This is a genomic window from Serratia sp. SM04, assembly GCF_040280225.1.
GTDB lineage: Bacteria > Pseudomonadota > Gammaproteobacteria > Enterobacterales > Enterobacteriaceae > Serratia > Serratia sarumanii.
In genome coordinates this window covers 576,717-634,387 of record NZ_JBEOQT010000001.1, presented here as the reverse complement: position 1 = coordinate 634,387, position 57,671 = coordinate 576,717, and the positions used below count along the sequence as shown (strand labels likewise).

The 57,671-nt window shown below is 61.4% G+C and carries 43 protein-coding genes and 3 tRNA genes (2 of these 46 cut by a window edge); 18 read left to right on the top strand and 28 right to left on the bottom strand.

Going from position 1 to position 57,671, the window contains the following annotated elements:
• The 3 genes from pbpC to ABTW55_RS02835 form a co-directional block, all read right to left on the bottom strand.
• A protein-coding gene (pbpC, locus tag ABTW55_RS02845) for a penicillin-binding protein 1C (RefSeq protein WP_047570726.1) crosses the window boundary here: on the bottom strand, nucleotides 1-1,892 show its 5' portion. 457 nt of this gene lie to the left of the window's left edge; 1,892 of the gene's 2,349 nt are visible here — the first part of the coding sequence; its start codon is at nucleotides 1,890-1,892; the stop codon falls past the left edge of the window.
• A gap of 49 nt (nucleotides 1,893-1,941) precedes the next feature.
• Nucleotides 1,942-7,917 carry an alpha-2-macroglobulin gene (locus ABTW55_RS02840; RefSeq protein WP_060422204.1) on the bottom strand — a complete coding sequence of 1,992 codons (5,976 nt, stop codon included), beginning with the start codon at nucleotides 7,915-7,917 and terminating at the stop codon, nucleotides 1,942-1,944.
• A 146-nt stretch (nucleotides 7,918-8,063) separates the two neighbouring features.
• Nucleotides 8,064-8,390: a YqcC family protein gene (locus ABTW55_RS02835; protein ID WP_033638567.1), complete on the bottom strand. Its 327-nt coding sequence runs from the start codon at nucleotides 8,388-8,390 to the stop codon at nucleotides 8,064-8,066.
• 178 nt (nucleotides 8,391-8,568) lie between these two features.
• Here ABTW55_RS02835 and ABTW55_RS02830 point away from each other — a divergent pair, with 178 nt between their 5' ends.
• A complete protein-coding gene (locus ABTW55_RS02830) occupies nucleotides 8,569-9,807 on the top strand; it encodes an MFS transporter (RefSeq protein WP_060422201.1) in 1,239 nt (412 codons plus the stop codon).
• A gap of 610 nt (nucleotides 9,808-10,417) precedes the next feature.
• Here ABTW55_RS02830 and syd read toward each other — a convergent pair.
• Complete coding sequence (gene syd / locus ABTW55_RS02825) at nucleotides 10,418-10,966, bottom strand: SecY-interacting protein (protein WP_033649801.1); 549 nt, start codon at nucleotides 10,964-10,966, stop codon at nucleotides 10,418-10,420.
• 63 nt (nucleotides 10,967-11,029) lie between these two features.
• On the opposite strand from syd, the gene queF reads away from it, so the two are divergent.
• From queF to xni, 3 genes are all read left to right on the top strand, one after another.
• A complete protein-coding gene (gene queF / locus ABTW55_RS02820; protein WP_033649800.1) occupies nucleotides 11,030-11,875 on the top strand; it encodes an NADPH-dependent 7-cyano-7-deazaguanine reductase QueF in 846 nt (281 codons plus the stop codon).
• Between the two features lie 192 nt (nucleotides 11,876-12,067).
• Complete coding sequence (ppnN, locus tag ABTW55_RS02815; RefSeq protein WP_019455737.1) at nucleotides 12,068-13,432, top strand: nucleotide 5'-monophosphate nucleosidase PpnN; 1,365 nt, start codon at nucleotides 12,068-12,070, stop codon at nucleotides 13,430-13,432.
• Nucleotides 13,433-13,484: 52 nt separating this feature from the next.
• Nucleotides 13,485-14,243: a flap endonuclease Xni gene (gene xni / locus ABTW55_RS02810; RefSeq protein ID WP_033635747.1), complete on the top strand. Its 759-nt coding sequence runs from the start codon at nucleotides 13,485-13,487 to the stop codon at nucleotides 14,241-14,243.
• 39 nt (nucleotides 14,244-14,282) lie between these two features.
• On the opposite strand, the gene rlmM is transcribed toward xni, so the two are convergent.
• The 4 genes from rlmM to ABTW55_RS02790 all read right to left on the bottom strand — a co-directional run bounded on the left by rlmM (nucleotide 14,283) and on the right by ABTW55_RS02790 (nucleotide 17,354).
• Nucleotides 14,283-15,386 carry a 23S rRNA (cytidine(2498)-2'-O)-methyltransferase RlmM gene (rlmM, locus tag ABTW55_RS02805; RefSeq protein ID WP_033635748.1) on the bottom strand — a complete coding sequence of 368 codons (1,104 nt, stop codon included), beginning with the start codon at nucleotides 15,384-15,386 and terminating at the stop codon, nucleotides 14,283-14,285.
• Nucleotides 15,379-15,774: a DUF423 domain-containing protein gene (locus ABTW55_RS02800; protein WP_004931896.1), complete on the bottom strand. Its 396-nt coding sequence runs from the start codon at nucleotides 15,772-15,774 to the stop codon at nucleotides 15,379-15,381. The genes rlmM and ABTW55_RS02800 overlap by 8 nt, the downstream gene beginning before the upstream one ends.
• 51 nt (nucleotides 15,775-15,825) lie before the next feature.
• Entirely contained in the window at nucleotides 15,826-16,743 is a 918-nt protein-coding gene (locus ABTW55_RS02795; RefSeq protein WP_025304049.1) for a transcriptional regulator GcvA, read from the bottom strand.
• A 386-nt stretch (nucleotides 16,744-17,129) separates the two neighbouring features.
• On the bottom strand, nucleotides 17,130-17,354 hold the full coding sequence (locus ABTW55_RS02790) for a YgdI/YgdR family lipoprotein (RefSeq protein ID WP_025304050.1): 225 nt from the start codon (nucleotides 17,352-17,354) through the stop codon (nucleotides 17,130-17,132).
• Nucleotides 17,355-17,550: 196 nt separating this feature from the next.
• Between ABTW55_RS02790 and csdA the strand changes: the two genes are divergently transcribed.
• Both csdA and csdE read left to right on the top strand, forming a co-directional pair.
• On the top strand, nucleotides 17,551-18,756 hold the full coding sequence (gene csdA, locus ABTW55_RS02785) for a cysteine desulfurase CsdA (RefSeq protein ID WP_043147957.1): 1,206 nt from the start codon (nucleotides 17,551-17,553) through the stop codon (nucleotides 18,754-18,756).
• A gap of 19 nt (nucleotides 18,757-18,775) precedes the next feature.
• A complete protein-coding gene (gene csdE, locus ABTW55_RS02780; RefSeq protein WP_033649797.1) occupies nucleotides 18,776-19,210 on the top strand; it encodes a cysteine desulfurase sulfur acceptor subunit CsdE in 435 nt (144 codons plus the stop codon).
• Here csdE and tcdA read toward each other — a convergent pair.
• Nucleotides 19,201-20,007 carry a tRNA cyclic N6-threonylcarbamoyladenosine(37) synthase TcdA gene (tcdA, locus tag ABTW55_RS02775; protein WP_004931886.1) on the bottom strand — a complete coding sequence of 269 codons (807 nt, stop codon included), beginning with the start codon at nucleotides 20,005-20,007 and terminating at the stop codon, nucleotides 19,201-19,203. The two genes, csdE and tcdA, sit on opposite strands and share 10 nt — an antisense overlap.
• Before the next feature lie 84 nt (nucleotides 20,008-20,091).
• On the bottom strand, nucleotides 20,092-21,228 hold the full coding sequence (gene mltA, locus ABTW55_RS02770) for a murein transglycosylase A (RefSeq protein ID WP_033635751.1): 1,137 nt from the start codon (nucleotides 21,226-21,228) through the stop codon (nucleotides 20,092-20,094).
• Nucleotides 21,229-21,444: 216 nt separating this feature from the next.
• Between mltA and ABTW55_RS02765 the strand changes: the two genes are divergently transcribed.
• The 3 genes from ABTW55_RS02765 (at nucleotide 21,445) to ABTW55_RS02755 (ending at nucleotide 21,797) form a co-directional block, all read left to right on the top strand.
• A tRNA-Met gene (locus tag ABTW55_RS02765) sits at nucleotides 21,445-21,521 on the top strand.
• Nucleotides 21,522-21,579: 58 nt separating this feature from the next.
• A tRNA-Met gene (locus tag ABTW55_RS02760) sits at nucleotides 21,580-21,656 on the top strand.
• Between the two features lie 64 nt (nucleotides 21,657-21,720).
• Nucleotides 21,721-21,797, top strand: a tRNA-Met gene (locus ABTW55_RS02755).
• A 90-nt stretch (nucleotides 21,798-21,887) separates the two neighbouring features.
• Here ABTW55_RS02755 and amiC read toward each other — a convergent pair.
• On the bottom strand, nucleotides 21,888-23,144 hold the full coding sequence (amiC, locus tag ABTW55_RS02750; RefSeq protein ID WP_033654113.1) for an N-acetylmuramoyl-L-alanine amidase AmiC: 1,257 nt from the start codon (nucleotides 23,142-23,144) through the stop codon (nucleotides 21,888-21,890).
• Between the two features lie 221 nt (nucleotides 23,145-23,365).
• Between amiC and argA the strand changes: the two genes are divergently transcribed.
• Complete coding sequence (argA, locus tag ABTW55_RS02745) at nucleotides 23,366-24,709, top strand: amino-acid N-acetyltransferase (protein WP_049232224.1); 1,344 nt, start codon at nucleotides 23,366-23,368, stop codon at nucleotides 24,707-24,709.
• Nucleotides 24,710-24,746: 37 nt separating this feature from the next.
• On the opposite strand, the gene recD is transcribed toward argA, so the two are convergent.
• The 12 genes from recD to rppH form a co-directional block, all read right to left on the bottom strand.
• Nucleotides 24,747-26,597 carry an exodeoxyribonuclease V subunit alpha gene (gene recD, locus ABTW55_RS02740; RefSeq protein WP_060425388.1) on the bottom strand — a complete coding sequence of 617 codons (1,851 nt, stop codon included), beginning with the start codon at nucleotides 26,595-26,597 and terminating at the stop codon, nucleotides 24,747-24,749.
• Nucleotides 26,594-30,145 (bottom strand): exodeoxyribonuclease V subunit beta, encoded by a 3,552-nt coding sequence (recB, locus tag ABTW55_RS02735; RefSeq protein ID WP_060422195.1) that lies wholly within the window; start codon nucleotides 30,143-30,145, stop codon nucleotides 26,594-26,596. The genes recD and recB overlap by 4 nt, the downstream gene beginning before the upstream one ends.
• The gene (gene ptrA / locus ABTW55_RS02730; RefSeq protein WP_060422368.1) at nucleotides 30,142-33,030 is read right to left on the bottom strand and encodes a pitrilysin; all 2,889 of its coding nucleotides are present in this window, start codon (nucleotides 33,028-33,030) and stop codon (nucleotides 30,142-30,144) included. The genes recB and ptrA overlap by 4 nt, the downstream gene beginning before the upstream one ends.
• A 231-nt stretch (nucleotides 33,031-33,261) precedes the next feature.
• A complete protein-coding gene (recC, locus tag ABTW55_RS02725) occupies nucleotides 33,262-36,633 on the bottom strand; it encodes an exodeoxyribonuclease V subunit gamma (RefSeq protein ID WP_060422192.1) in 3,372 nt (1,123 codons plus the stop codon).
• A gap of 32 nt (nucleotides 36,634-36,665) precedes the next feature.
• Nucleotides 36,666-37,022, bottom strand: coding sequence for a prepilin-type N-terminal cleavage/methylation domain-containing protein (locus tag ABTW55_RS02720; protein ID WP_033649504.1), 357 nt, complete (start codon nucleotides 37,020-37,022; stop codon nucleotides 36,666-36,668).
• The gene (locus ABTW55_RS02715; protein WP_033649503.1) at nucleotides 37,012-37,458 is read right to left on the bottom strand and encodes a YgdB family protein; all 447 of its coding nucleotides are present in this window, start codon (nucleotides 37,456-37,458) and stop codon (nucleotides 37,012-37,014) included. Before ABTW55_RS02715 ends, ABTW55_RS02720 begins: the two co-directional genes overlap by 11 nt.
• A complete protein-coding gene (locus ABTW55_RS02710; protein ID WP_060422189.1) occupies nucleotides 37,455-38,033 on the bottom strand; it encodes a prepilin peptidase-dependent protein in 579 nt (192 codons plus the stop codon). The genes ABTW55_RS02715 and ABTW55_RS02710 overlap by 4 nt, the downstream gene beginning before the upstream one ends.
• Nucleotides 38,027-38,530, bottom strand: a complete 504-nt coding sequence (locus tag ABTW55_RS02705) for a prepilin peptidase-dependent protein (protein WP_039567375.1) — start codon at nucleotides 38,528-38,530, stop codon at nucleotides 38,027-38,029. The genes ABTW55_RS02710 and ABTW55_RS02705 overlap by 7 nt, the downstream gene beginning before the upstream one ends.
• Before the next feature lie 174 nt (nucleotides 38,531-38,704).
• Nucleotides 38,705-39,499, bottom strand: a complete 795-nt coding sequence (gene thyA, locus ABTW55_RS02700; RefSeq protein ID WP_016929918.1) for a thymidylate synthase — start codon at nucleotides 39,497-39,499, stop codon at nucleotides 38,705-38,707.
• A gap of 7 nt (nucleotides 39,500-39,506) precedes the next feature.
• Nucleotides 39,507-40,379, bottom strand: coding sequence for a prolipoprotein diacylglyceryl transferase (gene lgt, locus ABTW55_RS02695; protein ID WP_060422186.1), 873 nt, complete (start codon nucleotides 40,377-40,379; stop codon nucleotides 39,507-39,509).
• Between the two features lie 222 nt (nucleotides 40,380-40,601).
• On the bottom strand, nucleotides 40,602-42,848 hold the full coding sequence (ptsP, locus tag ABTW55_RS02690) for a phosphoenolpyruvate--protein phosphotransferase (RefSeq protein ID WP_041036509.1): 2,247 nt from the start codon (nucleotides 42,846-42,848) through the stop codon (nucleotides 40,602-40,604).
• A 12-nt stretch (nucleotides 42,849-42,860) separates the two neighbouring features.
• Nucleotides 42,861-43,388: an RNA pyrophosphohydrolase gene (gene rppH / locus ABTW55_RS02685; RefSeq protein WP_004931849.1), complete on the bottom strand. Its 528-nt coding sequence runs from the start codon at nucleotides 43,386-43,388 to the stop codon at nucleotides 42,861-42,863.
• 696 nt (nucleotides 43,389-44,084) lie between these two features.
• Here rppH and mutH point away from each other — a divergent pair.
• The 4 genes from mutH (at nucleotide 44,085) to ABTW55_RS02665 (ending at nucleotide 47,216) form a co-directional block, all read left to right on the top strand.
• The gene (gene mutH / locus ABTW55_RS02680) at nucleotides 44,085-44,771 is read left to right on the top strand and encodes a DNA mismatch repair endonuclease MutH (protein ID WP_060422183.1); all 687 of its coding nucleotides are present in this window, start codon (nucleotides 44,085-44,087) and stop codon (nucleotides 44,769-44,771) included.
• A gap of 103 nt (nucleotides 44,772-44,874) precedes the next feature.
• A complete protein-coding gene (locus tag ABTW55_RS02675; protein ID WP_033635765.1) occupies nucleotides 44,875-45,591 on the top strand; it encodes a TerC family protein in 717 nt (238 codons plus the stop codon).
• Nucleotides 45,592-45,750: 159 nt separating this feature from the next.
• The gene (locus tag ABTW55_RS02670) at nucleotides 45,751-45,969 is read left to right on the top strand and encodes a YgdI/YgdR family lipoprotein (protein ID WP_033635766.1); all 219 of its coding nucleotides are present in this window, start codon (nucleotides 45,751-45,753) and stop codon (nucleotides 45,967-45,969) included.
• Between the two features lie 206 nt (nucleotides 45,970-46,175).
• Nucleotides 46,176-47,216 carry an NADP(H)-dependent aldo-keto reductase gene (locus ABTW55_RS02665; protein WP_033635767.1) on the top strand — a complete coding sequence of 347 codons (1,041 nt, stop codon included), beginning with the start codon at nucleotides 46,176-46,178 and terminating at the stop codon, nucleotides 47,214-47,216.
• Nucleotides 47,217-47,249: 33 nt separating this feature from the next.
• Here ABTW55_RS02665 and lplT read toward each other — a convergent pair whose 3' ends face one another.
• The 3 genes from lplT to ABTW55_RS02650 all read right to left on the bottom strand — a co-directional run bounded on the left by lplT (nucleotide 47,250) and on the right by ABTW55_RS02650 (nucleotide 53,194).
• Nucleotides 47,250-48,434, bottom strand: coding sequence for a lysophospholipid transporter LplT (lplT, locus tag ABTW55_RS02660; protein WP_033635770.1), 1,185 nt, complete (start codon nucleotides 48,432-48,434; stop codon nucleotides 47,250-47,252).
• Nucleotides 48,431-50,587 carry a bifunctional acyl-ACP--phospholipid O-acyltransferase/long-chain-fatty-acid--ACP ligase gene (gene aas / locus ABTW55_RS02655; protein ID WP_060422180.1) on the bottom strand — a complete coding sequence of 719 codons (2,157 nt, stop codon included), beginning with the start codon at nucleotides 50,585-50,587 and terminating at the stop codon, nucleotides 48,431-48,433. The genes lplT and aas overlap by 4 nt, the downstream gene beginning before the upstream one ends.
• A gap of 348 nt (nucleotides 50,588-50,935) precedes the next feature.
• Nucleotides 50,936-53,194, bottom strand: coding sequence for a molybdopterin guanine dinucleotide-containing S/N-oxide reductase (locus ABTW55_RS02650; RefSeq protein ID WP_060422177.1), 2,259 nt, complete (start codon nucleotides 53,192-53,194; stop codon nucleotides 50,936-50,938).
• A gap of 220 nt (nucleotides 53,195-53,414) precedes the next feature.
• On the opposite strand from ABTW55_RS02650, the gene galR reads away from it, so the two are divergent.
• The 3 genes from galR to ABTW55_RS02635 all read left to right on the top strand — a co-directional run bounded on the left by galR (nucleotide 53,415) and on the right by ABTW55_RS02635 (nucleotide 55,246).
• On the top strand, nucleotides 53,415-54,434 hold the full coding sequence (galR, locus tag ABTW55_RS02645) for an HTH-type transcriptional regulator GalR (RefSeq protein ID WP_033649496.1): 1,020 nt from the start codon (nucleotides 53,415-53,417) through the stop codon (nucleotides 54,432-54,434).
• A 159-nt stretch (nucleotides 54,435-54,593) separates the two neighbouring features.
• Entirely contained in the window at nucleotides 54,594-54,938 is a 345-nt protein-coding gene (locus ABTW55_RS02640; protein ID WP_060422174.1) for a type II toxin-antitoxin system RelE/ParE family toxin, read from the top strand.
• A 5-nt stretch (nucleotides 54,939-54,943) separates the two neighbouring features.
• Nucleotides 54,944-55,246 carry a helix-turn-helix domain-containing protein gene (locus ABTW55_RS02635; protein ID WP_004931828.1) on the top strand — a complete coding sequence of 101 codons (303 nt, stop codon included), beginning with the start codon at nucleotides 54,944-54,946 and terminating at the stop codon, nucleotides 55,244-55,246.
• Nucleotides 55,247-55,273: 27 nt separating this feature from the next.
• Here ABTW55_RS02635 and lysA read toward each other — a convergent pair whose 3' ends face one another.
• On the bottom strand, nucleotides 55,274-56,536 hold the full coding sequence (gene lysA / locus ABTW55_RS02630) for a diaminopimelate decarboxylase (protein WP_049212615.1): 1,263 nt from the start codon (nucleotides 56,534-56,536) through the stop codon (nucleotides 55,274-55,276).
• 133 nt (nucleotides 56,537-56,669) lie between these two features.
• On the opposite strand from lysA, the gene ABTW55_RS02625 reads away from it, so the two are divergent.
• On the top strand, nucleotides 56,670-57,593 hold the full coding sequence (locus tag ABTW55_RS02625) for a LysR family transcriptional regulator (RefSeq protein ID WP_060422171.1): 924 nt from the start codon (nucleotides 56,670-56,672) through the stop codon (nucleotides 57,591-57,593).
• A gap of 27 nt (nucleotides 57,594-57,620) precedes the next feature.
• On the opposite strand, the gene ABTW55_RS02620 is transcribed toward ABTW55_RS02625, so the two are convergent.
• Nucleotides 57,621-57,671, bottom strand: partial view of a LysR family transcriptional regulator gene (locus ABTW55_RS02620; RefSeq protein ID WP_015378928.1) — the final stretch only. It continues 858 nt past the right edge of the window; the window shows 51 of its 909 coding nt (coding positions 859-909); its start codon lies beyond the right edge, outside the window; its stop codon occupies nucleotides 57,621-57,623.

Here is a 57,671-nt window from a genome sequence, read left to right as displayed (position 1 = left end):
TAGACGCTGTCGACCTTGATCGGCGACTTGCCGGGAATGAACCAGGTCTTGCCCTTCTGCTGGCACCACGGCGTCGGCAGATCGCCGCTGGCGAGGCAAATATCCACCCGCCGCAGCCGTTGGGGGAACGGGTGCTTCGGTTCCCGCAGGCCGGGGTAGCTGGCATTGACGCTGTCGATGATGTTGAAGAACAGCGGCGCGGCCGCCTCGGCGCCGACCAACGCATTGTTGCCGCGCCCGTCGAAGTTGCCTTCCCACACCACCAGCACGTAAGGACCGAAAATCCCGACGCTCCAGGCGTCGCGAAAGCCCCAGGAAGTGCCGGTCTTCCAGTACACCGGCAGCGAAGAAGAACGCTGCGCCAGCGTATCACCCGGCCGCCGGTGCTGGCGCAGCATATCCAGCGTGATGAAACTGGCCTCCTCGCTCAGCAGCCGCACCGGCGTCGATTCGGCCTCGTTCAGCTGCATACGAAGCGGCCGCAGCTCGCCGCGGTTCGCCAGCAACGCATACAGCTTCGCCAATTCCTGCGCCGTCACCTCGCCGCCGCCCAGTACCAGCGACAGCCCGTAGTGGCTTTCGTTGGCCATATTGGCGACGCCGGTCAGGCGCAAAAACTGATAAAAGGTCGGCTGGCGCAGCTGCGAGGCAACATACACCGCCGGGATGTTGCGGCTGAAATTCAGCGCGTCGGTGGCGGTCACCGGGCCGAGAAAGCGCCGGTCGAAATTTTCCGGCGCATAGGCGCCGAACGACGAAGGCACGTCCTTCAGGATGGTCATCGGATGCAGCACGCCCTGCTCCATGCCCAGCGCGTAGATGAACGGTTTGAGCGTCGAACCCGGCGAGCGTTTGGCGTTGGTGCCGTTCACCTGCCCCTGGATCGGCCGATTGTAATAATCCGCCGATCCCACCAGCGCGCGCACCCCCATATCGCGGCTGTCCACCAGCAGCACCGCGGCGTTTTGGATGCCGCGGCTGCGGTTGCGGGCAATAAAGGCATTGACCTGCCGCTCAACCAGCCGCTGCAACCCGGCGTCCAGCGTGGTGTCGACGCGGGTATCGCGCTGCACCAGTTGCTGCGTCTGCTGGCGCAGCTGTTCGATAAAGTGCGGCGCGATATAGGGCACTTGTTCGGGCTGGCGCAGCGCCAGCGGCAGGCGGAACAGCGTTTGCTGGCTGGCGTCGGTGGGGTAAACCCGCTGCCAGCGCTGGAACAGACGGTTGCGCGCCTGGGTCAACGCGGCGCCGAGCACGCCGGTTTTCGGCTCCAGACGGTAGCTGGGCGACTGCGGCAGCACCGCCAGCGTCAGCGCCTCCGGCAGGGTCAAATCCTTCGGCGACTTGGCGAAATAGATCAGGCTGGCGGCGCCGATGCTTTCGATGTTGCGGCCGTAAGGGGCGTAATTCAGGTAGGCTTCCAGGATATCGCGCTTGGAGTAGCTCAGTTCCAGCTGCACCGCACGCAGCACCTGCAGCAGCTTGCCGCCCGGCGTGCGGGTGTTGAGATGCCAGCGCATGCGCGCCAGCTGCATGCTGATGGTCGATCCGCCCTGCATTTTGCCGCCGGCGACATAGCTGCGCCAGAAGCCGCGCATCAGGCTGACGGGGTTAAAACCGGGGTTGTAGTAGAACCAGCGGTCTTCGTGCAGCAGCAGCCCGCGCACCGCCAACGGCGACACCTGCTCCAGCGGCGTCCACAGCCGGTAGCGGTCGTCGTTGGCCAGGGTGATGCGCAGCAGCGCGCCGTGCCTGTCGTAATAGACGGAAGACTGCGGCAGCCCCTGCCACAGGGGCGGATGCGGCCACAGCCGAATCGCAGCCAGCAGCAGCGCCAGTAAAAACACCGCCATCAAGCCGTTTTGCAGCACGCGCCCGGTCAGGATCTTCATACGTTCTCACCACCCCGGTGCCAGACGCTGGCCTGGCGCCGGAGCCGGCCTAGTCGTTGCCCGCCGGCACCACCACCAGCTTGCCGCCGCCGGCCGACATCGCCTGTACTTCACGATCGTACATGGCTTCGCCGTAGGCCGGTGGAACAATAAAGCTGCCGGTATTGGTGGCCTTGATCTGATAGACGAACTCCTGCACCTCGGTGCCGGCGCTGCCATAGATAATCACCCGATCTTCACGGATATCGCTGTAATCCGGCGCCCAGGTGGAGCCGGTAGCGGCCAGCGGCGACTGCCAACCGCCGCGGTCTTCGCTCTCCTCGCCGGCATCGGCCGGTTCCGGCGGCGTTTGCTGCACCACTTCGAACCCGCCCGGCAGCAGATCGACGATCGCCAGGTTGCTCTGCCCCTCTTTCGAGTTGGCGCGCACCTTCAGATGGACGTTGATCTTCTGCCCCAGCGTCACCTGCGTCACCGGCTTGCCCTGTTCGTCGGTGTAATCGCGGACGATCTCAATGCCGCGCGACAGCGCTTTTTGCGGCGCATTCAGGTCGTAACCGGCCTGCGTCACCACATACCAGGCCGGCGCGCTGCCGCCGTTGGTGAAGCGCACCGCGGTGGCATCGGCGTTGAACTGCCCCTGAACAAACAACCCCTGCAGCTCACTGATGCGCTGCGGCTCACCGCCGCTTTTGCCTACCTGCACGATGCCCAATGCATCCGCATTGGCGGATTGCGCCGCCACCTGGGCCGAATAGCTTTCCAGCGCCAGAATGCTCATCGCGGAGGAGTAGGTGGTGTAACGCTCTTCTTTCAGCGCCTTGACCATATTCTCCAGCACCTGCGGCGGGATCGACGCCACCTTCTCCGGGAAGTGACGGGTAATCAGATACAGCCGCGTCGCATCCTGCACCAGCGGATCGAAATAATTCTGCGTCCACCAGGCGCTGTCATACGCCTTGCTCAGCTGCTGCCAGCTCGGTTGCAACAGCGCGGCGGCTTCGTCGTCCATCTTCAACAACCGATAAGAAGAAGCCAGATACAGCGCGCTCAGATCGGTTTTCCACCCTTCGCCATAGCGTTTTTGCAGCGTATCCTGCACCGCCGCCAGCGAGTTGGTGGTCACTTCGCCTTGCAGCGTCAGCAGGTAAACCGCCCAGCTGCGCAGGCGCAGCAGATACAAATCGTCGAATCCGCTGGCCGCCAGCTCGCGCAATGCGCCGTTGGCCTCGTCCAGCATGCCTTCCGGCAGGGCGTAGCCCGCCGCTTTGGCTTCGAGCAGATACTGCACCACATAAGGCGTGACGAAAGGATCGGCATCCGGCGACGAACGCCAGGCGCCGATCGCTCCGCTGTCGTTCTGGCGCGCGCGCAGCACGCCAAGCAGGTTGCGCAGCTGCTTGCTGACTTCCGCCTGGCTCAGGCTGCTTTTCATCTCGGGGTGGCGGCTCTGCAGCATCAGCGGAATGGAGCGGCTGACGATCTGCTCGGAACAGTAATACGGGTAATCCGCCAGGTACTGCGCCAGCCCGCTGGTCAGCACCAGCGGCGAATTCGACACCGCCGCCCGGCGCTGCGCAAAAGCGTCGAACATCTGACGCAGGCCATCGACGTTCTGGCTGCCGCCGTTCATGCGTCCCATCACCGACTGGGTACGGTACGGCGCCGCCGGCCGCACCGAGGTGCTGACGGTGCGGCGGCTGGCCTGGTCGCCGTAACGGGCGTCGAACACCAGCGGCGCATCGCCCAGCACGGCTTTGGCACGCAGGCGGAAAGCGATCACGCCTTCGCGTTTTTCCGCCAGCGTCAGGCTTTGCGTCGCGTTGCCCACCACCTCCAACTGCGGCGGCGGCGTCAACAGAACGTTGATGGCCACCGACTGGCCGTTCAGCCCGTCGAGGTTGTTGCTGACGCCCACGCTGACGTCGAACTCGTCACCCGGCGCCACCATCGCCGGCACGTTCGGCGTCATGATGAAATTGTCGCGCACCGTGGCGGCGGTTTGCGCCTTGCCGATTTTCTCCGGGGTCACCGAAATCGCCATCACGCGGATCTTGCCGTTGAAGTAGTCCGGCACCGGGTAGACGAACTGCTTCTCGCCGCTGACCTCGGTAATGCCGGACCAATAGGCCACCGGCTTGTCGCGCTTGCGCTTGAACGGGTTGAGGTTGAGATCCAGCCCCTCGCCCGCATCGCCGCCCGGCGCCGCGGTCAGCGCCATCAGCTTGCTGAACTCCGGCAGGATCAGATCGAGGATCTGCGAGCTGCTCACGTTCAGTTCGCGCTTGCTGAAGAAGAACTCCAGCGGATCCTTCAGGCGGTAGCGCGCCACCTGCAGAATGCCCTCATCGACGGCGAACAGCGCCACCTGCTGCGGCGCGTCGGTCTTGACCGTCATCGTCAGGTTTTCACCCGGCTTGATGACCTCCGGCGCCGTCACCTCGAGGCTGTTTTGCCGCGCCTTAGTGCTGATCTTGAACGGCATCACGCCATAGCTCAGCGGGCTCATGAAGATCTCGCTGGAGTTGATATCGCGCACGAACTGCACGTTGATGTAGCCGTTGCCCTCCATGCCGGCCGGCACGCGGATCTTCTGCACCGAGCTGGTGGTGTCGGTGTGGAACCACTGCCAGGCGTAAACTCTGTCCTTCTCGATGGTGATCAAGCCGCTGCCGGTATAAGGCGCGTTGATCGCCACCTCGATCTCTTCGCCTGGCTGGTATTCCGCCTGGTTCAGTTTCAGCTTCAGTTCGGCGTTGCGATCCAGCGAACGGCTCAGGTTGGCGTTGCCGGCCACGCTGTAGGCGACGCGGTTGAGCGTTTTGCCCTGCGCATCTTCAATCACCAGCACGAAGTCGCCCGGCTTATCGGTCGCCAGCCGCAGATCCGCGCCCTGCGCGCTCAGCGCCAGCGGCTGTTCCGACAGCTGCACTTCCTTCATCTTCGACTGGTATTTGTAAACGCCCGAATCCTGTTTGGTCAGCACCGAAATGTATTTCTGCTCGATCAACACCTGCTTCAGGTTCGGCAGGGCGATCTGTTGCAGATTCGGATCGATGGCGATCACGTTCAGATGCCGCTCCGCGTCGCGGTTGATGTAGCCCAGATCGCCGTCCGCCTTCACCCCGATCAGGTAATCGTAAGGCGAAACCAGCGTGCGGGCGGTCGCCGCCACCGAGCGCCCGCCGCCGGCGACGAACGCCTCCGACAGCAGCTGCAGCTGATAAGTAGCGTCGGCGTAGGATTTCAGATCGAGCGGTATTTCAGCCGCGCCGTGCTCATCGGTGGTGCGATCTTCCAGCTCGGTTTCGAACCCGTCGCTGTTTTGCCGATTTTCATAGAACGCATAATCCGGGAAGCGATCGAAGCTCGGATACATCGGCCGCAGCGTCAGCCTGGTGCTCACGCGGCGATCCTGCGCCGGGGTGCCGAACAGGTTCTGCACATCGATGCTGGCCTTCAGCTCGGACGGTTTGACCCAGCCTTGCTGGCGGTTCGGCGTCAGCGCCAGCTTCACTTTCAGCTGATCCGGTTCGAACTCCTTCACATTGACCGCGGTATGGCCGAGCAGCGTGGAGGTATCGTTGTTTTTGCCGATCAGATACAGATAGACGTTCCACTCGCCGGTAGGCGAGTTTTCATCGGTGGTATAGCTCAGCTCGTTGAAACCGCTGGCGCCCAGCGTCAGCGGCACGGTGGTCATCAGCTTGTCGCGCGGATCGCGGATTTCGGCGCGCACCGGCACGCCGGCCAGGCCAACGCCCCAGTCGGCGGCGCGGGTGATCAGGCCGATGTTAAAGGTATCCCCCGGCCGATAAACGCCGCGATCGGAGAACAGGTAACTGCTGAGCGTGCGCGGATCGGTCGGCGTTTGTTCACCGGCGACGTCGAAGCGCGAGAAGTCCAGCCCGCGATCGTTATAGCTGCCGGTCGGCAGGAAGGAGACATCCCCCTCCTTTTCCACCAGGAACATCACCGGCTGGCGCTCGTTGGTGTACACATCGAGCGCCGGGAAACGCACGTGGCCGTCGGCTCCGGTGATTTGGCTGAGCAGCGTCACGCCATTTTTGGCCACCACCGACACGTTGGCGCCGCTGACCGGCGCGCCGCTTTGAATTGACTGCACAAAGACGTCGCGCGTCTTATCCTGCGAGCTCTTGGCGACGATGCCCAGATCGGTCACCACCACAAAGCGCGAATCGCCGACGTCGGGCTGATCTTCCCCGGTGCTCTCGTCCGGTTCCTGTTCTGGCTCGGCGCCCGCCTCTTCCGTCGCCGGTTTCCGGTTCGGCTGCCATTCGGACAGCGTCAGCAGGAATACTCCGCGATGGGAACTGGCGTTGGTGGAGAGATAACGGGAGAGATCGATGCCCTGATAGTTCACTTCCCCCGGCCGCTCGTTGTTGAGCGCCGTCTGGTATTTGAAATGCTCGGTGAAATATTCGTCGTTGAGCCGGTTGAATTCCGTTGACGAGTATTCCCGGCTTTTGAAGGAGACGATGTGCTGCAGCTGGCTCGGGATCACCCGCTTGATGTCCAGCCGCAGGCCCGCCACGTTGCGCGCCGCCACGCTGATCTGTTTGTCGCCGTTGACCGACAGCAGCGAGCCTGCGGACATGAACTGCAGCGATTTCGGGAACTCCGGCACTTCGACCACCCGGTAAACCTTCTTCGGCATTTTGTAACCGCCGACGGAGACCAGCTGGTTGTCTATCTCGATCAGCACGAAGCGGTGCGCCGGGGCTTCGAAACGGAAGCTGAACTGCGGCTGGTAGGCCTCTTCCGCCTCGTTAAGCGTCAGCGGCAGTGGCGTCGCCTGCGCCAGCACGTTTTTGCCGACGCTGTCGACCGTCCATTGATAGAAATCTTCGGCATCGTTGGCGGTCTCGGCATCGCTCGGATCGTGCTGCGGCAGCAGCCAGGCTTTGGTGGCCCGCGCCAGCTCTTTATCCTTCACCGCATCGCTGAAGCCGACCACCAGCGCACGCTGCCCTTGGCCGCCGTCGGTATCCACCACCTGGGCGCTGGCGTCGCTCAGCGCCAGGCTGTACAGCGTCGGTACTTTGACCCAGTTGCTTTTCGCCTCAGCGACCGCATTGCCGGCCGCCGTCGATTTAACGCCTTTGCCGACGGTCAGATGCACAGCACCGCCCTGATCCAGCGCCTGCAGCGGCTCGGAATGCACCCAGGCGTTCAGTTTTTTCTCGTCATAGACCAGGGAGAAGTTCAGCTTTTTCTCGGAGGAAGCGCTGCCCTCCTTCAATCCCAGCGAAATCTGTTTTTCAAAGCTGGCGACGTCGACCGGCGCATTGAACTGCAAATTGAAAATCGCGCTGCGTTTCTGCGCATCTTGCGGATCGCGGTAATACTCGGCCTGCCCCAGGCGGTAATCGAACGCGGGCACGGTGAAGGCATAGCGGGTTTTGGCGAGCTTGACCTGCGGCGCCAGCAAGGTGGCGGGCTCGAGGGTTACGTCATATTTCGCGCCCATCGGCAGCGGTTTTTTCGGCGTGAACACCAGCGTCGACTCATTGCGCCACGCCCACTGCCCTTCCGCAGCCGGTTTGAGGATGATGCCGGCGCTCACGGTTTTACCCACCGCGCTTATCGCCGCGGCCGAGCCGCTGAAGGTCAGGCTCACCGTTTGCGGCGCCTGCCGGGCGGCGGCGTAGTCTATCGGCTCGGGGTTGGCCAACTCGGCGCTGATCTCCTGAACCGCCATCGGCGCCGGTTCGATGGGCTGGGGCCGGTTTTGCCACCAGTGCCAGCCGTAAAACGCGCCGCCTGCGGCGCCAGCCAACAGCAGCAGGCCTAGACCAATCGCTTTCGGGTGTTTATCCACGCCGCTTTCGAGCCGCAAAAAACCGCGCGGCAGCGCAGCCCACCAGGCCGGCGCACGCCAGCTGAGGTTGCCGACCAGCGGTCTCAGCAACCGCCCCAACAGCGACAACACCCCACCCAGCAGGCGGCAAACGCCCTTAACCAGGGTAAAAGGCAAACGCAGGATAAACCTTAATAAATCCATTATTGCAGCACCTCATCATCCTAATGCAGCCCCCGGTCAACCGCCGCGGTTCAACCGAGCCGAAAGACGCCTTCGGCTCTCCTGCCCGGCATCCGCGCGAGTACTCTACACTGCCGGGCGGCAAAAATCTGCGCGCCGCCGGCGAATTACGGCTCTTTATTCAACATCAAATCCAGCTGTTGCAGCAGCACCAGCAGCGGCAGGCTGCTCGGTTCACGATCTTTCAACGCCTCTTCGAAATAAGGCGTGATGGCGAAGCGCGTCGGCAGCGGCGCTTCGGCGTCCAGCAACGCATACATGCGCGGCAAGAACACCCACTGCAGCCAGGCTTCGGCCGACATGCTGTCGATGCAGAACGGCTCGGTGCTGGAGAAGGCCTCATGATCAGGCGGCGCGGCCTGCCACAGCGCCAGATCGCGCATGGATTGTTCAATCGCCTGCAAACTGCGGCGCACCTGGTTATGTATACTCATCTGCATTCCCGATCTCTTTTCATCATGGTATTCAGCGCGCTGGCTGAAAGGCGGCAAAGCATAGCATTTTTATAGCCCAAATTCGGCGCGTCTGAGACAGCCCGCCGTTTTTATCTGGTGGCGTCCGCCGCCGCGCGGCACAATAGGCCCACCGAGTTCACCACACAGATAAAGATTCATGTCCGTAATAACAGAGAAAAAAAACCACGCGACGCCCGGTAAGGCCATGCTGGCTTCGGTCACCGGTTACGCCATGGACGGGTTTGACCTGCTGATCCTCGGCTTTATGCTGCCGGCCATCAGCAGCGAATTAGGATTAACCTCATCGGCCGCCGGTTCGCTGGTCACCTGGACGCTGATCGGCGCGGTGCTGGGCGGCGTGATCTTCGGCCACCTCAGCGATCGCTTCGGCCGAATCCGGGTGCTCACGATCACCATCCTGATGTTTTCCCTGTTCACCGGCCTGTGCGCCGTGGCGCAAGGATATTGGGATCTGCTGGCCTATCGCACCCTGGCGGGCATCGGGCTGGGCGGCGAGTTCGGCATCGGCATGGCGCTGATCGCCGAAGCCTGGCCGGCGGAGAAGCGCAACCGCGCTTCGGCTTACGTCGGCATGGGCTGGCAACTGGGCGTGCTGGCGGCCGCCTTCCTGACGCCGCTGCTGCTGGAACACATCGGCTGGCGCGGCATGTTTTTGGTCGGCCTGCTGCCGGCGCTGGCGTCATTCCTGATCCGCCGCACTCTGGGTGAACCGGAGGAATTCGTACGGCAGAAAGACGCTGGGCAATCGCTCTCCTTCCTGCAGCGTTTGCGCCTGCTGTTTAAGGATCGCGCCACCAGCAGGGCCAGCATCGGCATCTTCATTCTCTGTTCGGTGCAGAACTTCGGTTACTACGGGCTGATGATCTGGATGCCGACTTACCTGGCGAAAAACTTCGGCTTCTCGCTCACCAAGTCCGGCCTGTGGACGGCGGTGACGGTGGTCGGCATGACGTTCGGCATCTGGCTGTTTGGCGTGCTGGCCGATCGCTTCGCCCGCTGGAAGATCTTCGTGTTTTATCAGATCGGCGCCGTGGTGATGGTGATCGGCTATGCCCAGTTGAGCGACCCGACGCTGATGCTGTTCGCCGGCGCCGTGATGGGCATGTTCGTCAACGGCATGATAGGCGGCTACGGCGCGTTGATTTCCGATACCTATCCGGTGCAGGCGCGCGCCACCGCGCAGAACATCCTGTTCAATCTGGGGCGCGGCGTCGGCGGCCTGGGGCCATTGGTAATCGGTGCGCTGGTGACGCAAGTGTCGTTTACCGCGGCCATCAGCCTGCTGGCGGCGATTTACCTGCTGGATATCTACGCCACGCTGTTCCTGCTGCCGAAAAAACAGGGCGCAGGCGATACGCTGGGCGCGATTGGTTAACGCTGAAGAGGGATTAAGGCAGGGCCGCACGCGCGGCGGAATGGAACAAAAAGTTGGGGGCACTGCGTTAACAGTGCCCCCGGTTCGTTTTATAGCTATCCCGCTACACAGCGTGCTCCCTGCTCAATCCTTGAAAACTTTTCCTGCGGCCATCCTGACCAAGCGATCCTTGCATCATCCTGCAGCATCGTCCTGACGCGGTTCCTCAGCCTTCCTGACCCGCCGACAGTCCTGTGCCGGCTCTCAATCTCCGTCCTGGAGGTGTCCCTGGTTTCTATCCTGAAACATCCTGGGCATCTCCTGACGCCATCCTTCGCTCTTGCCTGAGCGCATCCCTTTCTTCTTCCTGAAGCTGCATCATCCTGATGCTTTCCTGCTCCGCCGGTTCCGTTCCGGTAACGATAAGATCGCTTAAATTCCCCGGAATCACAAGGGTTTGGGAGGTGTCTCACACTAAATTAAGCCTAAGAGTTATCCTAAAGAAATTCTAACCAATTGATCTGGATAACAATAATCTCATCGCCTGGAGAAAGGCGGGAAAAATTAAGAGCGATCTCTCACAGCCCGTGTGAGAGATCTCGCACACGGGCGACGGCGAATCCGTCGCCATTCAGTCCAGCACCGGGCGCAGCGCATCGAGGAAATTCCCCAGCGTCGCCGCCAGCAGGGTACGCTTATCGCTGCCGAACTGTTCCAGCACCACGTTGCCGCTGACGTTGCACAACGACACCATCGTCATCTCGGATTCGGTGGTCGCCAGGAACAGCGTTGGCGGCAGCTTGAGGCGCTTTTGCGTCACCAGATGGCCGATCAGGTTCTCCTGCAGGCGGATAAAATCCTCTTCGCTCCAGACCTGCAGCAGGCTCAGACGATGCTCGCCGAACTGCGCGCTCATGTCGCCGGCGTATTGCTGCGTGTAGAAACGGTGCGCGTCCGGCTGCAAACGCAGCTCCAGCGCGGCTTCTACCTTTTCCAACGTCGCCGCCGGTTCGAAAGGCTGTGGCAACCACAGCACTTCGTCCTCGCGGTTCTCCACGATGCAGGGCGACGGCACGCCGTACAGCGCCTGGCTGGCCGGCGCGTGGCCGCGCTCTTGCTGCCACAACTCGACATAGCGTTGAGTGAATTCACGCAGAGCGTGCGATACATCATGGTCCATATTCTTTCCCGCATACGTTAAACTGACGGCCATTGTACCTATCTCTGACCAAGGTGACAGCAGATGTCCTCATATCAAGACCACCAGGCCCTGTCGGGGCTGACGCTGGGCAAACCCACCGCCTACCGCGATCGCTACGACGCCTCGCTGCTGCAGGCGGTGCCGCGCAGCATGAACCGCGAGCCGCTGGGGCTGTACCCCGATAACCTCCCCTTCCACGGTGCGGACATCTGGACGCTGTACGAGCTCTCCTGGCTGAACGCCAACGGGCTGCCGCAGGTGGCGGTCGGTGAAATCAGCCTCAACGCCGACAGCCTGAACCTGATCGAATCGAAAAGCTTCAAACTGTATCTCAACAGCTTCAACCAAACCCCGTTCGCCGATTGGGAAACGGTGCGCAGCACGCTGCAGCGCGATCTGTCCGCCTGCGCCCAGGGCGAGGTGAGCGTCACCCTGTTCAGCGTCGAGCAGTTGGAAGGCACGCCGATCGCCCGCCTGGCCGGCGACTGCATCGATCAGCAGGATATCCGCATCGACAATTATGAGTTCAACGCCGACTACCTGCTGAACGCCGCCGGTGAAGAGGTGGTGGAAGAGCAATTGGTCAGCCACCTGCTGAAGTCCAACTGCCTGATCACCCATCAACCAGACTGGGGCTCGGTGCAGATAAGCTACCGCGGCGGCAAGATCGATCGCGAAGCGCTACTGCGCTATCTGGTCTCCTTCCGCCACCACAACGAATTCCACGAGCAGTGCGTCGAGCGCATCTTTAACGATTTGATGCGCTACTGCCGGCCGCAAAGCCTGACGGTTTACGCCCGCTACACCCGCCGCGGCGGGCTGGATATCAACCCGTGGCGCAGCAACGTCGAATTCGCTCCCGAACGCGGCCGCCTGGCGCGCCAATAAGTGCGAAACATTGCTCAACAACTGAGCTAACGAGCGGTTTATGTTGGTAAAAGCGCAGGGACGGCGGTAAGGTTAAAACGAGGCTGCGGCCGGGCGGAGCGCCCGCTGCGCCGCAGCACGCCAACCATAACGAGATGCTGTTTTGCTGCGTATGGATTACTACCGCCCCGCACCGGGTGCAAAGGAGTTACCTTGATTACACACATCAGCCCGCTTGGCTCTATGGATTTATTGTCGCAGCTGGAAGTAGACATGCTGAAGCGCACCGCCAGCAGCGACCTGTACCGCCTGTTCCGCAACTGTTCGCTGGCCGTGTTGAACTCCGGCAGCCAAACCGACAACAGCAAGCAGCTGCTGTCACGCTATGAAACCTTCGACATCAACGTGCTGCGCCGCGAACGCGGGGTGAAGCTGGAGCTGGTCAACCCGCCGGAAGAGGCGTTCGTCGACGGCCGCATCATCCGCTCGCTGCAGGCCAACCTGTTCGCCGTACTGCGCGACATCCTGTTCGTGCACGGCCAAATCGCCAGCGCCGGCCGTTTCCAGCACCTGAACCTGGAAAACTCGGCCCACATCACCAACCTGGTATTCTCGATCCTGCGCAATGCACGCACGCTGCATCTGGATGAAGATCCCAATATGGTGGTGTGCTGGGGCGGCCACTCGATCAACGAGAACGAATACCTGTACGCGCGCAAGGTCGGCAGCCAGCTGGGCCTGCGCGAGCTGAACATCTGCACCGGCTGCGGGCCGGGCGCGATGGAAGCGCCGATGAAAGGCGCGGCGGTCGGTCACGCGCAGCAGCGTTACCGCAACAGCCGTTTCATCGGCATGACCGAGCCGTCGATCATCGCCGCCGAGCCGCCAAACCCGCTGGTGAACGAGCTGGTGATCATGCCGGACATCGAAAAGCGCCTGGAAGCCTTCGTGCGCATCGCGCACGGCATCATCATCTTCCCGGGCGGCGTCGGCACCGCCGAAGAGCTGCTGTACCTGCTGGGTATTCTGATGAACCCGGAGAACAGCGAACAGGTGCTGCCGCTGATCCTGACCGGGCCGAAAGAGAGCGCCGATTACTTCCGCGTGCTGGACGAGTTCATCATGAACACGCTGGGCGATGCCGCGCGCCGTCACTACACCATCATCATCGACGATCCGGCGGAAGTGGCGCGGCAGATGAAGAAAGCCATGCCGCTGGTGAAGGAAAACCGCCGCAACACCGGCGACGCCTACAGCTTCAACTGGTCGATCCGCATCGCACCGGATCTGCAGCTGCCGTTCGAGCCGACCCACGAGAACATGGCGAACCTCAACCTGTATCCGAACCAGCCGCCGGAGCAATTGGCCGCCGCGCTACGCCGCGCGTTCTCCGGCATCGTGGCCGGCAACGTGAAGGAAAACGGCATCCACGCCATCGAGCAGTTCGGCCCGTACAAGCTGCACGGCGAGCCGCAGATGATGAAGCAGATGGACAGCCTGCTGCAGGGCTTTGTCGCCCAGCACCGCATGAAGCTGCCGGGCAGCGCCTATGTGCCCTGCTACGAAATCGTCGCCTGACCCTCAATCCCGGGCGGCGTAACGGCCGCCCCGTTTTTTGACCTTGCCGCCCATGATGATACACCTACTGATTGTCGACGCCCTGAACCTCATCCGCCGCATTCACGCCGTGCAGGGTTCCCCTTGCGTCAACGCCTGCCGCCACGCGCTGCAGCAGTTGATCCAGCACAGCCGCCCGACCCACGCGGTGGCGGTCTTCGACGAGGACGATCGCCGCGACAGCTGGCGTCACCAAATTCTGCCGGACTACAAGGCCGGACGTTCGCCGATGCCGGAAAACCTGCAGCAGGAGATGCCGCAGCTGCGCGAGGCCTTCGCCGAACTGGGCGTCGCCAGCTGGCATTCTCCCGGCAACGAGGCGGACGATCTGGCGGCCACGCTGGCGGCGAAGGTCGCCGGCGGCGGCCACCAGGTGACCATCGTCTCCACCGACAAAGGCTACTGCCAGCTTTTGGCGCCGAACGTGCAGATCCGCGATTACTTCCAGAAACGCTGGCTGGATATGCCTTTCGTGCAACAGGAATTCGGCGTGCAGCCGCAGCAGCTGCCGGACTATTGGGGGCTGGCGGGGATCGGCAGCAGCAAGATCCCCGGCGTGGCCGGTATCGGGCCGAAAACCGCCGTGCTGCTGTTGCAGCAGTCGGGCAGCCTGGACGGGCTCTATCAGCAGCTGGAACAGGTGCCGGAGAAATGGCGCGGCAAGCTGGAGCGGCACCGCGAGCTGGCCTACGTCAGCAAACAAGTCGCCACGCTGCGTACCGATCTGTCGCTGGACGGCAACCTGCAGCAGCTGCGCCTGCCGATACCATAAGGGCGCTGCAAGCAGCGCCCTTCATCAGGCTTAACGCGATTAATCGCGCTCGTCGCGCCGGCCCGGCACCGCCGACCACATGCGGCGCACGTGTACGGTGATCTCTTCGCGGTCGTGATACAGCTGCTTGGCATGCACTTCGACGCTGACGCCGGCAGCGCCCAGCGCTTCGCGGATGCTCATCAGGTTCTGCGACACTTCCTCGTAGCGCTTTTTCATCGGCAGCTTGAGGTTAAAAATCGCTTCGCGGCACCAGCCTTTCACCAACCACTGGATCATCAGGCTGGTTACCTTCGCCGGCTTCTCCACCATGTCGCACACCAGCCAGTAGATCTTGCTGCTGTTCGGCTCGAACTTGAAGCCGTCGGCGCGGTGGTGCGTCACCTGGCCGGTTTCCATCAGGCTCGGCGCCATCGGGCCGTTATCCACCGAATGCACCATCATGCTGCGTTTCACCAGCTGATAGGTCCAGCCGCCCGGGCAGGCCCCCAGATCAACCGCGTGCATGCCGCTGGCCAGACGTTCGTCCCACTCGTCGGCGGGGATGAACACGTGGAACGCTTCTTCCAGCTTCAGCGTCGAACGGCTCGGCGCATCGGCCGGGAAGCGCAGACGCGGAATGCCCATGTAGAACGGCGAGTTGTTGTTGCTGTAGGAGTAACCGACATAGCAGCAGCCCGGCGCGATGAAGAACACGTGCACCACCGGGCGAGTGGGGTTCTCACGCGCCATCAGCACCTTCTGCTCGCGCATCGCGGCGCGCAGCGGCACCGTCAGCTTGCGGCAGAACTTCATCAGCTCTTTGCTTTCGTTGGTGTCCGGCACTTCCACCCGCAGCTCGCCGCCGCGATCAACCACGCCGATCAGCATGCCGACGATTGGCGATACCCGATCTTCCGGCGGCAGATCGCGCAGCAGCTCGCCCACCACGATCATCTGGCGGGCGAAAATCAGTTCGCGGAACGGAATTTCCCGCGCCAGGCGGTCGGCATCGTCCGGCTGATAGCATTCGAACAGCACGTAACCGCTGTGCTCTTTTACCCGCGCAAAACCGAAAATCTCCCGCTGGGCGGCTTTGTCGGTGATCTCCGCCGCACACTCTTTTTCAAAGCCGGGGCGGCAGTACAACGCAATCTTATTCATGGCGCTCGGCCTTTTTCCTCAGACGCAAAGCGCCAATCAACATCAATATCCAGCCGATCAGGAAGCACACGCCGCCAACCGGCGTGATGTATACCCAGACCTTCAGGTGCGACAGCGCCAGGCAATAGAGGCTGCCGCTGAACAACACGGTGCCGAACGCCAACAGCGCTCCGCTCCAGTAAAACCAAAGGCTCACGCGGCGCTGCATCGCGACCGCCAGCGCCAGGATGGCCAGGGTGTGGAACCCCTGATACTCCAGCCCGGTGCGGATCCAGGCCATTTCGTTGGCGCCGAGCGTGCCGCTTAATACATGCGCGCCGAATGCGCCCAACGCGACAAACACAAAGCCGCTGATAGCGGCGAAAACCAGCATGGAACGGCTGCTCATCGTGATTTATCCCATTTAAAATCACCGGCCGCGGCAAGGCGGCGGCCGGTCTTATTGTTCGTAGCGGAAGCGGAACTTCTCTTGTTCGCTGGCGGCGCGCGCCAGGATCCACTGCCGGAAGGCGGCTATTTTACCCAGTTCTGCCTGGCTGTCATGACATACCAGATAAAATGCGTTTTTACTGACCAGCACATCGTTGAACGGGCACACCAGGCGACCGGCTTCGATCTCGGTTTGCGCCATCACATTGTTCACCAGCGCCACGCCCTGGCCGTGCACCGCCGCCTGCACCACCATCGCGCTATGGCTGAAGATCGGCCCCTGCTGCACATTAATGTGCTGCAACCCCAGCTGGCGCGTATAGGCCAGCCAGTCGCGGCGTGAAACGTCATGCAGCAGCGTATGATAAGCCAGATCCTCTGCGGTTTTCAGCGGATGATCGCCGGTCAGCAGGCTCGGCGAACACACCGGCAGCAGATATTCCGCATACAGGCGCTCGGCGCGCAGCCCCGGCCAGTTGCCGCGGCCGTAGAAAATCGCCACGTCGACGTCGTCCGCCAGCTTGTCTTCTTCGCGATCCACCGCCTGGATGCGCACGTCGATCCCCGGATAAGCTGAGTTAAAGCCGGACAGGCGCGGCACCAGCCACTGAATGGCGAAGCTCGGCGGCAAACTGACGGTCAATGCCCCCTTGGCGCTACGCGCCTGCAGCTTGCGCGTCGCCTCGTTGATCGAAGAGAAGATCTCCTTGATATCGAGGTAGTAACTTTGCCCCTCTTCGGTCAGCAGCAGCGAGCGGTTACGCCGGCGAAACAGCTTCAGCCCGAGGAAGTCCTCCAGCGACTTGATCTGGTGGCTCACCGCGGCCTGGGTCACGAACAGCTCTTCCGCCGCCTTGGTGAAACTCAGGTGGCGAGCGGCCGCATCGAACACGCGCAGCGCATTGAGGGGAGGTAAGCGTTTAGACATTAAATTAGCTACTTTTGTGTAACATTAATCCGAATGATTCGGCGCCGAAAATCGGGCGGCTTTGTGTGGCAAGCCATCGGTAAACGCTAACGGCGTATTGCCATTAGTTTTTTTAATCCGAGCCATTATAATTTGTCCGTTGAGGATGCGCCAGCAAATACCTATAGTGGCGGCACTTCCCGGGCCGGAACGAAAAGGGAGTGGGTGTCGAGGACGCCGATGAACTTTTGGCTTGTGGTTGTGATGTTGTGTTTGCAAATTGTCCGGCGATTCCGGACATGGTAGCTAGGCTACTGTTTTTTCACTTCCTGTACATTTACCCTGTCTGTCCATAGTGATTTTATGCAGCACCGCAAAACTTGCGGTGCTTTTTTTTTGCCTGACGGTTACTGGTTGCTTTCAACCATCTCTTTCACATCGGCGCGGTTGATCTGCTGCTCGACGCCGTTGGCGTCTTTATAGCTGATCATGCCGGTATCGTTGTCCACTTTTGGCTTGCCGTCAGCGACAATGGTGCGTCCGTCATTGGTATGCATCACGTAGTTGCTGGAACAGGCGGCCAGGGTGAACGTAAGCATCAGGGCAGAGAGAACTGCGGCTGTTTTCTTCATTGAGGACTCCTTTTTAGTTTTAAATGCTGATAAATACCTTTTATGTGTATAGATGCGATTAATAAGCGCACATTTAATAGCATAACAAACTTTCCCAATTTTGCCAGGCGATAAGTCCTAATAGGCAGGATCGCTTGTCTCCGGCGGCAAAATAGGACAGGATCCCCCATCGACTCAAGCCAGTGACAATCAGGGTATGACGCCTTTTAACCCCAGCCTTTTTCGCCAACAGTTTCCCGCGCTCGCGCAGGACGGCATCTATCTGGACAGCGCCGCCACCGCGTTAAAACCGCAGGCGGTGATCGACGCCACGCAGCAATTTTATCGCGATGACGCCGCCACCGTGCACCGCAGCCAGCATCGGGCGGCGCAGGATCTGACCGCCCGCTTCGAGCAGGCGCGCGGCCAGGTGGCGCAGCTGATCAATGCGCCGTCGGCCGACGACATCGTCTGGACGCGCGGCACCACCGAAGCGATCAACCTGGTGGCGCAGAGCTATCTGCGTCCGCGTCTGCAGCCGGGCGATGAAATTCTGGTGAGCGAAGCGGAACACCACGCCAACCTGATCCCCTGGCTGATGGTGGCGGAACAAACCGGCGCGCGGGTGGTGAAACTGCCGATCGGCGCCGATCGGTTGCCGGATTTGACGCAGCTGCCCACCCTGCTCAACGACAAAACCCGCCTGTTGGCGCTGGGGCAAATGTCCAACGTCACCGGCGGCTGCCCGGATCTGGCGCCGGCGATCGCGATGGCGCATGCCGCCGGCGCACGCGTGATGATCGACGGCGCACAGGGCGTGGTTCACGGCCCGGCCGACGTACGGCTGCTCGACATCGACTTCTACGCCTTTTCCGGCCACAAGCTGTATGGCCCGACTGGCATCGGCGCGCTGTACGGCAAAGCCGAGCTGCTGGCGCAGATGGCACCCTGGCAAGGCGGCGGCAAGATGCTGACCCAGGCATCGTTCGACGGCTTTGCCCCGCAAAAGCCGCCGCATCGCTTCGAAGCCGGCACGCCAAATATCGCCGGCGTGCTGGGGTTGGCCGCGGCGCTCACCTGGCTCAGCGAGCAGGACATGGCGGCGGCGGAGCGCTACAGCCGCGAGCTGGCGGACCAGGCGGAACAGCGGTTGGCGCAGCTGCCGGGCTTTCGCAGCTTCCGCAGCTCCGGCTCCAGCCTGCTGGCGTTCGACATCGCCGGCGTGCACCACAGCGACATCGTCACCCTGCTGGCGGAGCAAGGCATTGCGCTGCGCGCCGGCCAACACTGCGCGCAGCCGCTGATGGCGGCGTTGGGCGTCAGCGGCACGCTGCGCGCGTCGTTCGCCCCCTACAATACGCAACAGGACGTCGATACGCTGGTCAGCGCGTTGACTCACGCCCTCGATCTGCTGGCCGACTGACTTGATTCCCGGAGACGCTATGCTCGCCCCCCATCCTTTTGGCCGAGAGGTCACCGCCGAGGCGTTGATCGCCACCTTCAGCACGCTGAAACAGTGGGAAGATCGCTACCGCCAGCTGATTATGCTCGCGAAACGGCTGCCGCCGCTGCCGGAGGCCTTGCGCAGTGAAGAAATGGCGTTGAGCGGGTGTGAAAACCGCGTCTGGTTGGGGCACCAGTTGCTGGAAGACGGCACGCTGCACTTCTATGGCGACAGCGAAGGCCGCATCGTGCGCGGCCTGCTGGCGGTGTTGCTGACCGAAGTGGAAGGGAAAACGCCGCAGCAGATCGCCGCATTGGATCCGCTGGCGCTGTTCGACCGGTTAGCGCTGCGCGCCCAGCTGAGCGCCACCCGCGCCGGCGGCCTGGCGGCGTTGGCCGCCGCCGTCAAGGCGATCGCCGCCCGTTACGCCTGACGCGCCGCCTTCGCCACCATCTTTTTCAGCGCGTGCGACACGGCGACGAAGCCGAAAGTAGCGGTGACCATGGTCGCCGCGCCGAACCCCGCGCTGCAATCCATTCTTTTCGGCCCTTCCGCCGTGCTGCGTGAAGCGCACACCGAACCGTCCGGCTGCGGGTAAACCAACGGCTCGCTGGAGAAGACGCAGTCGATGCCCAGCTTGCCCTTGCCGTTTTTCACCACGTTGAAATCGTGCTTCAGCCGCTCGCGCAGCTTGGCGGCCAGCGGATCCTGGATGGTTTTCGCCAGATCGGCCACTTCGATCTTGGTCGGGTCAATCTGCCCGCCGGCGCCGCCGGTGGTCACCACCGGGATCTTGAAGCGGCGGCAGTATGACAACAACGCCGCCTTCGGCCGCACGCTGTCGATCGCGTCGATGACGTAGCTGAAGTTATGGTCCAGCAGCTCGGCGACGTTGTCCGGGGTGATGAAATCGTCGATGCAGGTCACCCGGCATTCCGGGTTAATCGCCAGGATACGCTCCGCCATCACCTCGGTTTTCGATTGCCCGACGTGTTGGCGCAACGCGTGGATCTGGCGGTTGGTATTGGTGACGCAAACATCATCCATGTCGATCAGGGTGATGGCGCCGATGCCGGTGCGCGCCAGCGCCTCAGCCGCCCAGGAACCCACGCCGCCGATGCCGATCACGCAGACGTGCGCCTGCGCGAACACCGCCAGCGCCTGCTGGCCGTACAACCGCGCCGTGCCGCCGAAACGCTGCAGATAGGCTTCCGAATAAGCTGTGCTCATAACGCTTTAATTACCTTCGTAATGCAAATGATAAGGGCCGGAAAATCCGGCCCTTGCGGGTCACTCTTTTCACGCCGTATGCGTTTAGCGGGTGGCCAGCAACGAACCGCCGCCGTTTGACTGATTGGCGCTGAACAGCTGACCGCCGCCGTTGTTCTTCAGCACCCAGACGCGGCCGTAGTGGTTGTAGTACCCCGCCGAGTGGCCGGCTTCCGGCCCGATGCCCTGATACATGTCAAAATGCTGGCCCTTGATGGCGCCGCCCACGTCGAGCGCGACCATCAGACGCATCTCGTATTTTCCCGTGAATTTACCCTTGTTGTCCAGCAGCGGCACTTCGGCCAGCAGCGTGGTGCCCGCCGGGATCAGCGAACGATCGGAGGCCACCGAGGCTTTGGCGATCAGCGGCACCGCGCTGGCGCCTCTCACCGGCGCAAAAGCTTCCGGGCGGAAGAACACGAACGATGGGTTTTGCTCCAGCAGCTCACGCACCTCTGCGGCGCTGTGGGTATCCGCCCACTGACGGATCGCCTGCATCGACATGTCCGCCTTGGCCACTTCACCGCGATCGATCAGCACCTTGCCGATGCTGCGATAGGCGTGGCCGTTCTTGCCGCCGTAGCCGAAGAACACCAGCGGCTGGCCGTTGCCGTAGTCGACATAGCCGCTGCCCTGGACTTCCATCATGAAGTTGTCCATCAGCGAGTTGGTGTAAGCGATGATATAGCGATCGTCGAGCGCGCCGGAATAGATGCCCGCGCGATCCGGCAAGCGGCCCCTGCCCTTCGGCGGCATGCGGTACAGCGGATAGCGGAACTCGCCCTGTTGGGTATAGCGCGCCTGCACCACCGGCGTGTAGTAGCCGGTAAACTGCACGTTGCCGTAATTGTCGACGCCTTCCATCTGGTAAGCGCTGAGGCCGTACTGGCTCAGCATGCGCGTGTCAGCGCCGGACGCCATCCAATTTTGTACCGCCTGATAGGTGCCGTTGTTGCGGTTGAACAGCGAAGGCGACGCGTACTTGATCTCCATCAGCTGATCCGAATAATCCTTGGCGTTGACCGGCGAACCTTTGGCGTTGGGCTGATTGACCAGCTCCAGCGACTGATCCAGACGGCCGTCTTTATATTGCTGACCCCGATCGGTCGGCTTGGACGAACAGCCCGCCAACACCGCCACCATCAACCCGCCCAGCAGGTATTTGCCCCAACGTCCTTTCATCGCGCACACTCTCAAACTGATATGATCTACCGGCTGAACGATAACAAACGCTCATTGATAAAGGAATCGCTGCAAATAAAAAAAGCCGCACGGAGGATGGTGATGAAAAAGAAGGCAAATTGCGGGCAAATTCAGCAGAAAAACGGGTTTAGGCCAATAAAATGCAAAAAGGGTTTGCAACAAAACGCATGGAGAGTATAGTGCGCATCCATCGGACGCGGGGTGGAGCAGCCTGGTAGCTCGTCGGGCTCATAACCCGAAGGTCGTCGGTTCAAATCCGGCCCCCGCAACCAACCGATGCCGCAGCGGCGGTATTTTGCGTTTGGCTTCGATAACAAAGTATTACACGGACGCGGGGTGGAGCAGCCTGGTAGCTCGTCGGGCTCATAACCCGAAGGTCGTCGGTTCAAATCCGGCCCCCGCAACCAACCGAATGTCGTACCAGCGGCATAACATGCACGGTGGTTCGTAGTAATACAGCACCAAGACGGACGCGGGGTGGAGCAGCCTGGTAGCTCGTCGGGCTCATAACCCGAAGGTCGTCGGTTCAAATCCGGCCCCCGCAACCAACTCTTGATGACAACAGACAAGCACCCTGACGGGTGTTTTTTTGTATCTGCAATCCGCGAAACTAGCCGGACTCGCGCCCGGCCCTGCCTCTATCGGCTCGCCAGCGCGCCGCCGTTGGCGAAATAAGCCTTGATGCCCGCCAGAATCGACTCCGCCACCTGCTGCTGGAAATGGCTGGTGCGCAGCTTGCGCTCCTCTTCGATATTGCTGATAAACGCCGTCTCCACCAGGATCGACGGGATATCCGGCGCCTTTAACACCGCAAAACCGGCCTGATCGACGCGATTCTTGTGCAGCCGGTTGATTTTCCCCATCCGATTCAACACTTCCTTGCCGAACTTCAGGCTGTCGTTGATGGTCGCGGTCTGGATCAGATCGAACATGGTGTGGTCGAGATAACGGTCGCCGCTCTTGCTGACGCCGCCGATTTGGTCCGAGGCGTTCTGCGTCTGCGCCAGGAACTTGGCCGCCGAGCTGGTGGCGCCCTTGGTGGACAGCGCGAACACCGACGAACCGCGCGCGGCGCGGCTGGTGAAGGCGTCGGCGTGAATCGAAACGAACAGATCCGCGCGCTGCTTGCGCGCCTTGGCGACGCGCACCTTGAGCGGGATAAACACGTCTTCGTTGCGCGTCATGAATACTTTCATGTTCGGCTCGCGCTTGATCATGGCGCTCAGCTTGCGGGCAATCTGCAACACAATGTCTTTCTCGCGCGTCTTGTACTTGCCGATAGCGCCGGGATCTTCGCCGCCGTGGCCGGGATCCAGCATGATGACGATCGGCCGATCGCGCCCCGCCTTGCCGGCCTGCGGCGCTTCCGGCGGCAGCGTGCGCTCCAGATCGCCCTTGTTGTAATCTTCCAGTAACGCCAGCAGCGGATCATACTCCTCGCCGCCGCTGCTGCTGCCCTTGGTCGGATAGAGATCCATCACCAGGCGATTGCGATACTCCGGCACCGGAGCCAGCGTGAAAATATGCGGGCTGACGCTCTGCTTGAGCTCCAGCACCAGCCGCACGGTATTCTGATCGAACTGGCCGACGCGCGCCTGCTTGAGATACGGATCGTCGGCGCGCACCTGCCCGGCGATGCCTTTCAGCACGCTGTTGAGGTGGACGCCTTCGATATCCACCACCACGCGATCGGGATTGGTCAGGGCAAACTGCTTGTATTTCAGCTCGACGTTGGATTCCAGCGTGACGCGGGTATAGGTGGAGGATGGCCAGACGCGCACGGCGATCACGTGCGATGACGCGGCGAAGCCTGTGCGACTCACACTCAGCAACCAGCTGGCGGCAACGCCCTGTAATAAACGACGGCGGCCCAGATTGTGATTAGAGTTTGGCATGCGGCTCCGGCAGTAATAGCTGTTTACAACAGATGAAAAAAACATCAATAAAATGGGGATGCCGAAAACTTTAACCAATCATTCCAGCCCTGTCATCAGAAAATCTTTTTATGGTTTTTCAATTTATTAACGATTTAGCGCCCTTAGCGCACTCTTCATGATGATTTCTCGCTTGCCATCGGCGCCATAAAAGAATAAAAATACAAAAATACCGTATAAATATGCAAAAGAGGTTTGTCGTGAAGGAACGTAGTACAGAGCTGGTGCAAGGATTCCGTCACTCAGTCCCCTATATCAACGCCCACCGCGGCAAAACGTTTGTCATCATGCTCGGCGGGGAAGCCATCGAACACGAGAATTTCTCCAACATCGTCAATGATATCGGGCTGCTGCATAGTCTGGGCATTCGCCTGGTGGTGGTTTACGGCGCGCGGCCGCAGATCGACGCCAACCTGGCGCAGCATAACTTTGAGCCGATCTACCACAAGCACACGCGCGTAACCGACGCCCATACGCTGGAACTGGTCAAGCAAGCCGCCGGCTTGTTGCAGCTCGACATCACCGCCCGGCTGTCGATGAGCCTCAACAATACGCCGCTGCAGGGCGCGCATATCAACGTGGTCAGCGGCAACTTCATCATCGCGCAACCGCTGGGCATCGATGACGGTATCGACTACTGTCACAGCGGCCGCATTCGCCGCATCGATGAAGACGCGATCCACCGCCAGCTCGACAGCAACGCCATCGTGCTGATCGGCCCGGTCGCGGTTTCCGTTACCGGCGAGAGTTTCAACCTGACCTCGGAAGAAGTGGCCACCCAGCTGGCAATCAAGCTCAAAGCGGAAAAAATGATCGGCTTCTGCTCCTCGCAGGGCGTGACCGACGCGGAGGGTAACATCCTTTCCGAGCTGTTCCCCAACGACGCGCAAAAGCGCCTTGAAGAGCTGGAAGAAGGCGGCGATTACCATTCCGGCACCGTGCGCTTCCTGCGCGGCGCGGTGAAAGGCTGCCGCAGCGGCGTGCGCCGCAGCCACCTGATCAGCTATCAAGAGGACGGTGCGCTGGTGCAGGAACTGTTCTCGCGCGACGGCATCGGCACCCAAATCGTGATGGAGAGCGCCGAACAGGTGCGCCGAGCGACGATCAACGACATCGGCGGCATCCTGGAGCTGATTCGGCCACTCGAGCAGCAGGGTATTCTGGTGCGCCGTTCGCGTGAACAGCTGGAGATGGAAATCGACAAGTTCACCATTATCGAACGCGACAACCTGACCATCGCCTGCGCGGCGCTGTACCCGTTCTTGGAGGAAAAAATCGGTGAGATGGCCTGTGTCGCGGTGCATCCCGATTACCGCAGCTCATCACGCGGCGAGATGCTGCTGCAGCGGGTAGAAAATCAGGCCCGGCAGATGGGGCTGAAGAAGCTGTTCGTGCTGACCACACGCAGCATCCACTGGTTCCAGGAGCGTGGCTTTACCCCGGCGGAGGTCGACGTGCTGCCGATGCAGAAACAGGCGTTGTACAACTACCAGCGCCGCTCCAAAATTCTGCTGGCGGATCTGTAATCCCTGCGGGCGCGGCCGTTGCCGCGCCCCTCAGCGCTTATTCCGTCGCCTGCAGCCGTTCAGCCAATCCGCTGCGGCGCTGGGTCGGCGTGCGAATGGCCCGTAGCAGCACCGCCTCCGTAGCGTACAGCGAAAGCAGCTTACGCGCGCGAGTGATCGCGGTATAGACCAGCTCACGCGTCAGCACCGGCAGAAAGTGATTTGGCAACACCAGCACCGTATGGTCAAACTCCGATCCCTGAGATTTGTGCACCGTCATCGCATAAGCGGTTTCATGCGCCGGCAAACGGCTTGGCTGTACCGACTTGATGCTGCCGTCGGGCAGTTGGAAATGCACGCGCAGATCGCCGTGCTCATCCGGCAGCGTAATGCCGATATCCCCATTGAACAGCCCCAGCGCGCTGTCGTTGCGGCCGATCATCACCGGCCGCCCCCGGTACCAGCGGCCAAGCACGCCCGGCTTGCGGTCAATTAAACCGGCGCGCTGCAGCCCGAGCTCAATGCGCTCGTTCAGGCCGGCGACGCCGAACGGCCCTTCACGCAGCGCGCACAGCACCTGGAAACGGCCAAAGGCCGTCAGCACCGTCGCCGCGTCCGCCCCTTCTGCGGTCAGCCGCAAATAGTCGCGGTAGCCCGCCACGCAGGCATCCAACAGCGCCTGATACTCTTCGCTCGTCGCCAGCGCATAGCCCGCAACATCACCGAAACTGCCGTTTAATGCCGCCAGCGCGCGATCCCCCGCTCCGGCGTTGACCGCCAACGCCAGCTGACCGATGCCGGAACGGGCGTCGAAGCGATAGCTCTTGCGCAGCAGGCACAGGCTGTCGCGCACCGCCGCTTCCGCGTCGGCCTGCTGCCCCGTGAGCGAACAACCGGTCAGGCGGCTCAGCTCAGCGGCGCGCGCATCGCTGTATCCCTGCTCGGCAAAACGGCAAATATCGCCCAGCACCGCGCCGGCCTCCACCGAAGCCAGCTGATCGCGGTCGCCGAGGAAAATCACCCGCGCCCGATCGGGCAGCGCGGCAATCAGGCGCGCCATCATCGGCAGATCGACCATCGAGGCCTCATCCACCACCAGCACATCCAAATGCAGCCGGTTGCCACGGTGATAACGCATGCGCTGACTGTTCGGTTGCGCCCCCAACAGACGGTGCAACGTCGCCGCCTCCGTCGGGAACAGCGCCTGCTGCGCCGGGGTCAACGCCAGCTGGCGGCTGGCGCTGCCAAGCGACTCCGTCAGGCGCGCCGCCGCCTTACCGGTCGGCGCCGCCAGCTGAATGCGCAAGCGCGCGCTTTCATCCAGCTGCACCAGCGCCGCCAACAGTTTGGCGACGGTGGTGGTTTTACCGGTGCCCGGCCCGCCGGAAATGACCGCAATGCGCCGCGTGGCGGCCACCGCGGCGGCGATTTTCTGCCAGTCGGGCTCGTCGCTCGCGGCGCCGAACAAGCTGTCGAGAATGGTGCGCAGCTCAGCCTCCGGCACCGCCAGCGACTCGCCTTCGCCGCCGATAAACGCCGCCACTTCGCCTTCGTTTTGCCACATGCGCTGCAGATACAGGCGCGGCCCGCGCAGCACCAGCGGCGTAGCGCCGCTGCCGTCCCCAACCGCCGCGCTGGCCGCCAAACGCTGCTGCCAACGCGCGCTATCCGGCCGCCCGGCCGCCTCCCACACCGCCAGCGCCAACGCCGGCTGGCGCCCTTCAAACAGCGTGTCCGCCTGCAGCTGCTCCAGCATCAGGCAGACGTGACCGGCCCCCGCCTCTGCGCTCAGGCAGGCGGCTGCCAGCAAAATATCGGGCTCGTCTTCGCTCGCCACCACGCGGGCGAACTGCACGTCCAGCGGGCGCAGCACGCCAAGCGCCACCGCCTGCTCCAGCAGTGCGATCATGATCCTTCCTCCGTCGCCGCAGCTTCGCCGCTGAACAAGCGATCCATCCCCTCCACCAGCTCAAGCTCGGGGAGACAGGTGAAAATGCCGTTGCCCGGGTGCGCCGCATCCACGCCGCGCAGGAACAGATAAATCACCCCGCCAAAATGGCGCCGGTAATCGTAATCCGGCAACCGATGACGCAGATAACGATGCAGCGCCAGCGTATACAGCTGGTATTGCAGATCGTAACGATGCTCCGCCATCGCCTGCTCCATGGCCGGCCGGGTATAGGCGCTACTGTCTTCCCCCAGCCAGTTGGACTTGTAGTCCAGCAGGTAGTATTTGCCCTGCCAGCAGAACACCAGGTCGATAAAGCCTTTCAGCATGCCCTGTACCTGATGAAAATCCAGCGCCGGGCAGCGGGCGGAAAGCGGATCGTAACGCTTCACCAGGGCATCGAGCGCCTTCGCCTGCAACAACCGGTTAATCGGCAAATAGAACTGCAGCTCGGCCTGCTTGTGCTGCGGCGTCAGCGCCGCCAGCGTCACGCCGCTGGGGGCGAGCGGCGTGTTGAGCAATACCTGCATCCACGCCAGCAAAATCGGCTGCCAGTGCTCGGCAAATCCTTGCTGTTGCAGCTGTGCCAGCAGCCACTGTTCGTCCAGCGGCTGGGTGAAATCCAGCGTTTCAAACAGGCTGTGCAGGAAGGTGCCGGGCGTTGCGCCGCGCGGGAAGGTATGCGGTGTGAGCGCTGGCTCACTCTCTTCACCCCGCTCGCCCACGGCGTCGACATCCAGACGCGGCAGCAGATCCTGCATCAGGCTCGCGCCGTGCTGTTGCAAACCGGTATAGCTGGTCACCCGCCAAAAATCCTGGATCCGTCGGGTAAAGCTTTTCGCCGCCAGCGTAGCGGCCAGCGATGCCTGGGGCTGCCAGGGCGCCTCGTCCGGCGGTTCCACCAGCGACAGCGCGATGCCGCCGCCCGCCAATTGCTGCAGTCGCTCCTGCAGATACGCGGCGTCGCCGGCCTGCCCGCCCTGCACCAGATAACCCAATGCGCTGCGGTGCAGATCGGTATCGCCCTGTTTCTTGCGCGTGCCCTGGAACAGCGGCGCGATGCCGATGCTGCAGTGGTACACCGAGCGGGTCAGCGCCACATACAGCAGGCGCAGGTCTTCCGCCAACCGCTCTTCCTCCGCCCAAGCCTGGCTCTCTTCATTGGCGTCGAGATCCAGCAACGCCTGGAAACTGTGGCGATCGTGATACAGCGCCTGCTGCTGCTGGCGGAAATTGCCGACGAACGGCAGCCACACCAGATCGAACTCCAGCCCCTTGGATTTATGAATCGTGATCACCTGCACCAGATGCCGGTCGCTCTCCAGCCGCAGTTGCTGATTATCGGACTGGCGATTAGGCTGGGCGATCTGCTGTGCCAGCCAGCGCACCAGCGCATGTTCGCTGTCGAGCTGCGCCGCCGCCTCTTGCAACAGCTCCCCCAGATGCAGCACGTCGGTCAAGCGACGCTCGCCGCCAGTGCTGGCCAGCAGGTTCTCCGCCAGTTGGCGCGCTTTCATCACCTCGCTCAGCATCGGCAACACGCCGCGGCGCAGCCAGAGCGTGCGGTAATTGTCGAACTCGTTAACCAGCTCGTCCCAGGCGCGTTCATCGCGGCTCAGGCCGTCCAGCGTCGGCGCGTCCAGCCCCATCAGCCCGGTGGCCATGGCGCTGCGCAGCGTGCGCTCCTGTTCCGGCGCCAACACCGCCTGCAACAGCCACAGCAGGTCTTTGGCCTCCGGGGTGTCGAACACGCTGTCGCGGTTGGACAGGTAGACCGACGGAATAGAAAGCGCACTCAGCGCATCGCGCACCAACGCCGCCTCATTGCGGCTGCGCACCAGCACCGTGATATCGGAGGCTTGTACCGGCCTTGGCTCCTTGCCGCCCTGCAGCCACGCCTGGCCCTGCTGCCCGGCGCTGAGCCAGTCCCGAATTTGCGTGGCGCACAGGCGCGCCATCAGCTGTTGGTAATCACTTACACCGGCGCCTTCCCCCTGCTGCAGCCAGAACTGCATCGCCGGTTGCGGCTTGCCGTGCAGGTCAAACGCCAGCCCTTGGTTCTTTTCCGCCGCGCTGACCTCGATAAAGGGGATTTGGCCGAACAGGAAAGGTTTTTCTACCTGAGAAAACAGGTGATTAACGCTGGCGACCATCGACGGCGACGAGCGCCAGTTGGTCTCCAGCGTATAGTGGGCGCTCACCTCTGAGCGCGCCCGCATGTAGGTAAAGATATCGGCACCGCGGAAGGCGTAAATCGCCTGCTTGGGATCGCCGATCAGCAGCAGGCCGCAATCGGGCCGGCCGACGTAAAGCTTTTGGAAAATGCGATATTGCTGCGGATCGGTATCCTGGAATTCATCGATCATCGCCACCGGGTAGCGCTGACGGATCGCCTGCGCCAGCTGTTCACCACCGCCGCTTTGCAGGGCGCCGTCCAAACGGCTAAGCAGGTCGTCAAACCCCAGCTCGGCGCGCTGGCGCTTTTCCTGCTGAATGGAAGTACGGATCTCGCTGAGCGCACGCGCCATGATCAGGTCGCGCAGCGTCAACGGTTCATCGAACAGCTCGTCGATCGCCGTAAACAGCGCATGCCGCGGCGGCTCGCCTTTCTTGGTCTTCTCCAGCAGCACCGACTGGCGAAATTTATCCAGTTCCTTCGGCAGCTGGTAGTCCTGAGTCTCCTGCCCGCTCCATTCGCCGACCTTGTTCAGCCAGTTCGGCAGGTGCTTGCTGCTGTAACTGCGCTTATCGACGCCTGACTGAGCGATCAGCGCCTCCAGATCGCCCGCCGCCGCCCGCCATTGCGCCTTGATGGCGTCGATGCGCGCGACGATCTGCTCGTGGCGCATCAGGACGGTTTCTTCATCCTTCGGCGGCCGACGCAGCGCCGGCGCCTCACCGTGCAGATAGCCGGAAAGATCGGCCAGCAACGCTTCCGGGCCACTCCACTCCTGGCTGACCGCACGCGCCACGCCCAGCGGCAACGGATAGCAGTGGCGACGCCAGAAATCGGCACAGGCCTGCCGCCGCAGCGGCAACTCGTCCTGCACCAGCGTTTGTTCAAACAGCATGCCGGATTCGAAGGCGTTGTGCGTCAGCATTCGTTGGCAAAAGCCGTGAATGGTGTAAATCGCCGCTTCGTCCATTTGCCGCTCCGCCGCCAGCAGCTGCGAGGCGGCGTCGGTCAAGTCGTCAATTTCAGCCATCAGCGCCGAAAACAGCGGGTTGGCGCTGACGCCCCGCACGCAGGCGATGCGCAGCCCGTGGATATTGTCGCGGATACGCCCACGCAGCTCCTCGGTGGCGGCCTCGGTAAAGGTCACCACCAGGATTTCTTCGACCGTCAGCGGCCGGGGAAACGCCGCTTCACCGCCCAGCCCCAGCAGCAAACGCAGGTACAGCGCGCCGATGGTAAAGGTTTTGCCGGTGCCCGCCGACGCCTCGATCAGGCGTTCGCCGAACAGCGGCAGCGTCAGCGGCTCCAGCCTCTGCGGGGCAGTTTCCGTCATGGCGTCGCCACTTTGCGCGGCAGGATCTGCTGCAATGCAGACGCGTTCGGATAGGTGACCCAGCCCTTAGGCGCCGCGTAATCCGCCTTGTCTTGCCCGCTGCCGCTCACCTGCGACAGCACAGCCAGCCCCTGTGGCTGGATCACCGCCTGGTGGAAATAATTCGCCAGTTTGGCCGGCGTCAGCTGTTGCACCTGCGCGATCAGCTTCTGACGGGTATCAAAGGCGAAATTGCCGCGATCGAAATCGTTGGCGAACCGGCTGGCCTCTTCGCTCAGGGTTTGCGGCCGCTGCTTCAGCTCATTGATCAGCGCCTGTTTGTACTGCTCAAAGTCCGCTTCGCTCATGTCGCGCAAGCGTTTCTCGGTTTTCGGGTAGAAATCCTGATAGCGCTGGTACAGGTATGCCGGCTGTTTGCTGTTGCTCTGCAACAGGAAGCCCACGCCCCATTGGCGCCCCACCGACATTGGGAAGGCGAAGACCGCATACCCCAATTGCTCCTGAGTGCGCAGCTGGCTATAGAACCACGGCTGAATAATCTGCCCCAGCAAGGAGCTGTAGGCCATGCCGGCCACTTCGTCGTAGCCGGTCGGCACATAGACCGCCGCCAGCGCCGAATCGGTGCTGCTGCCCACCTGTTGCAGATTGGCCAGATGATTTTTGTCCACCACCACGTCTTCGCCGTGCCACCATTCGATGCCGGTACAGCCCAGGCGATGTTTCAGCGTCGACGCCAGCGTGTCGACCTGCTGCTTGCTCATGTTGCCCACCACCAGCAGCTCCGGCGTAGCCTCGGCCAGCAGGCTGTCGCGATAGGCCAGCACGTCTTTCAGCGTCAGCGTCTTCAGCACTTCGCGGCGTTCGCTGCGTTCGGAATACGGCACGCGGGAAACCATCTGCACCGGCTGAATGGCCAATTCAAACGCCTTGCCCTTCTCGGCGGCGTCCAACTGCTCCAGATACCAGGACTTGGCCTGCGCCAGCTGATCTTCCGTCGGCGTGAAGCTGGAATAGCCTTCGATCAGCGCCGTCAGCAACTGCGGCAGGCGCTGGGTAAAGCCGTTGGCATTAAACATCAGGCCGTTGTTCGGCGAGGTCGAGAAGCTCAGCCCGCCAACCGATGCCTGATAGCTCAGCTGATCCAGCGCGAGGCCGGCCAGATAATCCGTCAGCGAGAACAGCACCTGGTTGCGCGCGGAATCCATGGTCTTGGCGTTGCGGAAAGCGACAGTGACGTCGGCCTTCGGCTCATCGGCGAAGTAACGGCTCGGCATGTACAGCACGCGCAAACCGGGGTTATCCACCACCATTTCCGGCTTTTTGAACTCGTGCGACGGCTTGGTCAGGGTAAAGTCATCCGGGATGTACGGATTGAGCGTCGGTAACGACAGGGAAATCCCACTCCCTAACTGCTGCCACTGCGTAAAGCGCTGCGGCGTGATTTTGTCGACCTGGTAAGGCGCATTGACGAAATAGGCTGTCTTGTTGTGCGGCTCATCCGGGCTGACGAACCAGATGCGGGCGTTTTGCGGCGTCATGCCGTCCAGGCGTTCGGCGATCGCCTTAGGATCATAGCGATCGGCCAGGTAAGGCGCGTCCAGCGCATGTTCAACCGGCACGCGCAGCATGGTGTCCACCAGCCATTCGATGTAGTCCATGTCGCGCGTGATCGACGGATAACGGAAATCCAGATTCAGAACATGCGAGATTTCGTCGAAGTAGCTCTGCTTGATGCCTTCGCTGCGCAGCATTTTCAGGTAGTTGAAAATGGCGGCGACGACCTCGTCGCGCTTGGCCAGGCCTTTGTCGGTCAGTGAAACGCTGATGGCGAAGACGCCGCCGTTGCGATCCACCATCGGATCGGCGCCGGCATTGATGGCGTCCGCCAGCCCCTGCTTCTGCAACCAGTCAGACAGGGTGTTCTTGCTGCGGTTGCCGATCAGGTAGCTGATGTAGGTATCGGTTTTGCTGCGAAACGCGGCGCTGTTGTTATCGATGCGGAACTCGACCTTCAGCTGCTTGCGCGGCTGTGCCGGCACATAGTGAATGATGATGCCCTGCTGTTCCGGCGTCACCGCCGGCACGGTGATCGGCGGCACGCTGGCGTCGTGATTCGGCACGCGGCCAAAGGTTTTCGCCGCAATATCAGCCAGCTGCGGCAGCGGCTGATTGCCGTACAAAACGCCCATCATCAAATTGGCGGAATAGTAGCGCTTATAGAAGCCGGTCAGTTCATCGTGCAGCTTGCTGTCCGGCTTGTCTTTCAGCGTATCGAGATTGCCACCGGAGAAGCGCGCGCTCGGGTGCGCCGGGTTAAGGGTTTCCGCGCCCACCTGCGCCATACGCATACCGTCGCGCGAACGCGCCATCGTCAACTCGGCGTTAACCGCGTTGCGCTCACGATCGGCATTGCCCGGATCCAGCAGCGGCTCGGCAATGGCGTCGGCCATGCGATCGACCGCCGGCTCCAGCGCGTCATTTTCCACTTCCAGATAGAAGGCGGTGCGATAAGAAGCCGTGCTGGCGTTGTGGCTGCCGCCATGCTTTTTCAGGAATTCGGACAGGTTTTCCGGCTCTGGATAGCGCTTGGAGCCCATCAGCACCATATGTTCCAGATAGTGCGCCAAACCCAGTTGGCTGTTCGGATCTTCAAGCGAGCCGACCGGCAATGCCAGCGCCGCCAGCGATTTCGGCGCCTGGGCATCGGACACCAGCAACACCGTCATGCCGTTAGTCAATTTGATCGCCTCATACTGACGCGGATCGTGTTCGCTTTTGTTGATCTTCTCCGCCAGCGGTTGCCATCCTTGCGCGGCCCAACTCAACGGCGCCCAACACATAGCCAATAATACCAGCCCGGTGATACGGGCCAACTGTCTGCGCATATCCAAAATAAACCCCTATTCTGACGTCGCTGCGCCCACTCCCTGACGGTGGCGACGTTCATCAAAACCACATAACCAAATCTGTACTCACCGTGTTCTTCGCCAATATGGCGACCCGAACTCGGCGGGTATATGCCTGTACGTTATGTAAGACCGGGAATGACCCCAATGGTTGAATATAACCTTCGTTATTTTTACCACCTACCGCCGCACAGCACCACCGGGGGATTGTTACCCCAGGTTATGCCGCGCCACCGGCAGCAGATAACGCTCTGTTTCGGCCAGTATTTGCGCTAAGTATTCATTATCCAATTGGCGAAACACTCGCTGCACGTAGGGATCCTCCCCTTCTCCGGGAATGCGCTGATCGCCCTGCCAGGCCTGCAGCAATTTGGCGCGCGCCTTGATTTGCGCGTCTTCCTCCCAGTCGATTTGCTGCGTTTCCGGCAGATAGCACTGACTCAGCCACGCCCAGCCGCTCTTGTTCAGCAACAGCAGCGGCTGACTCAGACCGCGCTGATAGCCCGTCAGCAGTTCCGCCAGCTGCGCCTGTGCCTCTTCAGGCGCCAGCGCGGCAAAGCGCCAGGCGGAGTTCTTGCGGCCATACATGCGGCTCTCGCCGGTGCCGCCGGCGCAGCAGTACACCAGGTGCTCCAGCCACAGCAATATGCCATCCACCGCCGACAGCGTCGCGGGCCGCCAGCGCAACAGGCCGTCATCCTGCACCTGATGCAGCCAGCCGCTGAGGCGCACGCCGGCGATATCGATATCCAACTCCAGGTTATGGCTCTCTGCGCGTTCCGCACGCACCTGCTCGGCCAGTTCGCTCATCTCTTCCTGCTGCTTTTGCCAATAAATTTCGCCGAAGGCGCCATAGGGCAAGCCGCCGGCGGCGCGCACCCGCTGGAACAGCCGTTCGGGATCGTCACCGTCGATCAGCGTATTCAGCAGCTGGCTGTTGAACTGGTAGCGGCTGAGGTTATCCAGCGTGAAGGGCTCTTCGTCCGGCAGCTCGGTCTCTTCCAGGATAAAACTGACGCCCAGCCGCAGTTGGAAAAACGCGCGAATCGGATGGCGGTAAAACCGCAGCAGTTCCTCCAGCGATATTTGCTGCAGCGCTTCGGCGGGCAGCGGCTGGTTGAACGCCGGATGCGCCGCACCGCGCCCATCGGCGGCAGGCAGCCACTCGGCGGCATAGCTTTGCTCCTCCGAGCCCGGCAAGAAGTTCTCGGCGGCGAACGGCATGCGCGCGTGCCACTTCAGCAAGTGCTCACCAACCCGCCGGGCGCTGTCGTCTGCGCTAAGCTCTTCATCTCCCGGCAGGCAATAGCTTTGTTCCAGGTACTCCAGCAGCTCGGTGACCAGTACCGAAGGGTAGCGCGGGCTGTTGTCCTGAATGGAACGGCCGATGAAACTGATATACAGCCGCTGCTGAGCGGACAAAATCGCTTCCAGGAACAGATAACGGTCGTCATCGCGTCGGCTGCGGTCGCCGCGTTTGACCTGCTGCGCCATCAGATCGAAACCCAGCGGCGGCAGCGTGCGCGGATACACGCCGTCATTCATGCCCAGCAGGCACACCACCTTGAACGGAATGGAACGCATCGGCATCAGCGTACAGAAGTTGATTTGCCCGGCGAGGAAGCGCTGGCTGATGCGCTCCTGATCGAGACGCGCCGCCAGATCGTCCCGCAGAATGGTCAACGGCACCTCATCGGGATAGCGCGCCGCCAGGCCAAAATTAATGGCCTGCTGCCACTGCTGTTCGATCAGCGCCAGCACCACCTCGGTGTCGCTGTCCGCAGCGAAGAAAGCATCCAGCAGTTGCCGGCAGAGCGGCAGCCACGCCTCGAGCGGGCGCGCTTCGCTCAAGATTTGCCGCCAGTGGCTGAGCTGCGCCAGCAGGTCTGCCAGCTGCCCCGCCAGTTCGGCGACCAATCCGCTCGATTCGTCGTAAGGCAAAATGCCCTGCCAATCGCCGGCATTGCTGTCCATCGCGTAGCCAAGCAACATGCGCGTGATGCCAAAGCGCCAGGTATGTTGGCCGGTAGCGGGCAGATCCAGTTCGCGCACGTTATCGTCGTCCAGGCCCCAGCGCACGCCGGATTCACCGACCCAATGGCGCAGCAGGCGCAGCCCCTCTTCGCCAATGGCGAAACGGGCGGCCAGGGCCGGCACCTCAAGCAGCGCCAGCACCTGTTCCGAGGTAAAACGGCTTTGCGGCAGATCGAGCAGTGAAATGAACGCCTGCAGCGCAGGATGCGCCTGGCGCGCTTTACGGTCGGAAATGGCGAACGGCAGGTAGCGCTCGGCAGGGGCATTGCCGAACACCGCCTGAATGTAAGGCGTGTAGCTGTCGATATCCGCGACCATCACGATGATGTCGCGCGGCGTCAACGACGGATCCTGCGCCAGCATGGTCAGCAGTTGATCGTGCAGCACCTCCACTTCCCGCTGCGGGCTGTGGCAGGCATGCAGGCTGAGGGAGCGGTCGTTCTCATCCAACGGACGTTTGCTGAAGCTGCTTTCCAGCGTTTCCGCGGTAATACCGATCACCGCATGGTCTTCCAGCTCCAGCATGTCGCGCTGAACGGCGTGCAGCATGGTATCGGCCGGGATATCGACAAAGGCGTCAACCTCTTGCGCCCCTTCCATCTGCGACAGCAGATAGAGGTGATCGCGCCCCAGCTTGCCCCAAGAGGCCAGCAGCGGGTTGCTGAGCTGCTGCTGGCCTTCGGCGTCAAACAGGCGCGCCGCGTCATCCGGCTGGCGGAACAGCCCGTGCTCGCGTGCCTGATGGTAGTGACGGCGCTTGCGGCTCTGCAAGCGGGCCAAGAAAGCGTAATCCTGAATATCGCCCCAATAGTAGCGACAGGGGTTGGTGAACATCAGGTGGATATCTATATGCCGCCCCAGCGCCTGCAGCGCCTCCAGATAGACCGGCGGCAACGCCGAGATACCGCAGATAAACACCCGCGGCGGCAAACCGGGCGGGCAGGTTTTTGCCTGCTCCAGCGCGTGGATAAATCGGCTGTACAGATTGGCGCGGTGCCATTCCGGCTGCCCCAGCTCGCGCGTGTACTCCACCAGCCGCGCCCAGAGCGGCGCCTGCCATTGCTGAGCCTCCGCCAGGCCGTCGATGCGCTCACCGCGCTGCCAGCTCTCCAGCCACTGCGGGCGATAAACCAAATATTGGTCGAACAGGTCGGCGACCCGGCCGGCCAACTGGTGAATCTTGCGCTTGTCACCGTCATCGGTCAGATAGTGCTGCAGTGGCGCAAACGCCGGCTGAGTCAGCATCTCCGGCAGCAACCACATCAGCTTCCAGGTCATGGCGTCCTTGCTGAAGGCGCTCTCTTTCGGGATATCCGGCAACACCCGGGTGAACATGTCCCAAATAAAGGTCGCCGGCAGCGGAAACGCAATATTGGCGGCGATGCCGAACTGTTCCGCCAACTGCATCTGCAGCCATTGCGCCATACCGGGGCTCTGCACCAGCACCACTTCCGGTTGAAAAGGATCGGCCAACGGATCTCTGGCTATCAGCGCGCTGGTCAGCGTTTTCAACAAATCCAGCTGATTGGAATGATAAACCGTGAACATCAAGGCTCCTTTAAAACAAAAGACATACCGGCTTAAAAGCGGGTGCAATACCAGCGGCTCAGCGTCGCCCACTGCCGCTGCGGCGTTTGGACTCTAACCGTCAATCGGCGGCAATCACTCTCCGCATCGTCAAGCGCCGTCTCGCGTCGCCAACCTTCCGGCGGCGATTCGGCCTCGAGCCGCCCGGTGACGGCGAACGCTTCTAACTGCTGATGCGCCAGCGCCCAGGCTTGCCGGTAGTGCCACTGGCGCTGAAACGACTGCAACAGCACCTGATGATACTGTAACAAGCCAAGCAGCGACACCGAGAACAGCAAGGCCGCCACCAACACTTCCGGCAGGCTGAAGCCGTTGCGGGATAGCCGCCCTGCCCGAGCGTTAGCCGTCACAGTCGGTCAGCCTTTTCTCTGGACAAAAATCCAGCCGACCGCCCGGCTGAGCTTGCACCTTGCCAGCGGTCTCTGCGCCGTTAAAGGTGCCCCACTGATACAGCCAAAGCGGTTCACCGCCGCGCATCTCACCAAGGCCGCGTATCGTTACAACGCCCGCTCTGGCAGACAGCCGGGCGCAGGCCGTCAGTTCCGCGCGCTGCCTGCATAACCAGGCCGCCGCACTCAGCTCGGCGCGTGGCCAGCGCTGGCTCATGCCCCAACTCAGCGCCGAAGCGGCCTGATTATAAGCCTGAAGGTAACGCTGCTGATCGGCGGCCAGTAACAGCGCGTTATCCAACTGCCGATGCTGAGCGTTAAGCAACATCAGCCCCAGCGCCAACAGCAACATCACCGCCGCCAGAGTGCTACCGCCCCGCTGGGTTCGCCAATTCATGGCAGCGCCGCCATTTCGACGCTCGCACTCAGGCTGCGCCTGATACGCGTATCGCTGGCGGAGCGCCCCGCCAGCGTCAGGCGAGCCAAGGTCGCGCCGTGATCGCCCCGCTCGATCGCCACATGAAACCGCTCAATGCGCACTTCGTCATGATCGAGCAACCGCTCCCAGCCACCGCCATCGCATTGGCTCACGCCGCGCTGCCCTTCCAAGCCGCCATTGCGCAGCCGATAACCGAAATAGCCCGCATTCTCGCCCGAAGCGAGCCATTGCCCGCTGCGAGCGATGTCGTAGGCAACGATAACGCAGCTGCCCGCCGCTTCTCCCGATGCCTGATCGATCAGCAACGGACGGCCAGCGCACTGCCCGGCGCAAAAACCGGCGCGGCGCAGATCTTTCTCAATGCCGAACGCCAGTTGCCGCAGCGTTGACTCCAGCCGAAAGTGCTGGCTGACGACCACGCTTTGCTGGCGCAACAACGGATAGGTTTTCGCCGCGCCGAGCGCGATCACGCTGCCGAAGACCAACGCCAACATCACCTCCGGCAAGGTAAAACCGCGTTCTAAAGTCAACATAGCGCAATGCCCCTGACCCGCTGCCCTTCGCTGCACAAACGCAGCCGCCCACGGGCGGACAGCACCAGCCGCAGGCTGCCTGCGTCGTTGCTGAGAAGGATGTGCCCCGCCTGCGCAGTATTGCGCAAACCGTAAAACCCAATCTCTTTGCCGGTGTAGCCGCTCAAAGCGACGTCGCGATAAGACGGCGAGAAAACGGCGCCTTCGGCGGAAGCGCAATCCGTCGGCGGCACGCCACCGCCCAGACACCAGGGCGTGCCGTTCTTGAACCACAGCAGCGTCGCGCGGTTACGCCAGTTGGCGTCCGCCTGCAATCGCAGCAAAAACGCCAGCAGCTGCTGAGCCGTGTGTTCCAGCCGCAGCGCTTGCTGATGATAACGCCATTGCCCGACGCCCCAGCCGGTGAGCATGCCGGCGATCAATATCGCCGCCAACAGCTCAATCAGCGTCATGCCACGCTGGCGATCATCGATGTTCGAGAGAGTGTTGTCTTTCATGCCGCCAGTGTAAGGATCGCCACAACGCGGTAAAGCCGCATGCGTAATCGCTGCGGCAAGCTGCGCAATGTTTTATTTACGACGGCAGAGGACGACAAAAAAATGCGGCGCGGTGCGCAATGCGGATAAAAAAAGGGGTGCAATCGCTGCCCCCCTGGTGTGATGCGGTTAAGGTTAGATCGCGACCGGCGCCTTGATGGCCGGATGCGGATCGTAACCTTCGATCTCGAAGTCTTCGAAACGGTAATCGAACAGCGAAGCCGGCTTGCGTTTGATCACCAGTTTCGGCAACGGACGCGGTTCACGCGTTAGCTGCAGCTGAGTCTGTTCCATGTGGTTGCTGTACAGGTGGGTATCGCCGCCGGTCCAGACGAAATCGCCCACTTCCAGATCGCACTGCTGCGCCATCATATGCACCAGCAGCGCGTAGCTGGCGATGTTGAACGGCAGGCCGAGGAACACGTCGCAGGAACGCTGGTACAGCTGGCAAGAGAGCTTGCCGTCCGCGACGTAGAACTGGAAGAACGCGTGGCACGGCGCCAACGCCATCTGATCCAGCTCGCCGACGTTCCAGGCGGAAACGATGATGCGGCGCGAATCCGGATCCTGCTTCAGCTGTTGGAGCACGTTGCTCAGCTGATCGATCTGACGGCCGTCCGCCGCGCCCCAGGCGCGCCACTGTTTGCCGTACACCGGGCCGAGATCGCCGTTTTCATCGGCCCACTCGTCCCAAATGGTGACCTTGTTGTCACGCAGGTAGGCGATGTTGGTATCGCCGTTCAGGAACCACAACAGCTCATGAATGATCGAACGAAGATGACATTTCTTGGTGGTCACCAACGGGAAACCTTCCTGCAAGTTGAAACGCATCTGATGGCCGAAAATCGACAGCGTGCCAGTGCCGGTACGGTCGGCTTTAGGGGTGCCCTCGGCGAGCACCTTGTTCATCAAATCCAGATACTGTTTCATTTGTCCCTCACGACATTTGTTGCTGCGGGCGACGACGGTACGCCCAAATCATCATAATAATACCGGCCACCACCATCGGGATGGACAGGATCTGCCCCATGCTGATCACGCCGTCGAACAGGCCGAGCTGGGCATCCGGCTGGCGGAACGCTTCAACGATGATGCGGAATGTGCCATAACCGATCAGGAACAGGCCCGAGACGGCGCCCATCGGCCGCGGCTTGCGAATAAACAGGTTCAGAATGATAAACAGCACCACGCCTTCCAGCAGCAGTTCATACAGCTGCGATGGGTGGCGCGGCAGTACGCCGTACTGATTCAATAACGGCAGCAAGGAAGGATCGGCGGCGGCGAGGGCCACGTCTTCGCTGCGCGAACTTGGGAACAGCATCGCCCAAGGGGTATCGGTGGTCACGCGGCCCCACAGTTCACCGTTGATGAAGTTGCCGAGGCGGCCGGCGCCCAGGCCGAATGGGATCAATGGCGCGATAAAATCGGAAACCTGGAAGAAGGTGCGTTTGGTGCGGCGAGCGAACCAGAACATCACCAGAATCACCCCCATCAAGCCGCCGTGGAACGACATGCCGCCATCCCAGACCTTGAACAGATAGAGCGGGTTATCCAGGAACAGCGGCAGGTTATAGAACAGCACATAGCCTACGCGGCCGCCGACGAATACGCCCAGGAAACCGGCGTAGAGCAGGTTTTCAACTTCGTCTTTGGTCCAGCCGCTGCCCGGTTTGTTGGCACGGCGCACAGCCAGCCACATGGCAAAAACGAAGCCGACCAGGTACATCAGGCCGTACCAATGCAGAGAAACCGGGCCAATGGAGAAAATGACCGGATCAAATTTAGGAAACGCCAGATAGCTATTGCTCATCTATCACCACAACATGTCTGTTATTTTTCCCCATGCGGGGGCGGCAGGTGCCAAGCGGCGGCGGAGATTGTCCCGCGTCTTGCAAGCAGCAGCATTGGCCGCTGCGGTGTGCAAGGCGACGAGCCTGCGCCGCACTGAGGTTGCGCATCATAACATAGGCTTAGCGCGGTCCGGTCCGGCAGGCCGGGAAAAGTTCTGTAAAAAAATCACAACGCGCGGCGGCTACCGGCCCCCGCGGATCAATCCGCCCATGCCGCGTCGCTCCATAAACGCCGCCACCAAATGGCGCACTTCGGTGGTCATCTGGGTGTTCAACACCCGCTGCGCCAACATTTCGGCGTCGGCAAGGTCGATATGCCGCAGCAGGTATTTGATGCGCGCCACGCTGCGGCCGTTCATGCTCAGATTGCGATAGCCCATGCCCACCAGCAACAGCGCGCCCATGGGATCGCCGGCCAGCTCACCGCAGAGACTAAGCTGCAACCCGGCAGCGTTCCCCTGCTCGGCGATCAATTTCAGCACCTGCAGCATCGCGGGGTGCAAACTGTCATACAGTGAGGCGACTCGGGTATTGTTGCGATCCACCGCCAACAGGTACTGGGTCAAATCGTTGGTGCCGACCGAGATGAAATCAACGCGCCCGGCCAGATGCGGGATCAGGAAAATCATCGACGGCACTTCCAGCATCACACCGATTTTCGGTTTCGGGATCGCGTAGCCGAGCACCTCTTCCACCTCGCGCCCGGCGCGGTCAATCAGGCGTTTGGCCTCGTCGACCTCTTCCAGGCTGGTGATCATCGGCAGCAGAATGCCCAGATTGCCGGTGCCGGCGTTGGCGCGCAGCATCGCGCGCACCTGAATCAAAAAGATCTCCGGCTGATCCAGGGTGATGCGGATGCCGCGCCAGCCCAGGCAGGGGTTCTCTTCGCTGATCGGCATATAAGGCAGCTGCTTGTCGGCGCCGATATCCAGAGTGCGCAGCGTAACCGGCTTGCTCGGGTAAAGCTGTAGCATGCCCTGGTACTGCGCGACCTGTTCCTCTTCGGAGGGGAAGCCGCTTTGCAACATGAACGGGATTTCGGTGCGGTATAACCCCACGCCATCTACCCGGCCGCCCAACAGCTGTTCATGTTCTGGGCTGAGGCCAGCATTCAGCATCACCTGAATGCGCTCGCCGCTTTTCAACTGCGCCGGCTGCTCGACGTCGTCTTCCGCCAGCTTGCTCAGTTCCAGCTCTTCGCTGATCAGCCGTTGATATTCCTGCACCAGCACCGGTTCAGGATCGACCAGCAGTTCACCGCGATAACCGTCGACGATCAGCAGCCGCTGGCTGAGCAGAGAAGGCTGGATGTCGGCGCCCATCACCGTCGGCACCCCCATCGCCCGCACCAGAATCGCCGCATGCGAGTTGGCGGCACCGTCGCGCACCACCACGCCGACCAGGCGATCCTGCGGCACTTCGGCCAGCAATGTCGCGGTCAGCTCATCCGCCACCAGCACAAAACGCGCCGGCCACTGGGTAGCGCCCTGAGTGGTGTCGTCGAGGTGGAACAGCAGACGCTGGCCCAGCGCGCGCAGATCGCTGCCGCGCTCGCGCATGTAGGTGTCCTGCAGTTTGGCGAACTGCTCGGCAAAGGCCTCTATCACCTGTTTCACCGCCCACTCCGCCACCGAACCGTTGTCGATTTCGGCGAACAGTTCGCGCTTGAGACGGGCGTCGTTTAACAGGTGAGAGTAAAGATCGAAGATCGCCGCGCTCTCCTTTTGCGAGCTGGCGGCAAAACGCTTGCTGAAGCGGCGAAATTCCGCGCCGGCCTCTTCCAGCGCCAGCGTCAGGCGCTCGCGCTCGCTGGCTGTGTCCAGCGTCGAAGCGCGGTAAACCTGATCGAGTGAAGGCTGGCTGCTGTCCTGCCACCCTTCCGCCACCGCCACGCCGGGCGAGGCCGCCAGCGCTCGCACGCGCGTTTGGCGATACTGGCCGAAAATGGCGTTAAGCTGCGATTGTGACAGGATCCCGGCCATCTGCGTGGCCAGGGTGACCATGAAAGACTCTTCGCTTTCGTCGAACTGGCGCAGCTCGCGCTGCTGCACCACCAGCACGCCCAGCAGCTGGCGCCGATGAATGATCGGCACCCCGAGGAAGGATCGGAAACGATCCTCTTTCACCTGCGGAACGTATTTGAAGCTGGGGTGGCTTTGGGCATCGGCCAGGTTGATAGGCTCGGCTCTGCGGCCGACCAACCCGACGACGCCCTCGTCAAACGCCAATGCGATAGTGCGCCCGCGCGGCTTTTTCAGCCCGCGCGTGGCCATCAGGTAGTAGCAGCGGCGATCGTTGTCCGCCAGATAGATGGAACACACTTCGGTGTCCATCGCCAGACAGGTTTCATTGACCAGCAGATCCAGCGCATCCGTCAGACTGGCCGCCGCAGCCACCTTCTCTACAATTTCTCGCAAGCGCGTGAGCATAGTCGGCTTAACTTAACCTCTCTTTCGGCGATAAGCAGGAGCCTGCCGCGGCGCCGCCTGCTCTTGCATCGGCATCACGGTCACGGCGAATTCTTTCATCACCCGGCGGTAGACGTCGCGTTTGAACGACACCACCTGGCGTACCGGATACCAGAAGCTCACCCAGCGCCAACCGTCGAACTCCGGCGTGCTGCTGCGCTGCATATTGATATCAGCGTCATTGCACAGTAGCTGCAACAAAAACCATTTTTGCTTTTGGCCGATACAAACCGGCTTTGTGTCCCAACGCACCAAACGTTTCGGCAATTTATAGCGCAACCAGTTGCGGGTCGAAGCCAGGATGCGCACATCCTTTTTACTCAGCCCCACTTCTTCGAACAGCTCACGGTACATCGCCTGCTCCGCAGTTTCGCCAGGGTTAATCCCACCTTGGGGAAACTGCCAGGAGTGCTGACCGTAACGGCGGGCCCATAAGACCTGCCCCTGACGATTACAGATTACGATACCAACATTCGGGCGGTAGCCATCATCATCGATCACCGGACTACCTCGATAAGCTTAAATTCGCATAGATGTCCTGATTGTTTCACACAAGCTACAGGCGGTAAACCACTGCTTTACGGCGCTGCGGGCCGAATAACATTGGGATAACTCACAGATATAGGCAAAGTTATAAACATACCCTAGCCTTTCAGACCGGTTTTATTCACTTTTTCTGTGGATAGGTGTGTGCAGAACTCGAGGAATAAGCCGGTAAAACTCTTAACCCCCAAAATCCCCCCTCAACACCAAAAACGCATATTTATTTTAAAAACATACGATTATGCATTAACGCATCGTTATATACAGGGCAAAAATGTGATCTGTGCACGGTAAGGATCTTACCCTGGCGAAAGATCCACCAACGTCGTTTTTATCCACAGATTATCCGGGCAAGTTACGCACAAAACGGACAAATTCGTAAAAAACCGCCCGAGTCAAGGCTGTAAATTGAACCAGTGATCGGCAAAAATTTGGGTTATCCCAAAAATCTGTGGATAAATAGGTGTAAGATCCTGTTTATTGTCGGTGGCTTCAGGTGAACAAGCCCCGCCAGTGCATTGTCCACCACGCCAAGAAAGGAAAAAAGTCATGTAAAATCATGCTACTATTATTCTTTTCCCCAAGCGATGGCGGTTATCGCTCACCGTGCATAATTGCAGTACGTTTTTCAACCAAATTAGACAGGCTTGATTTATGGCGTTTTTATCCCCTTTGCCGCCCCCGCCGGAAAATGAACGGCAGCTGTTCGAGCGCGCTCAGGCGCTGGCCGGCGCCAGCTTTGGCGAACTGGCCGCTCGCGCGCAGTTGCCGATCCCCAAGGATCTGAAACGCGATAAAGGTTGGGTAGGCATGCTGCTGGAGCTGTATCTCGGCGCCATGGCCGGCAGCAAACCGGAGCAGGACTTTCCCGAGCTGGGCATCGAGCTGAAAACCATTCCTGTCGACGCCGCCGGCAAACCGCTGGAAACCACTTTTGTCTGCGTCGCTCCGCTCACCGGCAACAGCGGCGTCACCTGGGCCAACAGCCACGTTCGCTACAAGCTGGCGCGCGTGTTGTGGATACCGGTAGAAGGCGAACGCCAGATCCCGCTGGCCGAACGCCGCGTCGGTGCGCCGCTGCTGTGGAGCCCAAGCGCGGCAGAAGACGAAATGCTGCGCCGCGATTGGGAAGAATTGATGGATCTGATCGTGCTCGGCCACGTAGAGCGCATCACCGCACGCCACGGCGAAGTGCTGCAGCTGCGGCCCAAAGCGGCTAACAGCAAGGCGCTCACCGAAGCCATCGGCGAACAAGGGCAACCGATCATGACGCTGCCGCGCGGCTTCTATCTGAAAAAGAGTTTTACCGGCGCGCTGCTGGCAAGACATTTCTCAATCTAAGCGATTTCGTTTAACTCTGGTTTAGCTGCCCCTATCAGCGCCATGATAAACGCGTATAATTCACGCTTTGCATTTATTAAGTATTAATAAGGTGTGTCGAGCAATGTTCGAATGGATTATGGATCCCAATGCCTGGTTAGCGTTAGGCACGCTAACCATTCTTGAGATCGTACTGGGTATTGATAACATCATTTTTCTGTCGCTGGTGGTGGCCAAGCTGCCCAAAGCGCAACAGAACAAAGCTCGCCGGATCGGGCTGGCCGCCGCCATGCTTATGCGCCTGGCGCTGCTGGCTTCCATCGCCTGGGTGATCCGCCTGACCCATCCGCTGTTTACCGTGATGGAGCACAGCGTATCCGCTCGCGATCTGATCCTGCTGCTGGGCGGGCTATTCCTGATCTGGAAAGCCAGCAAAGAGATCCACGAAACCATCGAAGGGTCGGAAGAAGAGCACCACACCAAGGTGCACAGCTTCTTCGGCGCGATCGTGCAGATCATGCTGTTGGATATTATCTTCAGCCTGGATTCGGTGATTACCGCCGTGGGCCTTTCCGACCATCTGTTCATCATGATGGCGGCAGTGGTGATCGCCGTCGGCGTGATGATGTTCGCCGCCCGACCGATCGGCGAATTCGTCAACCGCCATCCGTCGGTGAAAATGCTGGCGCTGGCGTTCCTGATCCTGGTGGGCTTCACGCTGATGCTGGAAAGTTTCCAGGTGCACGTGCCGAAAGGCTACATCTACTTCGCCATGTTCTTCTCGATGTCGGTAGAAGCGCTCAATCTGATGCGCAGCAAAAAAAATCGCGCGCCGGAATAGCGCTATCTATATGAAAGCCGCCATTGGCGGCTTTCATCACTTTGTTGACCTCTCATTTCACTTTTTCTTATCAGATAAAGACTTATCTGAGACGCGCTTCGCCGAGAGTTTGCTAATCTTGAAAGAACATTATTTTCTGCATAATCGAGGATCCGCAGGATGAAAAAGTGGGTAATGGCAGTGTCTGCGCTGGTGATGGTGGCTGGCCTGGCGGGGTGTTCCAGCGACTACGTGATGGCGACCAAAGACGGCAACATGATCCTGACGCAAGGCAAACCGGAGATCGATGAAGATACCGGCCTCATCAGCTATAAAGACGAGAAAGGCAACCAGCGCCAGATCAACGGCGATCAAGTTTCTCAGGTTATCGAACGCTAATCACCGCCCGCCGGCTATCGCCCGTTCAAGCGCGGTAGCCCCCATTCGCGTCCGCACGGAATCCGCTTCCCCCATCTTCACCGCTTGGTTATAGTCAGGAAAGGCGACATCGCCGCCCGACGGACTCTGCGCCGTCTTCTGACATTGGGCTCCTGTTTCACCGGGCCGCGCGGCCCGTAAGCGCTAACAAGAAAGGAAGGCCGTTAATGCAATACCACCGTATTCCCCACAGTTCTTTAGAAGTGAGCGTGCTGGGACTGGGCACCATGACCTTTGGCGAACAGAACAGCGAAGCCGACGCCCATGCGCAACTGGACTATGCATTGGCCGCAGGCGTGAACCTGATAGACACCGCCGAACTGTACCCTGTGCCGCCCCGTCCGGAAACCCAGGGCCTGACCGAAAGCTATATCGGCAGTTGGCTCAAGGCGCGCGGCAATCGCGAAAAAATCGTCCTGGCCAGCAAAGTCTCGGGCCCGGTGCGCGGCACCGACAGCAGCATTCGCCCGCAGCAGGCGCTCGATCGCAAAAACATCCGCGCCGCGCTGGACGCCAGCCTCAAGCGGCTGAATACCGATTATCTCGATCTCTACCAATTGCACTGGCCGCAGCGCGCCACCAACTGTTTTGGCAAACTCAACTATCAATACACCGACGACAAAGCCACGGTCACGCTGCTGGAAACGCTGGAGGCGCTGACCGAGCAGGTGCGCGCCGGCAAGATCCGCTATATCGGGGTTTCCAATGAAACGCCCTGGGGCGTGATGCGCTACCTGCAGCTGGCGGAGAAACACGAGCTGCCGCGCATCGTGTCGATTCAAAACCCGTACAGCCTGCTGAACCGCAGCTTTGAGATTGGCCTGGCCGAGATCAGCCAGCACGAAGGGGTGGAACTGCTGGCCTATTCCAGCCTGGCGTTCGGTACCCTGAGCGGTAAATACCTCAATGGCGCAAAACCGGCCGGTGCGCGCAATACGCTGTTCACCCGCTTCAACCGTTATTCAGGGCAGCAAACCCAGCTGGCGATCGCCGAGTACGTGGCGCTGGCCAAAAAACACGGGCTGGATCCTTCGCAGATGGCGTTGGCCTTCGTGCGTCAACAGCCGTTCGTCGCCAGCACCCTGCTGGGCGCCACCACGGTGGATCAGTTGAAAATCAACATCGACAGCCTCGATGTGGTATTGGATGAAGACGTGCTGCAGGCGCTCGAAGAAATCCATACCCGGTTTACCATTCCGGCGCCTTAATACAGCAAGGGCGCAGCCTGGCTGCGCCCCGTTTCACCGCCGCTGCGACCACCATAGCGCGCTAATCGCCAGCGCAAACACCACGCCAAACCCTACGCCGACGCCCACCACCGGCACGCCCAGCTTCACCACCAGCGAATACAGCGCCAGCATCAGCAACATGGCGGCGTTTTCACCCAGGTTTTGCACCGCGATAGCATTGCCGGCGCCGACCGAATGCTTGCCCCGCTCCTGCAGCAACGCATTGAGCGGCACCACGAAGAAGCCCCCCAGCATGCCGATGATCGCCAACAAGACATAGGCATTGAGCATGGTGGTTTGCAGCGCGAATACCGCGACCGCGACGCCGATCAGGATCCCGGCCGGCATGCAGCGTTTTACCGTCTTCAGCGTGACGAAGCGCGCGGCAGCGCCGGCCCCCACCACGATACCGACGGCCACCATGGCGTTCAGCAGCGTCGGCGTGGCGTTATCGGCGATGCCGAGCGCCACCGGCACCCACAGCACCAGCAGAAAACGCAGCGTCACGCCGGCCCCCCAGAACAGGCTGGTGCCGATCAAGGAGAAACGCGTCTGCCCATCGCGCCATAACGTGACGCAAGCGGTAAAGAAGCTGTTCGTCATGGCCCGCGGGCGCCAGGAAGCCCCCGGGCGCGCCGCCGCGAGGCGCGGAATATACAGGTTGGCGACCACCGCCCCCGCGTAAACCAAGGCGCAGACCGCCAGCGCCGCCACCACATGCCAGTCCGCCAGAATGCCACCGGCCACCGAACCGGTCAGAATGGCGGCGATAGTCGAGGCCTCCATCAGGCCGTTAGCCTTGACCAGCTTCTCGCCGCTGGTGATCTCGCCCAGAATGCCGTATTTGGCCGGCGAATACGCGGCGGCTCCCACCCCGACCAGGCTGTAGCCGAGGAACGGGTTTCCCCCAAAACAGATCACCAACGCCCCCGCCAATTTTAAGGCGTTGGCGAACATCATCACCCGCCCTTTGGCAAAGCTGTCGGCCACCTGGCCGACAAACGGCGCCAGGATGATGTAGGTGGCGACGAAGGCCATCTGCAGGATTGGCTGGCTCCAGTCCGGATACAGCTGCTGCTTGATCAACGCCAGCGTGGCGAACAGCAACGCATTGTCGCCGAACGCCGAGAGGAACTGCGCGCTGATGACGGCGATCATGCCGCGTGACAGCAAAGGGGACTCGGTCGAAGGATTCATCGGGCACTCTCCGGCTGTTCAGCCATATGACGCAGGGTGACGAAATCGGGTTTGCCGCTGCCGAGCACCGGCAGCGTTTTCAACAGGCGAATATCGCGCGGCACCGCCAGCTCCGGGCTGCCCAGCTCACGCGCCACCCGCAGCAATGCTTCACGAGTGATGGCGGGATCGGTGGTGAACAGCACCAGCGCCTCGCCTTTGCTGCTGTCACCTTTGGCCGTGGCGGCATGCATTTTTTCCGGCGACAGCCGTTGCGCCAGCAATTCGACGCTCTCCAGCGACACCATCTCGCCCGCCAGCTTGGCGAAGCGTTTCACGCGGCCGCGAATGGTGCAATAGCCTTGCTCATCCAGGCTGACGATATCGCCGGTGTCGTACCAGCCCGGCTGCAGCACGCCGTTCGCATCTTCCGCCGCCGGCAGTTCCAGCTCGCCGGGGCGCTCAACCCGCAGATAGCCTTTCATGATGTTCGGCCCCTTCAGCTGCAGGCGGCCGCCGTTATCGATGCCCGGCACCGCAATCAGGCGCGCCTCCATCTGCGGCATGATGCGGCCGACGGTGCCCACCTTGGTCGCCAACGGCACGTTAATGGACACCACCGGCGCGCACTCGGTCACGCCATAGCCTTCCAGAATGCGGATGCCGTATTTGTCCTGGTAGATCTGTTTGGTGCTGTCCGCCAGTTTCTCCGCGCCGGCCACCACGTAGCGCAGGCGGGCGAAATCATACGGATGCGCGAAGCGCGCATAGTTGTTGAGGAAGGTCGCCGTGCCGAACAACACCGTGCAGTTGCGGTCATACACCAGCTCCGGCACCACGCGATAGTGCAGCGGGCTGGGGTAGAGGAAAATGCGGCTGCCGGTGATCAGCGGCGTAAGCAGCCCCACCGTCAGGCCGAACGAGTGGAACAGCGGCAGCGACGACATGAAACGGTCGCGCGGCGTGAAGTCGGCGATGGTGCGAATTTGTTCTACGTTAGCCAGCAGGCTGGCATGCGAATGCACCACGCCCTTGGGGTGGCCTTCGGAACCGGAAGTGAACAGGATCAGCGCCGCGTCCTCCGGGCGTTGCGGCAACGCCGCGCGCTGCGGCTGCAGCAAGTGCCGCAAAATCCACAGCTTGTCCGCCAGCGTAACGGTGTCTTTCAGATCTTCCAGATACACCCAGTTGGCCTGCGTCACCTGCTCCGGCAGGTGGGTCAGCTTGCCCTTCTCCAGAAACTGGCGCGAGGTGACGATGGTCTTGATGCCGGCGGCGAGCATCGCGCTGTTCAGGCCGTTGGCGCCGGCGGTGTAGTTGAGCATCGCCGGAATGCGGTTACGCAGCGAAGCGCCGAAGATCGCCGCCGCGGTGATGGTGGCGTTCGGCAACAGCAGCCCGACGTGTTCCCCTTCGGCGGTAAAGCGCTGCAGAATGCGGCTGACGCCCAGCGATTTCTTGATCAGCGTCTGGTAACTGTCTTCTTTGAAAGCGATGTCTTCGATACAGGGCTTGCGGCGCCCGTAGCGGTGCTGCGCCGCCAGCAAGGCATGGAACAGCGTCTGCGGTTCGCGCGTATCCATTCGCGCCCGCATCATGATCTGCATCAGCCGATCGCCCGCCAGCGCCCGGCGTTCACGCGCGCGCGGCGCTTCCGGCATCGGCAGCGTGGTCGGCGGCAAGATGCGGATGCTGATTCGCGGGAACCAGCGGATCTTGAATACCCCGGCCATGCGGCCGAACGGGCTGAACTCGGGGCCGTCGATCCGCACCGGCACCACGGTGGCGCCCGATTTGGCAGCGATAAACGCCGCGCCGTCGTAGATTTTCATCAGCGCGCCGGTCACGGTGATGCGCCCTTCAGGGAACACCACGATCGGCCGCCCCTGCTCGACCATGCGCACCAGTTGCTTGATGGCCATCGGCTTGGTGGGATCGAGCGAGACGAAATCAATGTAGGGCCGCAGCCAGCGCATAAACCAGCTCTCGCCGATGCTGGCGTAAACCGCAAACACCGGTTTAATCGGCAGGAACAGCGCCAGCAACACGCCGTCGAGGAAAGAGACGTGGTTCGGCGTAATCAGCAGTTTTTGCCGCTCGAAGTGCTGAACGTCCCCTTCGACCCGAACCCGAAACAGCAGGCGAAACAGCGCGCGCAGCAGTGAAAAGATCATGCCCTTCTCCCTTGGCCATGGAGGCGTAAATCGTTGTAGGGAAAAGAATACTATATGGCAGGCAAAAAAAAACCTACGCATCCGCGTAGGTTGGTGCAATTGAAAATGGCTTCAACATACAGAGTATGCTGATTTCTCACCAATCAATACCTCTGGGATCACCTACTCTAGAGAGATGGCGTGCAGGAAACTACCGGCGAATCGCAAGAGTTCTGCTCCAAATGCAACCAGCTGTAAATTTCCCGCGATCTGCTGTAATAACTCAATGAAACTTAAACCTTCCCGCAGCGGCGAAAAAATAAATACAGCCGCGACGGCGAGCCGGTTATCCCGACGTGAAACCTTCACTCATCGCGCGCTGACCTCCACCAAGCAACTCATGGCGTTCGGCCCCTGCGTCAGCGGCGAGGTGCCGATATCCAGCGTCAGCACGTTCGGGTTGCCCGCCTGCTCGACCGGCCGGCGCTGCGCGTCGTAACCCGGCTCGAACCAGGCGCCGGTCGCCATCAGCACCACGCCGCGCGTCACGCCGTCGGTGAGGGAGGCCCCCGCCAAACAGCTGCCGCGCGCATTGCTGACCAGCACTTCGGCACCGTCCGCCACGCCGCGCTGCGCCGCGTCCTCCGGATGCATATACAGGGTTTCGCGCCCGGCGGTCTTATTGCCCTGCGCCAGCGGCGCCGGATCCATCTGGCTGTGCAGACGATCGCTCGGTTGAATGGAGATCAGATGCAGCGGCCAGGTTTTGGCCTGCGACGCCCCCAGCCACTCGACCGGCGGCCGCCACTGCGGATGCGGAGCGAAATCCTCGTAGCGATAACCGGCGATCCGCTCGCTGAACAGTTCGATCTTGCCGCTGGGCGTCTGAAGCGGGTTAGCCTGCGGATCGGCGCGGAACGCGTCAAAAAATACGAACTCCTTGGCCGGCGCGGGCAGTTCGACATAGCCCCGGCGCCAAAAATCCTCAAACTCGGGCCAGGCGACGCCGGCGCGCCGCTGTGCTGCGCCGCATTGCCGATAGATATCTTCGATCCAGGCCCGCTCGCCGCGGTTTTCGGTAAAGCGCTCGCGATAGCCCAGGCGCTCCGCCAGATCGGCGAAGATATCGAAATCGTTGCGCGCCTGATGCTGCGGCGCAATCGCCTGATGCATCGCCAGCACGTAGCGATCGCGCGAGGAGCCGCCGATGTCGTTGCGCTCCAGCGAACTGGTGACCGGCAACACGATATCCGCCATTTTGGCCGCCGCCGTCCACCAGATATCTTGTACGATCACCGTATCCGGCTTCTGCCAGCCTTCCACCAGCCGGTTCAGCTGCTGATGGTGATGGAACGGGTTGCCGCCGGCCCAGTGCACCAGGTGGATATCCGGGTACTGCCGCGTCTCGCCGCAAAATTGATAGGTTTCGCCGGGGTGCAGCAGCATGTCGCAGATGCGCGCCACCGGGATCGCCAGCCCGGCCGGGTTTTCCCCTACCGGCATGGTCGGCGCGGGGGTGTCCACGCGCGGGTTGCCGACGCCGTTCATCGAGCCGTGGCCGAACGAGAAGCCGCCGCCCGGCAGGCCCACCTGGCCCAACATCGACGACAGCGCGATCATCATCCAATAGGGTTGCTCGCCGCGGTGCGCGCGCTGTACGGAGTAGGAACAGGTGATAAAACTGCGCACGCCGATCAGCTGCCGCGCCAGCAGGGCGATGCGCGCCGCCGGAATGCCGGTAATGGCGCTGGCCCAGGCCGGCGTTTTCGCCACGCCGTCGCTCACGCCGTTCAGGTAATCCGCCAACTGTTGATAGCCCACGCAGTGGCTGCGCAGGAAGGCTTCGTCCTGCGCGCCCAGCCGCTGAATTTCGTAAGCCAGCGCCAGCATCAGCGCCACGTCGGTATTCGGCCGGATCGGGATCCACTCCGCGTTGACGAACCCGGGGCAGTCGTCGCGCATCGGGCTGATGTTGACAACCGGCGTGCCCTTGTGCGCCAGCTTTTGCAGCCAGGGTTTGAGCGCATGCTCCGCCGCACCGCCGGAAGAGACCTGGGCATTTTTCAGCGCCAGCCCGCCAAACGCCACAAACAGCTCGCAATGCTCCACCACGCTTGGCCAACTGGTGACGCGCCCGGTCAACGGCGAGAAAGTGCCGATCACATACGGCAGGAAAAACTGCGCCGCGCCCCAGCTGTAGTTGCCCTGCTGATCGACCCCGCCGCCGCCGCTGAAATAGAACCGTCGCACCAGCGAGCGCGCATGATGCAAGCGCCCGGCCGACGACCAGCCATAAGAGCCGGTAAACAGCCCGGAGGCGCCGTAGCGATCGCGCACCCGGCGATTCTCCTGCGCCACCAAATCGAGAGCCAGTTCCCAGTCCACTTCGACGAAATCTTCCCTGCCGCGCAGCGTGCGGTCGCTGCCCTCGCGCTTTTGCAGCCACGAGCGGCGCACCGCCGGCTTGCGGATACGTTTGTCAGAGTAAACCATCGGTACGATGGAATCGAGCAACGGCGAAGGGTCGGGATCGTCGGCGAAGGGTTCACAGCGGATAAGCCGGCCGTCTTCAACCACGGCGGTATAGGCGCCCCAATGGGCGAGCTGCGGATAGCGTTTAATGGACATGGCGTTCTCGGCGCAAATCGGAATGCACAGACGTTACCTCAGCCCGTCGCCAGTGCCAACGTACAAATTGCGCTATCGTTCGGCGGCCGACGGTTATGCGCGCAGCCGCGAAAAGATTCTGCAACGGCCGCCACAAGTTGCGCACAACACCGCTTGCAGCCCCGGTTTTTTTCCGCAAAACTGGGGGATGTAAGCGATTACCCAGGATGTGTTGACTGATATGGCTACGATAAAGGATGTTGCCAGGCTGGCGGGTGTTTCCGTGGCCACGGTATCCCGCGTGATAAACAATTCCCCCAAGGCCAGCGAAGGGTCGCGCACCGCAGTGCTGGCCGCCATGGAACAGCTGCAGTATCACCCCAATGCCAACGCACGGGCGCTGGCGCAGCAGTCCACCGAAACGCTGGGCCTGATCGTCTCCGACGTTTCCGACCCCTTCTTCGGGGCGATGGTCAAAGCGGTCGAGCAGGTGGCCTACGCCACCCACAATTTTCTGCTGATTGGCAACGGTTACCACGACGCCGAAAAAGAGCGTCAGGCGATTGAACAGCTGGTGCGACATCGCTGCGAGGCGCTGGTGGTGCACGCCAAAAGTCTGAGCGATCGGGAACTTGGCGGCTGGATGCAGCAGATCCCGGGCATGGTGCTGATCAACCGCACGCTGCCGGGTTTTGAAACGCGCTGCGTGGCGCTCGACGATCGCTACGGCGCCTGGCTGGCGACCCGTCATCTGATCCAGCAAGGGCATCAGCGCATCGCCATCATCTGCTCCACCCACCAGATTTCCGACGCCACCGATCGCCTGCAAGGCTATCTCGACGCGCTGCAGGAGCACGGCATTGCGGTGGATGAAAAGCTGATCGCCTACGGCGAACCGGACGAGATCGGCGGCGAACAGGCGATGACCGAATTGCTCGGCCGCGGCCGCTCTTTCTCCGCCGTTACCTGCTACAACGATCCGATGGCCGCCGGCGCGCTTTCGGTGCTGAGCGACAACAGCGTCGACGTACCTGGGCAAATTTCGCTGATCGGTTTCGACGACGTACTGATTTCGCGCTACCTGCGGCCGCGCCTGACCACCGTTCGCTACCCGATCGTGGCGATGGCGACCCAGGCGGCGGAACTGGCCCTGGCCTTGGCCAATCGTCAACCGCTGCCGGAAATCACCAACATGTTCAGCCCGACGCTGGTGCGCCGCCACTCGGTCGCCACCCTCAACAACGCGCACGAACAGCCGTAATTCGCGCCGCCGCATGGGTGAGCCATCACCCATGCGCTCAGATTGCGCAGCCTGCCGCATTTCCCGCTTTTGGATTTTTTCCGCTCCCAGCGTTCGTGCATATTGTTGGCACAATAACCTTTACACTATATAGCATAAACGCTATGTTCGGAGCGCATCATGTGGCAAGTGGTGACCGTCGAACGGTTCGACGACTGGTTTTTAGCGCTGAACAACGCCCAGCAAACAAGCATCCTGGCGGCGATCTTCAAATTGCAGACGTTCGGCCCGCAGTTGACGCGGCCGCATGCCGATACGCTGTATTTTTCCGACGCGGTCCGGCAGTTGAAGGAGCTGCGCGTTCAACATCGCGGGCGCCCTTTCAGGGTGTTTTTCGCCTTTGACCTACAGCGGCAAGCGGTATTGCTGTGCGGTGGCGATAAAACCGGCGACAAACGCTTTTACCAGCGCATGTTGCCCATCGCCGCCATGGAGTTTTCACATTATCTGGCAACCCGGAGGTAGTGCAGATGGCCAAACCTTTATCCCAACTGATCGATAAACTCGATCCCGCCGTCGTTGCCGCCGCCAGGCAAAAAGCGGATCAGGAAATTTTCGAGCTGCGGCTGGCGATGCTGAGGGAAGAGCTGGCGGTCTCTCAGGTTGAATTGGCGAAGCGGCTCGGCATCAGCCAACCCTCCGTCGCCAATTTGGAAAAGCGCGGCAGCGAAATAAAGCTGTCGTCGCTCAAACGCTATATCGAGGCCATGGGCGGCACGCTGTCGCTGGATGTGCAATTGCCCAATGGCCAACACCGCCGCATGACGCTGTGAAGCGAGCGCAAGGCGCCCGCCCGCTTATCAGATAAGCTCCAGCGCGATCAGCTCTTCGATGGTCTGGCGGCGGCGGATCAGCCGCGGTTCGCCGTTTTCGAACAGCACTTCGGGCAACAGCGGGCGGCTGTTGTAGTTGGAGGACATCGATGCGCCGTAGGCGCCGGTGTCGTGGAACACCAGATAATCGCCGATCTGCACCGGCGGCAGTTCGCGGGTTTCCACGCCGCCGCCCGCCTGCTGGGTGAACACGTCGCCGGATTCGCACAGCGGCCCGGCAATTACCGTCTCGCGCAGCGCTTGCCGCGAGGTGTCGCGCCCATCGGCCGGCAACAGCGAAATATGGTGATAGCTGCCGTACATTGCCGGGCGCATCAGATCGTTAAAACCGGCGTCCACCAGCACGAAGTGGCGGCTGCCCATGTCTTTTACCGCCCGCACCTCGGCCACCAAGACGCCCGCTTCCGCCATCAGGAAACGCCCCGGTTCGATCTCCAGCTGCACCGGATGCCCCAGATGCGCGGCGATGCGTTCACGCGCCCGGTTCCACAACCCGAAATAGTGTTCGGTATCGATCGCCTCTTCGCCGTACTGGTACGGGATAGACAGGCCACCGCCGGCGGAAATGGCGCTGATATCATGACCGAGATCGATCACCTGCTGCACCATCGCATCGCAGACGCGCTCCAGATGCTGGTAATCGACGCCGGAACCGATGTGCATATGCACGCCGATCAGTCTCAGGCCGTAGCGGCGAATTTTCTCCACCGCCTGCGGCAGGTCGGCATACCAGATACCGTGCTTGCTGTTCTCGCCGCCGGTGTTGGTTTTCTGGCTGTGGCCGTGGCCAAAACCCGGGTTAATGCGCAGCCACACCGGGTGCCCTGCGGAAACCTGGCCGAGCTGATCCAGCATGTCGATGGAACCGGCGTTGACCGGGATCTTCAATTCGCTGACGCGCGCCAGCGTGGCGTGATCCAACACGTCCGCGGTAAACACGATTTCGCTCGGTTCGCCGCCCGGCTGAAAACCGGCTTGCAGCGCCCGCTCGATCTCGCCCAGCGACACCGAATCCACCTTCACGCCCTGCTCGCGCATCAAGCGCAAAATATGAATGTTCGAACAGGCCTTCTGTGCGAAACGGATAGTGTCGAAGTGGCGCAGCTGAGCAATGCGCTGGCTGATGATGTCCGCATCATAGGCCCAAACCGGGCAGCCGAAACGCTGCGGCAAGGCCAACAGGTTAGCGGCGTTCAACGCAGTGGAGGTGTCGTGCAACGGGCGTGGCATGGCGATATTCCCAATTCAAAAATGACGGCAGATAACGCCATAGTGCCGCACGCTGAATCGGGTGGAAAATATCTATTTAGCCGTAGTCTATTCATTTATGATATGGCTTTCCCCACAGTCGAGCGCCCTCGCCATGCACAGCATCTCTTTGCGGCAGATCGAAATCTTTCGGGCGGTGATGACCACCGGCAACCTGACCGAGGCGGCGGCCCTGCTGCAGACCTCGCAACCGACCGTCAGCCGTGAGCTGGCGCGTTTTGAAAAGCTGATTCGGCTGCAGCTGTTCGATCGGGTGCGCGGTCGCTTGTCCCCCACGATGCAGGGCCTACGGTTGTTCGAAGAGGTGCAGCGCTCCTATTACGGCCTCGATCGCATCGTCAACGCCGCCGCCGGCATCCGCCAGTTTCAGCAGGCGCAGCTGTCGATCGTGTGCCTGCCGGTTTTTTCCCAATCGCTGCTGCCGGCGGTATGCCGGCCCTTTATCGAACGTTACCCGGAAGTCAGCTTCAGCGTTATCCCGCAAGAGTCGCCGCTGCTGGAAGAGTGGCTGTCGGCCCAGCGCCACGATCTCGGGCTGACGGAAACCACCCTGACGCCGGCGGGCACCGAGCGGGTGACGCTGATGACGTTGAACGAAGTGTGCGTGCTGCCGACGGGCCACCCACTGCTGCTGAAAGATCGGCTGACGCCGCAGGACTTCGCCGGGCAGAACTTTATCAGCCTGTCGAGCACCGACAGCTATCGCCACCTGTTGGATACGCTGTTCGGCGAGCAGGGCGTCGAGCGCCGCATGGTGATGGAAACGCACAGCGCGGCATCGGTATGCGCCATGGTGAGGGCCGGCGTGGGGGTGTCGATCGTCAACCCGCTGACGGTGCTCGACTATGCCGGCAACGGCGTGCACGTGCGGCCGTTCAGCATCGACGTGCCGTTCACCGTCAGCCTGATTCGGCCGCTACACCGCCCCTCGTCGGCGCTGGTGACGGCCTTTATCGACCACCTTCATCAGCAGGCCGCCACCTTTGTCGCCCGGCTGGCCGCCGCCGTCAGGCGCTGAAAGCGGCGGGGGAATATTGCCGCAGCATCAGCGCAGCGTCGCCTGCCACTGCGGATCGGTGGCGAACCACTCCACCAA

What these genes read in the sequence shown, in the direction of transcription:
- ABTW55_RS02840 (WP_060422204.1), bottom strand. Translation starts at nt 7,917, where the DNA reads ATGGATTTATTAAGGTTTATCCTGCGTTTGCCTTTTACCCTGGTTAAG.
- ABTW55_RS02835 (WP_033638567.1), bottom strand. Translation starts at nt 8,390, where the DNA reads ATGAGTATACATAACCAGGTGCGCCGCAGTTTGCAGGCGATTGAACAA.
- ABTW55_RS02830 (WP_060422201.1), top strand. Translation starts at nt 8,569, where the DNA reads ATGTCCGTAATAACAGAGAAAAAAAACCACGCGACGCCCGGTAAGGCC.
- syd (WP_033649801.1), bottom strand. Translation starts at nt 10,966, where the DNA reads ATGGACCATGATGTATCGCACGCTCTGCGTGAATTCACTCAACGCTAT.
- queF (WP_033649800.1), top strand. Translation starts at nt 11,030, where the DNA reads ATGTCCTCATATCAAGACCACCAGGCCCTGTCGGGGCTGACGCTGGGC.
- xni (WP_033635747.1), top strand. Translation starts at nt 13,485, where the DNA reads ATGATGATACACCTACTGATTGTCGACGCCCTGAACCTCATCCGCCGC.
- rlmM (WP_033635748.1), bottom strand. Translation starts at nt 15,386, where the DNA reads ATGAATAAGATTGCGTTGTACTGCCGCCCCGGCTTTGAAAAAGAGTGT.
- ABTW55_RS02800 (WP_004931896.1), bottom strand. Translation starts at nt 15,774, where the DNA reads ATGAGCAGCCGTTCCATGCTGGTTTTCGCCGCTATCAGCGGCTTTGTG.
- ABTW55_RS02795 (WP_025304049.1), bottom strand. Translation starts at nt 16,743, where the DNA reads ATGTCTAAACGCTTACCTCCCCTCAATGCGCTGCGCGTGTTCGATGCG.
- ABTW55_RS02790 (WP_025304050.1), bottom strand. Translation starts at nt 17,354, where the DNA reads ATGAAGAAAACAGCCGCAGTTCTCTCTGCCCTGATGCTTACGTTCACC.
- csdA (WP_043147957.1), top strand. Translation starts at nt 17,551, where the DNA reads ATGACGCCTTTTAACCCCAGCCTTTTTCGCCAACAGTTTCCCGCGCTC.
- csdE (WP_033649797.1), top strand. Translation starts at nt 18,776, where the DNA reads ATGCTCGCCCCCCATCCTTTTGGCCGAGAGGTCACCGCCGAGGCGTTG.
- tcdA (WP_004931886.1), bottom strand. Translation starts at nt 20,007, where the DNA reads ATGAGCACAGCTTATTCGGAAGCCTATCTGCAGCGTTTCGGCGGCACG.
- mltA (WP_033635751.1), bottom strand. Translation starts at nt 21,228, where the DNA reads ATGAAAGGACGTTGGGGCAAATACCTGCTGGGCGGGTTGATGGTGGCG.
- amiC (WP_033654113.1), bottom strand. Translation starts at nt 23,144, where the DNA reads ATGCCAAACTCTAATCACAATCTGGGCCGCCGTCGTTTATTACAGGGC.
- argA (WP_049232224.1), top strand. Translation starts at nt 23,366, where the DNA reads ATGCAAAAGAGGTTTGTCGTGAAGGAACGTAGTACAGAGCTGGTGCAA.
- recD (WP_060425388.1), bottom strand. Translation starts at nt 26,597, where the DNA reads ATGATCGCACTGCTGGAGCAGGCGGTGGCGCTTGGCGTGCTGCGCCCG.
- recB (WP_060422195.1), bottom strand. Translation starts at nt 30,145, where the DNA reads ATGACGGAAACTGCCCCGCAGAGGCTGGAGCCGCTGACGCTGCCGCTG.
- ptrA (WP_060422368.1), bottom strand. Translation starts at nt 33,030, where the DNA reads ATGCGCAGACAGTTGGCCCGTATCACCGGGCTGGTATTATTGGCTATG.
- recC (WP_060422192.1), bottom strand. Translation starts at nt 36,633, where the DNA reads ATGTTCACGGTTTATCATTCCAATCAGCTGGATTTGTTGAAAACGCTG.
- ABTW55_RS02715 (WP_033649503.1), bottom strand. Translation starts at nt 37,458, where the DNA reads ATGAATTGGCGAACCCAGCGGGGCGGTAGCACTCTGGCGGCGGTGATG.
- ABTW55_RS02710 (WP_060422189.1), bottom strand. Translation starts at nt 38,033, where the DNA reads ATGTTGACTTTAGAACGCGGTTTTACCTTGCCGGAGGTGATGTTGGCG.
- ABTW55_RS02705 (WP_039567375.1), bottom strand. Translation starts at nt 38,530, where the DNA reads ATGAAAGACAACACTCTCTCGAACATCGATGATCGCCAGCGTGGCATG.
- thyA (WP_016929918.1), bottom strand. Translation starts at nt 39,499, where the DNA reads ATGAAACAGTATCTGGATTTGATGAACAAGGTGCTCGCCGAGGGCACC.
- lgt (WP_060422186.1), bottom strand. Translation starts at nt 40,379, where the DNA reads ATGAGCAATAGCTATCTGGCGTTTCCTAAATTTGATCCGGTCATTTTC.
- ptsP (WP_041036509.1), bottom strand. Translation starts at nt 42,848, where the DNA reads ATGCTCACGCGCTTGCGAGAAATTGTAGAGAAGGTGGCTGCGGCGGCC.
- mutH (WP_060422183.1), top strand. Translation starts at nt 44,085, where the DNA reads ATGGCGTTTTTATCCCCTTTGCCGCCCCCGCCGGAAAATGAACGGCAG.
- ABTW55_RS02675 (WP_033635765.1), top strand. Translation starts at nt 44,875, where the DNA reads ATGTTCGAATGGATTATGGATCCCAATGCCTGGTTAGCGTTAGGCACG.
- ABTW55_RS02670 (WP_033635766.1), top strand. Translation starts at nt 45,751, where the DNA reads ATGAAAAAGTGGGTAATGGCAGTGTCTGCGCTGGTGATGGTGGCTGGC.
- ABTW55_RS02665 (WP_033635767.1), top strand. Translation starts at nt 46,176, where the DNA reads ATGCAATACCACCGTATTCCCCACAGTTCTTTAGAAGTGAGCGTGCTG.
- lplT (WP_033635770.1), bottom strand. Translation starts at nt 48,434, where the DNA reads ATGAATCCTTCGACCGAGTCCCCTTTGCTGTCACGCGGCATGATCGCC.
- aas (WP_060422180.1), bottom strand. Translation starts at nt 50,587, where the DNA reads ATGATCTTTTCACTGCTGCGCGCGCTGTTTCGCCTGCTGTTTCGGGTT.
- ABTW55_RS02650 (WP_060422177.1), bottom strand. Translation starts at nt 53,194, where the DNA reads ATGTCCATTAAACGCTATCCGCAGCTCGCCCATTGGGGCGCCTATACC.
- galR (WP_033649496.1), top strand. Translation starts at nt 53,415, where the DNA reads ATGGCTACGATAAAGGATGTTGCCAGGCTGGCGGGTGTTTCCGTGGCC.
- ABTW55_RS02640 (WP_060422174.1), top strand. Translation starts at nt 54,594, where the DNA reads ATGTGGCAAGTGGTGACCGTCGAACGGTTCGACGACTGGTTTTTAGCG.
- ABTW55_RS02635 (WP_004931828.1), top strand. Translation starts at nt 54,944, where the DNA reads ATGGCCAAACCTTTATCCCAACTGATCGATAAACTCGATCCCGCCGTC.
- lysA (WP_049212615.1), bottom strand. Translation starts at nt 56,536, where the DNA reads ATGCCACGCCCGTTGCACGACACCTCCACTGCGTTGAACGCCGCTAAC.
- ABTW55_RS02625 (WP_060422171.1), top strand. Translation starts at nt 56,670, where the DNA reads ATGCACAGCATCTCTTTGCGGCAGATCGAAATCTTTCGGGCGGTGATG.